This window comes from Pseudochrobactrum kiredjianiae (assembly GCF_030362795.1).
Taxonomy (GTDB): domain Bacteria; phylum Pseudomonadota; class Alphaproteobacteria; order Rhizobiales; family Rhizobiaceae; genus Pseudochrobactrum; species Pseudochrobactrum kiredjianiae.
In genome coordinates this window covers 1-57671 of the sequence record NZ_JAUCBM010000007.1, presented here as the reverse complement: position 1 = coordinate 57671, position 57671 = coordinate 1, and the positions used below count along the sequence as shown (strand labels likewise).

Genomic DNA, 57671 nt, shown 5'->3' with positions numbered 1-57671 from the left:
CAACCGGTCGTCCGGTTAAGGCAGTGCAGGTCGGCGGACCGCTGGGTGCTTATTTCCCGCGCGCATTATTCGATACACCGTTTGATTATGAAGCCTTTGCTGCCAAAGATGGTCTGATCGGTCATGCCGGTCTGGTGGTCTTTGATGATCGGGCAGATATGCTGAAACAGGCGCGGTTCGCGATGGAATTCTGCGCCATTGAATCCTGCGGAAAATGCACCCCATGCCGCATCGGCTCGACACGCGGTGTTGAAGTGATCGACAGAATTGCAGCGGGTGTAGAAACCGATACGCAGATCGAAATTCTGACAGATCTTTGCCAGACTATGAAGTTCGGCTCCCTTTGTGCGCTTGGCGGCTTTGCCCCTTATCCGGTGATGAGTGCCCTGACGCATTTTGAAGAAGATTTTCGCCCGCGTCCTGAAAGTCAGCCTTTCGTGCAGGCAGCGGAATAGGAGTGACAGAAGATGAGCTTAATTAAAGAAATCGATTACGGCACACCTGTTTCACGTTCTGAAAAAATGGTGACCCTGACCATCGATGGCAATCAGGTGACCGTGCCGGAAGGCACCTCGATCATGCGGGCTTCGATGGAAGCCGGCATTGCCATTCCGAAACTTTGCGCCACCGATATGGTGGATGCATTTGGCTCCTGCCGTTTGTGTCTGGTGGAAATTGAAGGCCGCAACGGTACGCCGTCTTCCTGCACCACGCCGGTGATGGAAGGTCAGGTGGTTCATACCCAGACCGGTCGCCTGAAATCTTTACGCAAAGGCGTGATGGAGCTTTACATCTCCGATCACCCGCTGGATTGTCTGACCTGCGCTGCTAATGGCGATTGTGAATTGCAGGATATGGCCGGTGCTGTGGGTCTGCGCGATGTGCGTTACGGTCAGGACGGCTTGAACCACGTGTTCAAGCAAGGTCGCAATGACGGTGCACTGAATGCGAAATGGATGCCGAAAGACGAGAGCAATCCGTATTTCACCTATGATCCGTCTAAATGTATTGTCTGCTCACGCTGTGTCCGCGCCTGCGAAGAAGTGCAGGGCACTTTTGCGCTGACCATTGAGGGGCGTGGTTTCAATTCCCGTGTCTCTCCGGGGATGCATGAGAGCTTCTTAGGCTCGGAATGTGTGTCTTGCGGTGCCTGTGTACAGGCTTGCCCGACAGCAACGCTGATGGAAAAATCGGTGATCGAAATCGGTCAGCCGGAACATTCCAAAGTCACGACCTGCGCTTATTGCGGTGTCGGTTGCTCCTTCAAAGCGGAAATGCGCGGTGAAGAACTGGTGCGCATGGTGCCGTATAAAGACGGTAAGGCCAATCGCGGTCATTCCTGCGTTAAAGGCCGCTTTGCTTATGGATACGCCCATCACAAAGACCGTATTCTCAAGCCGATGATCCGTGAAAAGATCACCGATCCGTGGCGCGAAGTGTCATGGGAAGAAGCCTATGGCCGTGTGGCCAGCGAGTTTAAACGCTTGCAGACCCAGTACGGGCGCAATTCCATCGGGGGTATTACCTCGTCACGCTGCACCAATGAAGAAACCTTCCTTGTGCAGAAACTGATCCGCGCCGGTTTCGGTAATAACAATGTTGATACCTGTGCGCGTGTCTGCCATTCGCCGACCGGCTATGGTCTGAACCAGACTTTCGGTACCTCTGCGGGGACGCAGGATTTTGACAGTGTTGAACATACTGATGTGGTGATGGTGATCGGTGCCAACCCGACCGACGGCCATCCGGTGTTCGGCTCACGTCTGCGTAAGCGTTTGCGTCAGGGTGCCAAGCTGATTGTGATTGATCCGCGCCGTATTGATCTGGTGCGCTCACCGCATATTGAGGCGGCACATCATCTGGCACTGCGTCCTGGTACCAACGTGGCAATCATGACGGCGCTGGCGCATGTGATTGTAACAGAAGGCCTGCAGGATGATGCCTTCATCCGCGAGCGTTGTGAGAATGAAGAGTTCCGCGATTGGGTGGAATTTGTCTCCCAGCCGCAATACAGCCCTGAGGCTGTGGAGCTGCTGACCGGTGTTCCGGCACAAGAAGTGCGCGGCGCTGCTCGCCTGTTTGCAACCGGCGGCAATGGTGCAATCTATTATGGTCTTGGCGTGACAGAGCATAGTCAGGGTTCCACTACTGTGATGGCGATTGCCAATCTTGCAATGGTCACCGGTAATATTGGCCGCAAGGGCGTGGGTGTGAACCCGCTGCGTGGTCAGAACAACGTGCAGGGCTCTTGCGATATGGGCTCTTTCCCGCATGAATTGCCGGGCTATCGCCATATTTCCGATCCTGCAACCCGCGAGATTTATGAAAACATCTGGGGCGTGATCCTGCAGGATGAGCCGGGTCTGCGTATTCCGAATATGCTGGATGCAGCGGTGGAAGGCACCTTCAAGGGTATCTATATTCAGGGTGAGGATATTCTGCAGTCTGATCCGGATACCCGCCATGTGGCTGCCGGTCTGGAAGCTATGGAATGTGTGGTGGTGCAGGACTTGTTCCTCAATGAGACCGCCAATTTCGCCCATGTTTTCCTGCCGGGTTCGACCTTCCTCGAAAAAGACGGCACATTCACCAATGCGGAACGCCGTATCAACCGCGTGCGCAAGGTGATGACACCAACCAACGGCTATGCTGACTGGGAAGTGACACAGAACCTTGCCCGTGCGATGGGGCTGAACTGGAACTATACGCATCCGTCGCAGATCATGGACGAAATTGCCATGACTACGCCGACCTTTGCCAATGTGTCCTATGAACTGCTGGAACGTGAAGGTTCCGTGCAGTGGCCATGTAATGCCAAAGCGCCGCTTGGCACGCCGGTGATGCATATTGACCATTTCGTGCGCGGCAAAGGTAAATTCATGCGCACCGAATATGTGGCAACGGATGAGCGCTCAGGCCCGCGCTTCCCGCTGCTGCTCACCACAGGGCGTATCTTGTCGCAATATAACGTGGGCGCACAGACCCGCCGTACTGAGAATGTCGCATGGCATGCGGAAGACCGTTTGGAAATCCATCCGCATGATGCGGAAGTGCGTGGTTTGCGTGACGGTGACTGGGTGAAAATTACCAGCCGTGCCGGTGAAACAACCCTGCGGGCGCTGGTCACAGATCGTGTGACAACGGGTGTGGTCTATACGACCTTCCACCACCCGACCACACAGGCCAATGTGGTGACCACCGATTTCTCGGACTGGGCGACCAACTGTCCGGAATATAAGGTGACTGCGGTGCAGATCAGCGCCTCCAACGGCCCGACACAATGGCAGCAGGAATATCGCGAACATTCCGAAGCCAGCCGCCTTATTAAAACAGCTTTGGATACGGTGAGTTAAGCTATGAGTGAACATACTTATCGCAGCCGTATTCCAATGATGGCATCGCAGATTGCCACATTTTTTAGTTCGCAGACGCAGATTGATCAGGCGGCGGGTGTTGCCAAACATATCAATTTGTTCTGGGAGCCGCGTATGCGGTCGCAATTATTTGATTTGATTGATGCAGGCGGAGAGGGGTTGCATCCTCTGGTTATTGAAGCGGCACCGCTGATTAAACGCCCAAATGCATGAGAAAACGCAGCCGGATACAGTTTTGTGTCCGGCTGTTTGATTTAGAGCATAAATACATTTCACTACGATAATTGAGGGATGCTCACGGGAGATGAGCAGGCTGCGGCGCGTCCGCAGAAGGGAGGACTATGTTATGAGTGCAACAGATCAGACACTGGGCGGTTTGAGCGGGCCTGGGATTCTCGACCGCGAGCGGATTATCGCCAGACCCGGATTTAACCGCTGGCTGGTGCCACCGGCGGCGCTGGCGATCCATCTATGTATAGGTATGGCTTATGGTTTCAGCGTGTTTTGGCTGCCGCTCAGCCGTGCGCTGACCGGTGATGCAGCAGGTGCCTGTACCGATATGAGCCTGCTGACCGCCTTGTTTACTACAAGCTGTAACTGGCGCGTGGCTGATCTCGGCTGGATTTATACGCTGTTCTTTGTATTACTTGGCTGTTCTGCCGCGATTTGGGGCGGTTGGCTGGAACGCGTGGGACCGCGTAAAGCCGGTTTTGTGTCAGCACTTTGCTGGTGCGGCGGTATGGTGATTGCCGCGATCGGCGTGATGACCCATCAATTATGGCTGATGTGGGTTGGTGCCGGTTTCATTGGCGGCATCGGTCTTGGTCTTGGCTATATTTCACCGGTTTCCACATTGATTAAATGGTTCCCTGATCGTCGCGGCATGGCGACCGGCATGGCGATTATGGGGTTTGGTGGCGGCGCGATGATTGGTGCGCCACTGGCTGATCTGCTGATGGAGCACTTCAAAACACCGGACACAATCGGCGTCTGGCAGACATTTCTGGTAATGGCTGCCGGATATTTCGTCTTCATGATGGGTGGTGCCTTTGGCTACCGTATTCCGCCAGCAGGCTGGAAGCCGGAAGGCTGGGTGGCACCGCAGGCTAAGAAAGCGATGATTACCAGCCGTCATGTGCATTTGCGTGATGCGCACAAGACCCCGCAATTCTGGCTGATCTGGGCAGTGCTGTGCCTGAACGTCTCTGCCGGTATTGGTGTGATCGGTATGGCATCACCAATGTTGCAGGAGATTTTCGGCGGTCGTCTGATCGGTGAGGCAGGGCTGACCTTCACAGAACTGAGCACAGAGCAGAAGGCTGCAATTGCTGCGATTGCAGCTGGTTTTACCGGACTGATCTCGCTGTTTAATATTGGCGGGCGCTTCGCATGGGCTTCTTTGTCTGATCGTCTTGGCCGTAAGGCGACTTATTTTACCTTCTTCGCTCTCGGCATTGTGCTCTACACTTTACTACCGACTGCTGCGCATATGGGATCGGTCACGCTGTTTGTGGTGATGGTCTGTATCATCCTGTCAATGTATGGTGGTGGCTTTGCAACCGTTCCTGCCTATCTGGCGGATATTTTCGGCACGCAATTTGTTGGTGCTATCCACGGACGTTTGCTGACGGCTTGGGCAACGGCGGGGATCGTGGGGCCGGTCGTGGTGAATTATATCCGTGAGTTCCAGATTGCTGCGGGTGTGCCGCGCGCGCAGGTCTATGATTATACAATGTATATTCTGGCCGGTATGCTGGCACTGGGTCTGATTGCGAATTTCTTCATCAAACCGCTGGGCGATAAGTGGTTTATGTCGGATGCAGAAGTTGCCAAACTTCAGGCCGCAGTCAAAGCTGAAGCGACAGGGCCGAGCGGTTCCTTCGGTATCGGCACAGGCGGGCTGGATGCCAAAGCTGCTCTTGCATGGGCTGCTGTGGGTATCCCGATTATCTGGGGTGTGTGGACAACTTTTGAGAAATCTCTGATCCTGTTTCGTTAAACGAGAGGGGGGCAGTCTGATTAAAAACTCCGGCAGCAATGCCGGAGTTTTTTATTTCCCCATAAAAATCAAAGACTTTCCCCAGATGGAACACTGTTGAAAACGACGATTTCCGGCAGTTTGATACAGTGAATGATAAAACTATTCCGTTTTGGTATAGGTAGTCGGAAATTGCATTGGCCTTGAAAGCTGTTCACTGCCTATAAATTTCATGTCTGAGAATTTTAAAATAAATGCCGCAAAGAGGCAAAATAATTCAGACGCAAGAGTGGGTAATGGAGTGCTGTTTGCAACAAACAGCAGCAGGAGGACAGGCCGTGGCAGAACTACGTCAGGCACGAGACAGCTTTCGTCTGAAAGTTAGCGATATTCATGAAATTGCGGTTTATGATTACGGTAATCCGGATGGCATTCCGGCTGTGTTTTTGCATGGCGGACCAGGCGCTGGTGTATCGGCCAAGCAGGTTGCCAGCTTCGATCTTGATACCTATCGCGTCATTACTTTCGATCAGCGCGGTGCCGGACAATCGACCCCTGTTGCAGAATTGCGCGAAAATACCACGCAGCATCTGATTGAAGATATTGAACTTATCCGTGAGCATTTCGGCATTGAGCGCTGGTTGGTGACCGGCGGTTCGTGGGGTTCCTGCCTGTCACTGGCCTATGGTCAGGCACATCCAGAGCGCTGCCTCGGTTTCCGCATTCACGGGATTTTCCTTGGTGATCGCGAGGACAGTGACTGGTGGTTCCACGGTTCCAGAACGATTTTTCCTGATTACTGGCAGGAATTTGCAGAATTTGTGCCGGAGGATGAACACGGCGACTTGCTGAAAGCTTATTACAAACGGCTGACCTGCGGTGATCCGGCGGTGGAGCATGCTGCGGCGCAGAGCCTGCGCGGTTTTTCTGCCCGCACACAGACATTGGAGCCGAGCGCAGAGCATGTCTCGACCTTGTTGCAGAGTGATGCGGCTTTGGCAGTCTCGCGCATTTTCACGCATTATTGCATGAATGGCGCCTTTATGCCTGCCAATGCACTGCTGGATAATCTTGATCGTATCCGCCATCTGCCGGCAGAAATTGTGCAGGGGCGTTATGATACCGTGACCCCGATGGTAACAGCATGGAAGCTGAAAACCGCATGGCCGGAAGCCAATTTCACCATTGTTACTTTGTCTAATCATCAGTCGACAACCGGCCCGATGGCTGGTGCTCTTGCGGATGCCTCTGCGCGTCTGGCAAAAGCAGTCAGCGTTTGAAAAGCGCATCATTGTAATTGAAAATAACGGGCAGCTTCATGTTTGATACACTGAAATCCGATCCTACCGCAGTTCAGATGTCCTCCTATACGGATATCCGCAAAGCCGTAAAACCGGCCATCTCACCGGATGGCGAATTGCTGGCATTTTTGAGCGATGCAAGCGGCACCGCACAGGTCTGGATCAAGCCTTTGGCCGGTGGCGAAGCGAAGCAGCTGACCAATCTGCCGGAACCTGTCGGCACATTGTCTTTTAACCCGAAAAGCCGCGATCTGCTGATCAGCACCGATTGGGGTGGTGATGAGCGTCATCAGTTCTGGCTGATCGAAAATGCGGAAGGCGAACCGCGTAAGCTGACCAGTGACGCAACTGTGGTGCATGGCTGGGGCTGCTGGTCGCCGGATGGCACACAGATTGCCTATTCCGCCAATTACCGTGATCGCACGCACATGGATCTCTATGTGATGACGGTCGCGACAGGTGAAACCAAATGTGTCTATCAGGGCACCGGCTGGCGTACACCGGCAGCTTTCACACCGGATGGTACAGCACTGCTGGTCAATGACTGTACCCGTGCCATGACGGATCAGAATTTCTGCCGTCTGGATCTGGCAAGTGGCGCTTATGAAGATATACTGCCGCATCAGGGACGCGCTTCCTATCAGGCTGCAAAATTCCTCAAAGACGGTTCCGGCATTCTGCTGATTTCCGATCAGGGGCGTGATTATTCCAGCGTGATGTTCAAAGCCCATGACAGCAATGAACTTGTTGAAATTGCCGGTTTTGAAAAACAAGATGTGGAAGCTCTGGCCATTGCACCGGATCAGCAGAGCGTGGCACTAGTTCTCAACCGTCAGGGTTGGAATGAGATTGTCATCATTGACCGACAGGGCAAAGTGCAGAAATCTCTGCCGACGCCGATGCCGTTTGTAATTGCATCTGTGGCATGGACACAGGATGGTGCGGCACTGGTGATGCCTGCGGAAGGTGCGGCAACATCCGGTGATATCTGGCGTTGTGAAGTGGCTACAGGCACCTATAGCCGTCTGACCGATGCACCAAAAGCGGCAACCGCTTTGCCGGACTTTATTGAGCCGACTGTTACCAGTGTTGCGAGCTTTGACGGGCTGGATGTTCCTTACTTCGTCTATCAGCCGACAGTTGCTGCGCCTGCAAGCGGTTATCCGGTGATGATTATCGTTCATGGCGGCCCTGAAGCCCAGTGGAAGCCTGATTTCCGCGCCGATATTCAATATATGCTGGCACGCGGCATCATGGTGATTGCGCCGAATATTCGCGGCAGCACCGGTTATGGCCGTCCTTATCAGCATCTGGATGACCGCGAATTGCGCATGGACAGCGTGGCTGATCTTAAAGCCGTGCGTCTGGCCGTGGGTAATCGTGCAGATGTTGATGACAGCCGTATCGGCGTGTTTGGCCGTTCCTATGGCGGTTTCATGGTGCTGGCTGCTCTCACTGAATATCCGGATTTGTGGAAACTCGGTGTGGAATATTACGGCATCGCCAATTTCCTGACGCTGATGGAGACCACCGGCCCGTGGCGCAAAGTGCTGCGTGAGGTGGAATATGGCGATGTGGCAATGATGAAAGATGCGCTGGAACGCTTCTCGCCAATACACAAAATGGCCGAAGTACAGGCACCGCTGATGGTGGTGCACGGGCTGGAAGATCCGCGCGTAACGCCATGCGAGAGCGAAATGGTTTATTCCTGCCTGCGTGGCTTGGGCAAGCCGGTGGAAATTCTGCGTATTGCGCATGAAGGCCATGGTTTTGCGCGCATTGAAAATCGCCACACAGTGTTTGATGCGCTGGGACGTTTCATCGACGAAAACCTGTAAAGACAACACGGTTTCAGGGGCGGGTGGAGGCTCGCTCCTGAAATCTCTTTGAGTTTTACGCATTTTCCTACGCAAAACCGCTTCACATTTTTGCTGGAAATGCTTTGAAAATATTATGTAATTTGGGAGGAACACCATGAAAAATGGTGAGGTGATCTGGGATCTGGTTGACGCGAAAAAGCGTGAGTTCGAAGAACTCAGTGACCGCGTCTGGGGTATGCCGGAAATTGCCTATACGGAATATAAATCCTGTGCCGAGCATACACAGATGCTGCGCGATCAGGGTTTTAAAGTTACGGAAAATGTGGCTGGTATACCGACTGCCGTGATCGGTGAAGCCGGTGAAGGCGGGCCTCTTATCGCTATTCTCGGTGAATATGATGCATTGCCGGGTCTAAGCCAAGAAGCAGGTATTGCTGAACCGCGTCCGATACCGGGTACAGGTCCCAATGCTGGTAGTGGCCATGGCTGTGGCCATAATATGCTGGGTTCTGCAGCACTTCTCGCAGCAACGGCTGTGAAAGACTGGCTGGAACAGAACGGTAAAAAAGGCCGTGTACGTTATTACGGTTGCCCTGCGGAAGAGGGCGGCGCTGCCAAGGCTTTCATGGTGCGCGCCGGTGCTTTTGACGATGTAGATATTGCCATTTCATGGCATCCGGCATCGTTTACACAAGTGGATGATGCACAGTCGCTGGCCAATACCCGTATGGACTTCGAATTTACCGGTCGTGCATCGCATGCCGCTGCTGCCCCGCATCTTGGCCGTTCCGCTCTCGATGCAGTTGAGCTGATGAGCGTTGGTTGCAACTATCTGCGCGAGCATATTCCTGCTGATTGCCGTCTGCATTATGCCTATCTCAATGCCGGAGGTATTGCGCCGAACGTAGTGCAGGCTAAAGCCAAAGTACGTTATGCAATCCGTGCCACCGATCTGCCGGGCATGTTCTCGCTCAATGAGCGTGTGAAAAAAGTAGCGCAGGGCGCTGCAATGATGACCGAAACCACAGTCGATATTTCGATCATGAGTGCTGTGTCCAATCTGCTCGGCAATACGCCGCTGGAAATCGCCATGCATTCCAATATGGAGCGTCTTGGTGGCGTGCCGTTTGATGATGCTGACCGTGCTTTTGCGGCTAAAATTCAGACAACCTTGTCAGCGGAAGATATCGAAACCGATTACCTGCGTGTTGGTCAGCCTTTCGCTGAAAATGCACCGCTTTGCGATTATGTGCTGCCGCGTGAACAAAAAGGCGTGCCGATGATCGGTTCTACCGATCTGGGCGATGTCAGCTGGGCGGTGCCGACCGTGCAGGCGCGTGTTGCCACCCATGCGATCGGCTCGCCTGGTCATTCATGGCAGATCACTGCGCAGGGTAAAATGCCTGCCGCGCATAAAGGTATGGTTTATGCGGCTAAAGTTATGGCCGGAACCGCGCTGGACGTAATGCAGGATGAGAGCATTCTCAATGCTGCTAAGGCCGATCATCAGGCGCGTATGGCAAAAACGCCTTACACCTGTCCGATCCCGCCTGAGGTTAATCCTCCGCTGCAGCCGCGCCCTGCTGAGTAAAATGGCTGAGTAAAATCAATCGGCATGGCGGTGATCTGCCGCCATGTCCTTTATCAACGCAAATAATGATAAACAGGGGATAAAGATGAAGACCAATACATTTTTGAATCGCAGTTCTGCATTGGCATTGCTTGCCGGTACTGCCGCTATGGCTGGTGCAACATTTGCATCGGAAGCTGCCTCACCGCCAAACGCGCTGGTGATGGCATGGAATATTGATGCGATCAGCACATTCGATCCGGCACAGATGGGTGAGGTGGTGAGCAATGAAATCATCCAGAACACCTGTGACCCGCTGGTTGATTTTGACCCGAAAGATGAAACCAAAATTCTGCCGCGTATGGCAAAAAGCTGGGATGTTTCAGAAGACGGCCTGCAGATCACTTTCCATCTGCGCGATGATCTTAAATTTGACAATGGCGAAAAAGCCACTGCCGGTGATCTGGCATGGTCGTTGCAGCGCGTTGTGAAGCTGGGCTTCGGTAATGCTGCGACACTGACAGAATATGGTTTTGTCAAAGAGAATGTTGATACTGCGATTACAGCGCCGGATGACAAGACTGTCGTCTTTAAGCTTGATAAGCCGTATCCGGTTAATCTTATTCTTTCGGCGATTGCTGCAAACCGTGTTGCCTCTTTGCTTAATCAAAAAGTACTGATGGCCAATCAGGTCGAAGGCGACATGGGCAACAAATATCTGGCCACCCGTACCGACTGTGTGGGCCCTTATAAGCTGATGCGCTGGAACCCTGCGGAAGTGGTGTTGCTGCAAGCGAGTGATAATTACTGGGGTGAAGCACCGAAGCTGAAACAGGTTCTGATCCGTCACGTGTCAGAAGCCGGTACACAGCGTCTGCTGTTGGAAAAAGGCGATATTGATATTGCCCGTGATCTGACACCGGAAGATCTGAAAGATCTGGAAGCACAGGATAAAGTTGCCGTTTCACGCGCTTTGAAACCGACATTGTTCTATTGGAACTTCAATAATGCTGATCCGATTTTCAACAATGAAAAAGTGCGTCTCGCTATGCGCTATCTCATTGATTATGACGGTCTGGCAAAGACAGTGATGCACAATGTCGGTGTGCCGCGTGCAAGCTTTGTGCAGCTTGGTGCTTTCGGTGCGCTGGATGAAAAAGAAGGCCAGCCATTCACACTTGATGTCGAGAAAGCTAAGGCGATTTTGGCTGAAGCCGGTCATCCGGATGGTTTTGAAACCACCATGTTTATCGGCACTGCGCCATATGCTGCCCCGATTGCCCAGAGTATTCAGGATGCTGCGGCCAAAGCCGGTGTGAAAATCAAAATTGAACGTATGGCCAATGCCCAGCTGTTCAGCCGTATCCGTGGCCGTGAATTCCAGACATCCCTGATGGGCTGGGCGACAGGCGTGCCGGATGCCCATGGCAATGCCTCACGTCAGATTTTCAATCCGGATAATCGCATGGAAGCCAAGCAGACCATGTATCCGAGCTGGCGCGCGGGCTATTTTGATGAAGCTGTAAACAAGGAAGTTGATGCTGCCTTGTTTGAAAAAGATGAAGCCAAACGTGCCGAGCTTTATCACGCGCTCCAGAAAGAGATGATGGAAAAAGGCCCGCAGGCCTATATGTTCCAGATCTATAATGTTGCCGGTCTTAACAAGGGTATCAGCAACTGGGAGTGGAACGGTTTCCGCACCTATTATGATACAGCAGCTAAATAACTGACATTGAGAGACCTGCCGCTTGTATTGCAGCGGCAGGTAACTTCCGGAATTTATATTCCGGCTTTCAGTCAGAGTTTGCAGCATATCCCCGATTTGTGAACAGCTTTTTGCTGACAGCAGAGTGCTGCAAACTCTCCTTTTCCCGATATTGACGGAAACATTGCCATGACGACGCCCGAAACTTTGGAAGATACGGAGTTTGAAAATGAGATCTATCATGATCCTCATCCCGTGCTTCTCTTTCTCGCCGCCGCCGCACGCCTGATCATTTCCGTGGCGATTACGCTGCTCGGTCTGGTCACGCTGACTTTTTTCATCAGCCGTCTTTTGCCGCTTGATCCGGTAATCGCGATGCTGGGGGATAATATCTCTCAGGAAGCCTATGATACGATGTATCGTAAGCTTGGTCTCGATCAGCCGCTGATCGTGCAATACGGGCTTTATATTAAAAATGCCGTGATGTTTGATTTCGGCAATGCGCTCACTTCCGGCAGACCCGTGCTGGAAGATATCGGTCGTGTGTTTCCGGCCACCATCGAACTGGCAACCGTTGCGATTATCATCGGTACCGGCCTTGGTATTCCGCTTGGCGTGTTCTCGGCAATGTATCGCAATTCGCCGCTGGATCATCTGGTGCGTATGCTTAGCCTGCTCGGTTATTCCACACCGAATTTCTGGCTCGGTTTGATGGCTCTGCTGGTTTTCTATGCCGGTCTTGGCTGGATTGGCGGCCCGGGGCGTATTGATTTTATTCATGAGTTCTCTGTTGAGCCGACAACCGGGTTCCTGTTGCTCGATAGCGCGATGCAGGGGCAGTGGGAAGCATTCGGCAATGCTTTCAGCCATATCATCATGCCTGCGCTCATTCTGGCTTTCGGCTCTATGGCCTATATCAGCCGCATGACCCGTGGTTTCATGATCGAGCAGCTCAATCAGGAATATATCATCACTGCCCGCGTGAAAGGCTTGTCATGGTCGCGCACCGTCTGGGGACATGCATTCCGCAATGTCGCCGTGCAGGTGGTGACGGTTGTGGCGCTGTCCTATGCGTTCCTGCTCGAAGGTGCCGTGCTGACTGAAACCGTGTTCGCGTGGCCGGGCTTTGGCCGCTATCTCACCAATGCGCTGATGGCCGGTGATATGAATGCTGTGGTCGGCTGTACGCTGATCGTGGGTATTCTCTTCGTTGTCATCAATCTGATCAGTGATCTGCTTTACCGCGTCTTTGATCCGCGTACACGATAGGTGCTTTTATGACTGATACTTCCAATTCCGCACCTAACACCTTGTCATTCCGTGAATGGCTGCGTGCGCCGGTGCCTTCGTCCGCCCTTCAGGCCAATGTGCAGCAATTGCGCCGCTCATGGCTGAAGCTCCTGACCAATACATCCGCCGTTTTTGGCCTGTTCGTCATTTTGCTGCTGATCGGTATTGCGCTGTTTGCACCATTGATCGCAACACATGATATAGGTGCCAATAATCTGGCGAACCGTTTGCAGGCACCCTCATGGGCGCATTATTTCGGCACCGATGAGCTGGGGCGCGATATTTTCAGCCGTCTGGTCTATGGTTCACGGATTACGCTGTATATCGTGACGCTGACGGCCATTATCGCTGCGCCAATCGGCCTGATTGTCGGCACCACAGCCGGTTATATGGGCGGCTGGGTTGATACGGCACTGATGCGTATTGTTGATATTTTCCTCGCTTTTCCGAGCCTTGTGCTGGCGCTGTCTTTTGCTGCGGCGCTCGGACCCGGCATTGAGAATGCGGTGATTGCTATTTCGCTGGCTGCATGGCCGCCGATTGCCCGTTTGGCGCGTGCGGAAACCCTGACCATCCGCTCGTCCGACTATGTGGCAGCCATCCGCTTGCAGGGTGCCTCCACCATGCGCGTGATCTGGCACCACGTTGTGCCGATGTGTATCCCGTCCGTGGTGATCCGCATTACTCTCAATATGTCGTCGATCATTCTCACAGCCGCCGGCCTTGGCTTTCTCGGTCTTGGTGCGCAGCCGCCAAGCCCTGAATGGGGTGCGATGCTCTCCAGCGGACGTGAATTTATGATGACCTCGTGGTGGCTCGCAGCCATGCCGGGTTGTGCCATTCTGCTCGCCAGCCTTGCCTTCAACCTGTTTGGTGATGGTCTGCGCGATGTGCTTGACCCGCGTAACGGATAAGAGGAACGGATAAATCAAATGACCAAACCTCTGTTAGAAGTTGAAGACCTGTGGGTGTCCTTTCCGGGTGTTGACCGCTCAATCGATGTGGTGCGTGGCATCAGCTTTTCCATCGGGCGCGAGAAAGTCGGTATTGTAGGCGAGAGCGGTTCCGGTAAATCCATGACCGGCCGCTCAATCCTCAAACTGACGCCGAAAGCTGCGCAGATCAGAGCGAAAAAGATGCAATTCGGCGATGTTGATTTGCTGGGTGCCAGCGAGCGCCAGATGCGCTCGGTTCGTGGCAATAAAATCTCGATGATTTTGCAGGATCCGAAATATTCGCTCAATCCGCTGATCCGTATCGGTGACCAGATTATGGAAGCCTACCGGCTGCATCATCGGGTGAATAAGCAGGAAGCCCGCCAGCGCACACTGACCATGCTGGAAGCTGTGCATATTCGTGATGCGGAGCGTGTGATGAACCTGTTCCCGCATGAGATTTCCGGCGGCATGGGGCAGCGCGTGATGATCGCAATGATGCTGATCCCTGAGCCGGATATGATTATTGCCGATGAGCCGACCTCTGCGCTGGACGTCACGGTACGCCGTCAGGTGCTGACCGTGCTGGATGAACTGGTGAGCCGTTCCGGTACCGGACTGATGTTTATCAGCCACGATCTCAATCTGGTGGCGGACTTCTGTGATCGTGTGCTGGTGATGTATGCCGGTCGTATTATGGAAGACCTGCCTGCTAAAGAACTGCACAAAGCGCAGCATCCCTATACGCAGGCTCTGCTTGCCAGCCTGCCGCGTCTCGACCAGCCGGTGGATATGCTGAAAGTGCCGGAGCGTGATCCGAGCTGGCTGTCAGGCGCGACCCTCAGCGGAGGTCAGAAATAATGGCGGATATTATGAATGAAAAGACTAAGCCGCTGGTTGATGTGTCCGACCTGTCTGTCAGCTTCGGCAAAGGGCGCAAGCGCTCGACAGTGGTCAAAAAAGCCCGCTTTCATATTGCCCGTGGTGAGGCCTATGGTCTGATCGGGGAATCCGGTTGCGGTAAATCCACAATCCTGCGTGCGCTGGCTGGCCTGATCCCGCATTATACCGGCAATTTCAGTTTCGACGGTACATTGCTGTCCGGCGAGCGGGACAAGTCGTTCTTCCGTCGTGTGCAGATGGTGTTTCAGGACCCTTATGCCTCGCTGCATCCGCGCAAGATGGTGCATAAAGTGCTGGCGGAATCTCTGACCATTCACGGTATGGATCGCAAAGAAGAGCGTATCCGCGATGTGTTGACGGCTGTCGGTCTGGGGCCGAGTTTCATGTATCGCTATCCGCATGAATTGTCGGGCGGTCAGCGTCAGCGTGTGGCGATTGCCCGTGCCTTGATTATTGAGCCGGAAGTGCTGTTGCTGGACGAGCCGACTTCGGCGCTGGACGTTTCTGTTCAGGCGGAAATTCTCAATCTGCTCAAAACCCTGCGTCGTGAGCGTGGTCTGACCTATCTGATGGTCAGCCATGATCTGGCAGTGGTTGCGCATATCTGCGAGCGCGTCGGTGTGATGCATAAAGGCATTATTCTGGAGGAACTGACGGCAGACGATCTGCGCCAGTCCCGTGCCAGTGCGCCTTATACGCAGGAATTTTTGCAGGCCAGTGTTGAGGCCGTGGCGCATAGTTAAATCAGGATTAGAATGGGGGGTATAATCATGAGTTATCAGCATGCGGTCAATCCGGCGGCAGAATGGGAGCGGGTACAAAATCCTGCGCAATCCGGCTGGTCTGAAGCAGGGTTGCAGGCAGTTGAAGCTTGTGCTGAGGGACAGGAAACGGATGCTCTGATGATCGTGCAGAGCGGCAAGATCATCTATACCTATGGCGATATTACCCATAAATATCTCTGCCATTCGATCCGCAAAAGCATTCTTGCGGCTTTGATGGGGCAGGATGTGGCGGATGGTACGATTGATCTGAGCCTGACGCTTGAACAACTCGGCATCGACGATATTGACGGTTTGAGCGAAGTTGAAAAACAGGCAACAATCTATGATCTGCTGACGGCACGTTCCGGTATTTATCATGCGGCAGGGTATGAAACGCCGTGGATGCGCATGATTAAAGAGAAGCGCCATTCCCATGCACCGGGCACCTTCTGGTGCTATAATAACTGGGATTTCAATGCACTGGGTACAATCTTTGAACAGCTGACCGGTAAGACCGTGCATCAGGCTTTTGAAGAGCGCATTGCCAAGCCACTGCAGTTTGAAGACTTTTCGCTCACCGGTGATAAGCCGGATGGCTGGCATGACCGTTTCACCGAGAGCCGTCATGCGGCCTATCCGTTCCGCCTGTCGACCCGCGATTTGGCGCGTTTTAGCCAGCTATACTTACGTCATGGCCGATGGAACGGTGAAGACGTGCTGCCAAAAGGCTGGGCACAGGAATGTGTGATGCCTTATTCGGATGCGGGAGCGCGCGGTGCCTATGGCTATATGTGGTGGCTGGAGCGGGATGGCGTGTTCTTCCCCGGTGTTGTGACGCCAAAAGGCACTTATGCGGGTTTTGGTGCAGGCGGGCATTTTTGCATTACCATTCCGGCGCTGGATATGGTGATTGTGCATCGGGTGGATACGGATATTGCCGGTCGTCAGCTTAACCGGCACAAATTCGGCCGCTTGCTGAAACTGATCTTCGACGCATTTCAGGGGTGAGGGAAATGCGGGAGGAGGAAATGACGGTTGCCGGAGCGATTGCGCAGATTTGCGCGAGGCCGGTCACCAGTGCAAAAGCGCGTCAGCTGGCGCGTGATGCGATTATCGATACGCTGGCTTGTATGGTCGCCGGTCGTGAGGATATCAGCACCAAAACAGTGTTTACGGCTTTTGCCCAAACCGGCAGTGCGGGAGAGGCGCTGCTGGTTATCGGCGAAACATCAAGCCCGATTGTGGCAGCACTTGTGAATGGTACTGCCGCTCATGCTCTGGATTATGATGACAACTTCCTGCCGGGCATGAGCCATGCTTCGGCTGTGATTGTTCCGGCAATGCTGGCCGTTGCGGATTTTGACAAAACATCCGGTGCGCAACTGGTTGATGCCTATCTGGCGGGTCTTCAGGCACAGGCGCTGATTGGCGATGGCGTCGGGCAGGCGCATTATACTGCCGGATGGCATGGCACCTCAACTATCGGCAGTATCGGAACAGCGGTTGCGGTTGCGCATGTGCTGGAGTTGGATGAAGAGGCAACAGCACGGGCAATCACCATTGCGGTCAGCTATGCATCCGGCACCAAAGGCCAGTTTGGTACGTTGATCAAACCGTTTCATGCCGGTATGGCTGCGCGCAATGCGGTGGAGGCAGCATTGTTGGCGAAGGCGGGCATGCAAGCGCGGCCTGATATTCTGGAAGGTGCGCAGGGTTTTCATAACCTGTTTGCCGGAGATCAACGCCGTGGCTGGAAAATCGATGCTATGGCCGAGGCTGCCGGACATATCATTGAAACCGCAGGGGTGATGCCGAAGAAACATCCGTGCTGTGGTTCAACGCATCTGATTGTCGACGGTTTACTGGATCTGATGCGCGAGCACGCGTTCACGGCAGAGGATGTGGAGAGTGTCGAGGCGCTGGTCGGTATCGCCAATTACCGCAATTTGACCTATCCCCAGCCGGTTGATGAAATGCAGGCGCGCTTTTCCATGCAGTATTGTGTGGCACGGGCATTGCGGGCAGGACATTTGAGCCTTGCCGATTTCACTCCGCAGGCTGTGCAGCGCTATGCGGATGATCCGCTGTTATCCTGCGTGACAATGCTGAGTTACAGCGCTGATGAAGAACGGGTTACTCAGGATAAGCTGCCGCATATTGCGACTGTAAAACTTTATGACGGGCGGGTGCTGACAGCATCCCGCAATTATGCCGTTGGCAGTTTGCAGGAACCGTTCACTGATGCTGACCGTTTCGAGAAGTTCATGGATTGCTGTGGTACATTGAACAATGCTGACAGTATTTATGAAAGCCTTCTGGCATTGGATGATGCAAAAGACTTAAAAGCACTGAAATTAATGTTCAGCTCTGCCACCAGTTAATATCTTTGGCGGCGAGCGTTGTTGCACGTCGCCAGAAACGCTCGGCATAATCAGTGCGGAAGCGCTGCGAGCGATAGACGCGGATTTCCACATCCAGATCATAATCTTCATCACCCGCTCTGACGAGAATGCCGCGTTTCCATTCATCCGGCATCAGGCTCTGCGGAATCCACGCGACACCCTGACCGGAAACCGCCATGGCTTTCAGGCCGACAGCCATACCGTTTTCATAGACCATATTGAGGTTCAGGCCGCGGGTTTCGACAAGCGGATCGAGGACCTGTGCAAAGAATGTGGTGCCACGATAGCGCAGATATTCGGTTGGTAATGGACCGTTTTTTAAGCGGTGTATTGGCTGCCCTGCGGCATCGGCTGCGCTAACCGGAATGACCTTTTCATGCCCGAGCGACAGATAAGGGAAGTTCTTCAGATCATCCATCTGGCTGACGAAGGGGTGAGAATAGGTCAGCAGAAAATCACAATTCCCATTGAGCAGTGTTGAAACATTGCCAAGGAATGACGGATGCGGATCGGAAAAGCGGGTGCGGAAATTATCGCCGTTTTTTTCAATCTGCGCCATTAGTGCCGGAAAGAAAGTCAGCGAGAGGGTGTTGAGTGTCGCAAAGGACAGCACTTCCATCATTGGCGTATAACGCGCACTCAACTCATCTCTCGCGTGGGTGAGAAGACCTACGGCGTCATGGGCGCGGGCGAGAAAGCTTTGTCCGGCCAGTGTCAGGCGGATCGGATAGGTAGAACGATCAACCAGCGGTACGCCGACCCAGACCTCAAGCTGTTTGATCCTGCGGGAAAGCGCGGATTGCGTGACATGCCGCTCATTCGCCGCACGGGAAAAATTCAGATGTTGTGAGAGGCAGAGAAAATCTTCGAGCCACTTCAATTCCATAAAAATATTCCGCAATAGCAATTCAAATGTTTGACAGGCTTATTTCTTCCTTAGAATAAAAAACTGTAAGGGTCACCCAAAAATTAGTGTATAAAAAAATAGCGATATGCGCAGGCATATATAGCCGGAAAATACGCCTGAAAGTAAGGGTTGCTGTGCGTTTTATGGTTTTTATGACATATTTCTGAAGGCTTTAGTTGTGGTGCCCTGTTCTTTAGGCTGACTTGACAAGAGTCTCCGGAAAAGTTTCATGGCTGAATCAAATTTAATTGACCGGAGAATCCCGATGTCGATGCGTAATGTTTTTGCGGGTTTTATTATGTCCGCAGCGCTTGCCTTGTCTGTTCAACCTATTATGGCTCAGGCCAACCAAAACGGATCAAGGGTAATTGCAACCACGCAAAACGGTGATTATCCCGGTTTTGATCTGCGCACTGTCAAAGATGTCAGTCTTGAACAATGCGAAAATATTTGCCTCAAAGATCAGGAATGCCGCGCTTTTACCTATAATGTGAAAGCGAAATGGTGCTTCCTGAAATCCGACTATGGTCAAATGAATACCATTGAGGGCGCTGTTGCCGGTAAGGTTCTTGACCCTGCTGCGGTAGAGGTTGAACTTGCAGCGCCAACGCCGCTGACATTTGTACCGGCCAGCATGCTGGACGAAGCCCGCGCCTACCGCAATAAGCTGAACACTGCTGAAAAGCCTGCCGGTGAGGTCGCAAAACTGCTGCGTGCCGCACAAAGAAATTATGAAGCCGGTAATACATCTTCTGCTGTGATTGATTTTGCACGCATTGTGCCAATCGCTAAAGAAAATAGTGCCGTCTGGATGGGCTTGAGCCGTTCGACGCTCGTTGAATCGCAAAGCGAGGGAGCAAGCTGGGATGTCAGACGTGCCGCGGCCAATTCCGCTATTCTTGCTTATCAGTTCAGCCGCACCGTTTCTGAACGGGCAGAAGCGCTGAGCAATCTGGCAAAAGCACTGGAGATGCGTGACAGTTTCCGTCCGGCTCTCGATGCCTATAAAGCCAGCCTTGCCTTGCAGAATTCCGCAGCCATAAATGCTGCCTATGAAGACTTGCGTGTGCGCAAAGGCTTCCGAGTGGTTGACCATACGATTGACAGCGATAGCGCTAACCCGCGCGTTTGTATTCAGCTGTCAGAACCACTGATGAAAAGCGGCATTGATTATGCGTCTTTCGTGACCATTGATGATGCCACCCCGAAAGGTGTGGAAGCCAAAGACAAACAAATTTGTATCGAAGGTTTACAGCACGGTAAAAATTACCGCATTGGCGTGCGCTCCGGTCTGCCTGCCGCGATCGGTGAGATGATTGAAGCACCGGTTGCGTTGAATATTTATGTCCGTGACCGTGCGCCGACAGTGCGTTTCAACGGTGATGCCTTTGTGCTGCCAAGCACCATGCGCCGTGGCATTCCTGTTGTCAGCATCAATGTGAAAACCATTGATCTTGAAGTCTATCGTGTGGGCGAGCGCGCTCTGACCCAGTCGATGGATGGTATCAGCTTCTTCGGTCAGCTCGACGGTTACGCAACATCGCAGATCGTCAGCACACTTGGCGAGAAGGTATATACCGGTAAGCTCGACGTAGAGAGCGATCTGAACAAGGAAATCGTTTCATCCTTCCCTGTTGATGAAGCGCTGCCGAAGCGTAAGCCCGGCATTTATATTATGACCGCCAAGGCGGAAGGCGATAAATCGGAATTTTGGTCGTCACAGGCAACACAATGGTTTCTGGTTTCAGACACCGGTCTTGCGACGTTTGCCGGTGAAGATGGTCTTAATGTTTTTGCCCGCTCGCTGGCAACTGCCAAGCCGCTGAGTGGTGTTGAACTGCAATTGCTGGCGGCTAATAATGAAGTGCTTGGCACAGCCACAACCGATAGTGATGGTCGCGCGACCTTTACTGCCGGTTTGATGCGCGGCACAGCCGCGATGGCGCCGGCTATTCTGACAGCACGTTCAAAAGGCAATGGCGATGAGGAAGATTATGTCTTCCTCGATATGAAACGCGCAGGCTTTGATCTGTCCGATCGTGGTGTAACCGGACGTCCTGCACCGGGTGCATTGGATGTTTATGGCTGGACGGAACGTGGTATTTACCGCACCGGCGAGACTGTTCATGCCGCCGCATTGGTACGTGACAGCGCTGCAAAAGCCGTTGAAAATCTGCCGCTGACTTTCTCCTTCCTGCGTCCTGATGGTGTGGAAGACCGTGCGATTGTCAGTACATCGCAGGCAGCCGGTGGTCATGCCGTTGATCTGCCGCTGGCCGATAACGCCATGCGCGGCACATGGACATTGCGTATCTTAAGCGATCCGAAAGCCACGCCGCTGTCTGAAAAGCAGTTTCTGGTTGAGGATTTTGTACCGGACCGTACAGAGTTTGATCTGACTTCAGATGTGAAGGAAATCCGTGCCGGTGATGCGGCTGTGGTTAAAGTAGACGGCCGTCATCTCTATGGCGCGCCTGCTGCCGGTCTGACACTGGAAGGTGAAGTGAATATTCGCCCGACCCGTTCATGGGATATGTTCCCGAAATATGTTTTCGGTCTTGCAGATGAAGAACAGCCGGAAGATACCCGCACCACTTTGGATGCACTGCCAGTTCTGAATGAACAGGGCAAAGCTGAAATTCCGGTTGTATTGAATGACCTGCCTGCCACAACCCAGCGTCTCAATGCGGATATTGTTGTGCGTATGCGTGAGGGTGGCGGTCGTGCGGTTGAACGCAAACTGACGCTGCCGGTTGCATCCGACACCAATATGATTGGTATCAAGCCGGAATTTGACAGCGACAATCTGGGTGAAAACAGCAATGCGCAGTTCTCGGTGATCGTCAGCGATGCCAATGGCAAGCGCGTTATCGAAGACGGGCTGGAATGGTCGCTGGTTAAGGTCGAGCGGAACTATCAGTGGTACCGCAGCGGCAGCTCGTGGAACTACGAGCCGGTGACTTATACTAAGAAAGTTGCCGATGGCACTGTTTCTGTGGATGAGCAGACCGCAGGTAGCATTCAGGTGCCGGTAGAGTGGGGACGCTATCGTCTTGAAGTAGCAACCTCTGATCCTGATGGCCCGCAGACCAGTGTTGAATTTTATGCCGGTTGGTATGTGGAAGCCCGCTCGACAGAAACACCGGATGGTCTGGAGGTCGCGCTTGATAAAGAGACTTACAAAGACGGTGAAACCGCGATTTTGAAAGTTTCTCCGCGCTTTGCCGGTGAACTTTTGGTGACGATTGGCGCAGACAGCCTGCTGATGACCAAGACAGTCTCTGTGCCAGCTGAAGGTGCGGAAGTTGAAATTCCGGTCAGCGGCGAATGGGGTGCCGGTGCTTATATTACAGCGAGCCTTTATCGTCCGGGTGAAGCACAGGAAAGCCGTATGCCTGCCCGTGCGATTGGTATTCGCTGGCTGGCGGTTGATCCGGCAGAGCGCAAGCTCTCCGTGCGGATTGAAACACCTGAAAAAACCGAACCGCGTCAGGCTCTGACCATTCCGGTTTCAATCGGTGGTCTGAAATCCGGAGATCAGGCCTATGTTATGATCTCGGCTGTGGATGTGGGCATTCTGAACCTGACCAATCACAAACCGGCTGATCCGGCTGGCTGGTATTTCGGTCAGCGTCAGCTTGGTCTTGAAATCCGCGATCTTTATGGTCGTCTGATTGACGGTTCGCTCGGTACCATGGGTCGTTTGCGTACCGGTGGTGACGGCGCGCAGATGGCTGTCGAAGGTTCGCCTCCGACCGAAAAACTGGTTGCTTTCTTTGCCGGTCCTGTTGAGGTTGGTGCAGACGGCAAGGCGAGTGTTAATTTTGAGATTCCGCAGTTCAACGGTACTGCCCGCGTCAGCGCAGTCGCATGGACGAAGACCGCTGTCGGTAATGCACAGTCGGATGTTATTATCCGTGATCCGGTGGTTGTGACTGCCGCTCTGCCAAAATTCATGGCACCGCAAGATCAGGCGCAGCTGCGTCTTGATATTGCCAATACAGATGGTCCTGCCGGTCAGTATAGCGTGAGCGTTGCAAGTTCTGGTCTGGTTTCTGTGCCGCAGGCACAGGCACCGTCTTCTGTCACACTGGGACAGGGCGAAAAGACCCATCTGATTCTGCCGCTGCAAGCGGAGCGCGCAGGGACGGAAGTCCTGACTGTTCAGCTGACCCATGAGAGCGGGCTGAGCATTTCGCAGGATTTGATCCTGCCGGTACGTGCATCATCCTTGCCGGAAACCACCCGTAAGGAAGTGACTCTTGCGGCTGTGAACGGCTCTCTTGTGATCAACAAAGAGCTGTTTGCCGGTCAGCGCATGGATGGTGCATCGGTCAGCATCAATGTTTCCAATGCATCCGGTTTTGATATTCCGGGCCTGCTGACATCGCTGGATCGTTATCCTTATGGCTGTACTGAACAGACTGCCAGCCGCGCTTTGCCGTTGCTCTATATGAACGAACTGGCGAAACAGGCTGGTATGCCGTTGCAGGACAGTGATGAAGAACTGAACAAGCGTATTCAGGATGCTATCTACAAGGTGCTGAACAATCAGTCATCTTCCGGCAGCTTCGGTCTCTGGTCACCGGACAGCGGTGATCTCTGGCTCGATGCTTATGTTACAGACTTCCTGACCCGCGCACGTGAGCAGAAGTTTGATGTGCCGCAGCAGGCGATGGTACTGGCATTGGACAATCTGCAAAATGCTTTGTCCTATGATGTGTCCATCAAGGATAACGGCAATTCGATTGCCTATGCTTTCTATGTGCTGTCGCGTAACCGCCGCGCATCCATTGCTGATCTGCGTTACTATGTAGATACCCGTCTGGAAGAGTTTGCCTCACCGCTGGCACGCGCTCAGGTCGGTGCAAGCCTTGCACTTTATGGCGATGGCGAGCGTTCGGAAAAAGCTTTCGTATCGGCTTTCCGTCTTGCTGATAAAGGCAATATCTCGTGGGCACGTTCGGATTATGGTTCGAACCTGCGTGACGGCGCAGCAATTCTTGCACTGGCTGCCGAAAGCCGTCCGGTGCCGAGTATCGTGCCGGAACTGGTGAAGATGGTCGGCGGTTTGAGCAATGAAACACGCTATACCAGCACACAGGAACAGGCATGGCTGTTGCTGGCTGCTCGTGGTCTGAAAGATGAAGATGCTAATCTGACCCTGCAGCTGAATGGTGAAGATCGTCAGGGTGCATTGTCTGAGCGTATGACAGGCGAGCAGCTTGAAGTTGCGCCGGTGACAATCGCGAATACCGGTGCCAAGCCGGTGACGGCGGTGATCACAACTGTTGCAGCGCCGGTGGAAGCACCGCCTGCCGGTGGTGACGGCTTTACCATTGCACGTAGCTACTACGCGCTGGATGGTTTGGAGGTCAGCGTTTCTGATGCACAGCAGAATGAGCGCTATGTGGTTGTTCTGAAAGTAACTGAGACGAATAATTGGGCGTCGCGTATTCTGATTACCGATCTGCTGCCTGCCGGTTTTGAAATTGACAATCCGCGTATCGTAGACAGTGCTGATTTGAGCAATTTCGGTTGGCTGGATGGAACCACTGTTGCGCATAGCGAATTCCGTAGTGACCGCTTTGTGGCAGCTTTCAATAGCAGCGGCGGGGATGCCCGTGAATATACGGTTGCCTATACCGTGCGTGCGGTCACACCGGGTACTTATGCACATCCGGCACCTTATGTGGAGGATATGTATCGTCCGCAATATTTCGGCCGTGGTGCTGCCGGTATGATGCAGGTGCAGCCTGCACAGTAAACAGTACGGATCGTAAACAATAAAAGCCCCGCCTGAATATCTCAGGCGGGGCTTTTTTTTAGAGCATAATTCCTTAAACTTGGATCAGTTTAAGGTAAAATTATGCTCTAATTTTAAAGTGTTAGAGCTACCTTTGTGTGCTAAGTCTGGCACACGGCGCTCTAGTTACTTTGTTAAGAAGCGGATGAGCGTATCGGCAAAACGGCCATAGGGCGGGCGCAGATAATCGGTTGCTGCAGGATTATATTTTCGCAAAACCGGCATGGCCTTGGAGAAAGTTCTGAAACCTTCTTCACCGTGATAATGCCCCATCCCGCTCATCCCGACACCACCGAATGGCAGGTCTGCACAGGCAAACTGATAGAGCGTGTCATTGATACAAACACTGCCTGCCACCACATTTGAGAGGGCATTTTCAACCGGCTCATTACTGTTACTGAAAATATAAAAAGCAAGCGGCCGGTCGCGGGCGATGATGTAGCGCAGTGCTTCATCATAGGAGCGATAGGTTTTAACCGGTAAGAGCGGGCCGAAAATCTCTTCCTGCATGATCGCGCTATCATCATCAGGATTGATGACCAGCATGGGCAGCAGAATATGGCGGGCCTCAGATTTTTGCGTGTCGTCTAAAGATACGAGCGGGATCACTTTATGCCCGCGAATACTGGCATCATCTGCCAGACCCGTGAGGCGTTTATACTGGCTCTCATTGATGATCGAGGTGTAATCCGTTTGGCCGTTCACCTCATTATAGCGCTGTGCGCTCTGGCTTTGACATTCTGCTATAAAGGCTGCCAGCAGGCTCTCTGGCAGCAGCACATAGTCCGGCGCTATGCAGGTCTGTCCGGCATTGAACAGTTTGCCTGTCAGAATACGGCTGACAGTTTTTTCCAGGTCTGCATCTGGCGCGATCAGTGCAGGGGACTTGCCACCAAGTTCTAATGTCACCGGTGTCAGATTTTTAGCCGCTGCTGCCATGACTTTTTTACCCACCGCAGTCGAACCGGTGAAAAACAGGTGGTCAAAAGGCAGGCTGGAAAATGCGGAGGCAATATCTGCACCACCCTGTATGATACTGACGCGGTTTTGCGGGAAGCAATCGTGCAGCAGGTTGGTCAGATAAGCATTGGTATGCGGCGTATGTTCTGAGGGTTTCAGGAAGACATGATTACCCGCCGCTATTGCCGATATAAGCGGCGTGAGTGACAGATTAACCGGATAATTCCACGGCGAGAGAATACCCACGACACCTAAGGGTACAAAACGGATTTCTGCTTTTGCAGGCCAGAATTGCCAACCGGCTTTGCGCCTTTGCGGTTTCATCCATTTCTTTAGTTTGTGCAGGCAGTGGTCGATTTCTTTCAACACGATCATGGCTTCTGCCAGCATGCTTTCATGGGCAGAGCGATGGCCAAAGTCGCGGGAAATTGCCTCAGTCATTTGCGGCAGGCTGGCTTTGAAAGCACTACGCAGGCGCAGCAAATCCTCACGGCGCTGCCGTTCATCAGGGCGGTGTTGCAACCATGCTTCGCGTAAAGTGTTAAAGGTGGTGCTGAGTTGTTCAGTCATGAGTATCCCTTAAAACAGAACGCGCGAAACACCATTGCGCTGCATAATAGGTGCCAAGCACCCAGAGCGAAGTGAGCGGGATATCATAGCGAAACCGGCCATAAGCCAGAATACTATCACTGATGACGAAGAAGATACCGCCAAAAGCTGCGATTTTTGTTGCCTGCTTGGTGTTTCTGTCCGCGATGGTCATGCTCATGGCACGGTTGAGCGCCAAGGCTGCCATGAGCGCCAATGCGGCGGCATAAATGGCAACCGGAATATGCATGCCATCGGGCAGGCTGTTCCACAGTCCGGTAATAATCAGCACAGCGATGGCCGAAAAGCCGAGAAAGACAGCGGGTTTGAATGCAGCATGGTCGGAGAGCAGCGCATAAATATAGGCGCAATGGGTGAGCAGAAAGCAAATCAGCCCTGCCATGAAATAATCCCGCGGCAGCATCAGGAAAAAATCGCCGCCGATTGCAAAGGCAAGTCCAAGTGCGATGGCATTGCGATAGCGCAGAGATGCAGGATTGCTGACAGACAGGGTTAGCACGAGTAGTAAAGCTGTGGCTGTGGGTTTGGTGAGATAATGCAGCCAGCGCCATTCAGAGCTGAGATGAGCGCCCAGCAGGGCACCTGCGATAGCGCCGATAGCCAGCAACAGATAAAGCAGCGTTGCTGTTTGACTGATGCCGGAATTTTGCAATGGATTGCGTTGTGACATGATCTCGTTCCCCTGTCAGTGCCGTTCATTGTTGACCTGAACGTAAACTGCTATTGACGGAGAGTAGCGCAAATCTGTGCCGCTGCAATCACAATCATGATGGTGGCCGGATTTGGGGAAAGAAGGGAAGTTTATCCGGCTGTGGGAATATCGCGTTTTGTGCCATAGGCGGCAAAGAACATATTCACTGCGGATTCGACATTATAGCGGATTTGCTCTGCTGTCGGTTCGTTCTCAAGAAAGGCAAACAGCCGTTGGCGGTAAATGCCGGCAAGAAATAACTCGGCCAGCTGATAGGCTGCATGCTGGACATCGGTAACGCAGATGATGTCTTTCTGTTGTAGTTTCTCAATATATGCTGTCAATACAAACAAGCCACGACGTGGACCACGTTCATAAAAGCGCACACCGATTTCCGGTTTGCGCTCGGTCACGCCGAGAATAGTGCGCTGGGCGCTGATGACCATATCGGAGGTAACAAGGGTAACGAGCGCAATGCCATAGGCAATCAGTCCCTCTTTGTTGGACAGACCCTCACCATTAATCGCTTCTATCTGCGTAAATAAAATACTGCGATGTTGCTCGCACAATGTTTCAAACAGCTCGTCTTTGCTCTCGAAATAGACATAGATCGTGCTCTTGGACACACCGGCTTCCCGCGTAATGTCATTCATACTGGCAGCATCAAAACCCATGCGCAGAAATACATTTTGCGCACCGTCCAGAATTTTCTGACGCTTGACCGGATCTTGTCCGGCACCATGGCGACCATTCTGTGACTGTTTGGTGTCTGTCATGCCTGCCTTACTTTCCTGACGCTGCCTGTCGTATGCTTGTAGTGCAAAGTTAAAATTTACCAATTCGAACCGATCAGTACGATTTCAATTGATATGCCGTCTCTCTTGCTTTATGTCAACATCGAACCGATCGGTTTTGAACGGAATATAAGCTATCTCGCATAATGCGGGACATTAATATTTCCCGATTTATCAGTGGTTCATTTTGAGATTCCCCTTACCGGAACAAAATATTCAATAAAGTTTATTGGCAGTACGGCCTGTTTTTATCCAGAAAGTTGCCCCCGCTATGTCCGCTCTGAAGCCTGTTGCAAAGCCAGACCAGTCGAATCAATCATCTTCTGTTGCAGAAGATCAGCATGCCAATGTGCAGATCGATTTTAAGCGAGCGGCACAAAATGATGATAATCCAGAGGTTGACGGGGCACCGTATAGTGAACAGGCGCAGCCCCAGCCCGCTCACACTGCCGCACCGGTTAAACCGCAGCCGCCGAAATCATCACGCAAACGCAAAGTGCTGAGTGTTGTGCTTTTGGCCGTTCTGGCCGGTGGTGCATGGTACGGCTATAACTGGTGGACAACCGGCCGTTTTATGGTTTCCACCGATGACGCTTATATTCACGGGGATATCATGGCGATGTCGCCTAAGGTGACCGGCTATATTGATGATGTGCTGGTGAGCGCCAATAGCCATGTCAAAGCGGGTGATCCGGTTTTTCAGCTCGATCAGGGCGATTACCAGATTGTGCTGAATGAAAAAGAGGCGGCGCTGGCAACGCAGCAGAAAACATTAGCGCGCATTGAAGCTCAGACTGTTGCGGCGCAAGCCACGCTGACGCAGGCTCGCGCCTCGCAGCAATCATCTGCTGCGGTTCTCACCAATGCCAAAACAACTATGGAGCGCATTGCCAAGCTGCATGATACACGCTTCGTTTCGCAGGCAGAACTTGATCGCGCAACGACAGCTCTTGCACAGGCGCAGGCTTCTGATGCCAATGCTGAGGCGCAGATCGCAGCGGCTGATGCCAATATTGGTGTGCTGAAAGCGCAATATCAGGAAGCTGAAAGCCAGACCCGCAGCCTTGAACTGGCGCGGGACAAAGCACAGCGCGATTTGTCATTCACAACACTGCGCGCACCGTTTGACGGTGTGATCGGCAATCTAACGGGTAAAAAAGGTGATCTGGTGAGTGCAGGTCAACGTATTGCCGCACTGGTGCCGGTGAATGCGCTTTATATTGATGCTAATTTTAAAGAAACGCAGCTGAAAAACCTCAAGGGTGGCGAGACTGTTCATTTCACGGTTGATGCGCTGGGTGGTGAAACTTTTGAAGGCAAGCTCGCCTCCGTATCCCCGGCCTCCGGCTCTGTTTTCTCCTTGCTGCCACCGGAAAATGCCACAGGTAATTTCACCAAGGTTGTACAGCGTGTACCGGTGCGCATTGCCATTCCTGAGGCCGCACTGGCCACAGGCAAATTACGTGCCGGCCTCAGTGTCATTGTGGATGTGGATATCCGCACCTCTGCCTCACAATCTGATGCAGCGCAGTAAAGCGTGAACAGCGATGGCTGCCTCAACAACAATGCAGGGCAATCCTGCTGAAGAAAAAATTGATCCGCGCAAAGCCATTGCCTTTCTGGCAATGGTGTTCGGGATGTTTATGGCCATTCTGGATATTCAGATTGTGTCGGCATCCCTTGCTGAAATTCAGGCGGGGCTGGGGGCCAGCTCCGATGAAATTTCATGGGTGCAGACCTCCTATCTGATTGCCGAAGTGGTGATGATTCCGCTTTCCGGCTTTCTCGGGCGTCTGCTTTCTACGCGCGTGTTGTTCACGATTTCTGCCGCCGGTTTTACGCTGGCCAGTATTTTATGTGCGACTGCTACCAATATCGAGCAGATGATTGTCTACCGCGCCATTCAGGGCTTTATCGGCGGCGGTATGATCCCGAGTGTGTTTGCGGCGGCCTTTACAATTTTTCCGCCGTCCAAGCGCTCGATTGTTTCACCGATCGTTGGTCTGGTGGCAACACTGGCTCCGACTGTGGGGCCGACAATCGGTGGTTATCTGTCTCACACATTCTCATGGCACTGGCTGTTTCTGGTCAATGTGGTGCCAGGGATTATGGTGGCAATTGCTGCATGGAACCTGATCGACTTTGACAAGGGCGATAAATCCCTGCTGGCTAAATTTGACTGGTGGGGACTGGCCGGTATGGCAGCATTCCTCGGCTCGCTGGAATATGTGCTGGAAGAGGGGCCGAGCAATGACTGGTTCGAGGACAGCCATATTGTCATCATGACATTTGTGCTGGTTGCCGGTGCTGTGACGTTTTTCTACAGGGCGTTTACGGCGGAAGAACCGATTGTCGATCTCTCGGCTTTCAGAAATATGAACTTTGCGCTCGGCTCCAGCTTCTCATTTATCATGGGTGTCGGGCTTTACGGGCTGACTTATCTCTATCCGCTCTATCTCGGCAGTATCCGTGGCTATGATGCGCTGATGATCGGTGAGGCACTGTTCGTCAGTGGTCTGGCGATGTTTATGACCGCACCGCTGGCAGGTTTTCTCTCTACGCGGATGGATCCGCGTCTGATGATGATGATCGGTTTTATCGGATTTGCCGCCGGTACCTATGTGATGACGGGGCTGACAACGGACTGGGATTTCTACGAGCTGCTATTGCCGCAAATTCTGCGTGGCTGCTCGATGATGCTGTGTATGGTGCCGATCAACAATCTGGCGCTGGGCACTTTGCATCCATCCCATATTAAAAACGCTTCTGGTCTGTTTAACCTGATGCGTAACCTTGGCGGTGCGATTGGTCTGGCGGTGATTAATACGATGCTGATGCGTCGTGGTGATCTGCATTATGCGCAATTGTCCGAGCATCTGAACTGGGGCAACCATGAAGCCCAGGAGATGCTGGCCAATCTGACTGCCAAATATAATGCAGCCGGTATGGATGGTGCCAATATTGCACTGGTTAAGCTCTCAGGCATGGTGCGTCAGCAGGCAACATTGATGTCATTTATCGATGTGTTTCTGATCCTGACGGCACTGTTTGTTGCACTTGCGGTTTTCTCGACAATGATGAAAAAGCCCGGTGATGTGCCCAAAGAAGCAGCAGGGCATTAGAGCGCGTATCCCGAAAAGTGTGTAGCGGTTTTCGGATAAGATACTCGGAAAATAAGCAAATAAAAAACGGCGGGATTTCCCGCCGTTTTGTTTAGTTCTATTCTGCAGCCTGTAGGCGTGTCGTCGATCGGCCGCTGTCCTGACGCATCAGATAGAGCGATGCACCGACAATCAGCAGAGCACCGGGCCAGAAATTGATGCTTGGTGTCGCGGCAAAGACGATCCAGCCGAGAATAACATTCAGCGGCAGTTTCAGATCATCAAAAGGCTGCAGATAGACAGCATCTGCTGCTGAATATGCGGCGATCTGGAAATATTGTGCCATAGCGGTCAGCACACCAATTGTCAGCAGAATTGTCCAGATTTCCATGGATGGTGCTGCGATTTCCGGAAAACCAATACCTGATGCAGCCCAGAGCGCACCGTTAATAGGGGTGAGCAGGATCAGCATATAAACCGAAATACTGGCTGTTGTTTCAAAGCGGGTCAGATATTTGGTCATCACCGAGTAGCCAGCCCACAATGCAGCAGCCAGAATTGGCAGTAATGAGTAGACCGTATAGGTGTCTGACCATGGCGCAATGATAATCAATGCGCCGATAAAGCCGACTAAGGTGGTGAGCAGGCGTGTTTGCGTCACTGCTTCATGCAGGAACAGGCGCGCGCACAAAATGACGAAAAACGGCGAGGTCATGGAAAGCGCAATCACCTGCCAGATCGGCACATGGGTGAGGGCGAAAATCCATACCTGCACACCGGCGGCAGCCAGACCAACACGGATAATATGCAGGCCAAGATGATTGGTACGCAGCGCTCGTGTGCCTTCGCGGATCAGCAGCGGCAAAGTCAGCACAAGGGCGATGACATATTGCCAGAAGGCGATGATAACCGACGGAAGGCCGGTGCGGGTGCCTGCCCATTGGGTGGCAACATTAACGCCTGCATAAGCGGCGCAGGCTGCCAGCATCAGTGCTGCACCACGGACTGTAGGTTTTAAAGTCTGAACAGAGGCAATTGGGCTCAACGTTTTCTTCCTGTCTCGTAAGCCGTTACCCCAGGGATTGGGAAATGGTACGGGAAGAAAACTGCATAATAACGGCGATAAAAATCACCGTGCATGATGCCATTTCAGCCCCGCTCTCTCTCATCCGGACTATGACCGTCGGCTTCGGAATCACACCGAATCTGCTGACCTTAATTGGGATATTCAGGCTCTAGCGGCTTGCAAATGTCGTTTTTCTCTACTTCCGGTGCTCATGTACTAAAAGTACACTCCGCTCCGGTTCTCAAAAAACACCATTTGCAAGCCGCTATAACCAGAATATGTGTCGGCACTATATGTTCAGTGCCTGCTTCTCATCCCAATTAAGCGCTCGCGGGCTTCAGGCTTCGCCTGTTACCGCCGGTGGGGAATTACACCCCGCCCTGAGAACGATTAAAATTAGTATGCCTGATACTTGGAATAGTCCCGAGTATCACGGCATGAGCTGAATTTATGTTGCGGTTGTATATAAATCAAGTCGCATATCCGGCAACGCTGTGTCCTGAAAACGATGTTTAATCTTAAGGCGTATCCGAAAATCAATGATGTGAAATTGCCGGTTGATGAGCAGTGTTTCAGCTTTATTGCCCCTGCGAATTCACTTTTTGCAGGAACAATAAAGCGCTTACACAGTCAATTTCGCTGCTTTGAATCGCATAGTGACTGTTATTTGGGTGATTGTGTCTGCTTTTTGTGTCATTTCCGGCAATTGTTCGGGTAGAAGCCTGCGCTTTTTTGCAAGAGACATAGAGGCAGGGAGCAGATCAGCATGTATTACGATAACGTTCAAAAGAACAAGATCACGCAGCAGCCGTGGTTTTTGGGTGTATTCGCCCTCGTTACCTTCATCTTTATGGTTTGGAATAATTGGGCTCAGGCTGGCAGTGCAGAAACGGCTGCGACCGGACTGGCTGGTTTATTGCAAACTACGGGCGGAGTAATTGCGGTGGCAGCCGTCACTTCGCTGGTTTTGACACTGATTATCAACCTTGTCGGTAAGCTGCCGATGCAGGCGCAGACGATTGTTGTCTGGCTGGCCTTACTCGTCGGAGCGCTGTATTTCTTCTACAGTTTTGATCTGTCTTACACCTTCATCTTGTCGAAATTGCCGTTTCTGATCACGCAAGGCGTATTCACCACCGTTTATATCTCCGCAATTTCCATTGCGATTGCTTTTGTGCTGGCGATTATCGGTGCGATTGCCAAACTGTCCCAAAATGGTTTCGTGGTAGCAATTGCTTCGTTTTACACATCGTTTTTCCGCGGTGTGCCGTTGCTGATCCAGATTTACCTGATTTATCTCGGTATGCCACAGCTTGGCTATGTGATTGATGCTGTGCCTGCCGGTGTTCTTGCCCTGTCGCTGTGCTACGGCGCTTATATGACCGAGATTTTCCGCGGGGGGATCATGTCCATTCCGCGTGGTCAGTGGGAAGCCGCCCGTGCGCTCGGCCTGCAACCTTTCACCACAATGCGCAAAGTGATCATGCCGCAGGCGATGAAACTGATTATTCCGCCGACCGGAAACCAGTTCATTGCGATGCTGAAAGACTCATCTCTTGTCTCGGTAATCGGTGTTTGGGAGCTGATGTTTCTCGCCCGGACGCAGGGTCGCGAAGAGTTCCGCCATCTGGAAATGCTGATTACGGCTGCGATGCTCTATTGGGTTTTGTCGATCATTCTTGAACGTTGTCAGGCTGTGCTGGAAAAACGCATGAAGCGTCAGGAACGCTGATGAATACGGGCGGTCAGTCATACTGGCCGCCACGATCTGAATATTTTTCGCATGGTGCGGTTATTCAAATGAGGTCATTTGCATGCTGCCATGCTTTGGGGAGGAAGCCACATGAAAAATGCAATTTTATCCGCTGTTGTTGCCGCACTGGCACTGAGCGTAAGTCTGCCGGCATTTGCCGGTGAAACACTGGATCGCGTGACCAGCAAAAAAGAACTGGTGGTTGCAACTGCTGCCAACTGGCCGCCGCAGTCTTACATGAAAGACGACAAGCTGGTTGGCTTTGATATTGATGTTGCGAGCGAAGTTGCCAAGCGTCTTGGTGCAACAGCCCGTTTTGTAACACCGGAATGGGGCATCATCACCGCTGGTCGTTGGAGTGGCCGCTGGGATATTTCTGTGGGCTCGATGACTCCGACAACAGGTCGTGCCCGTATTCTCGATTTCCCGACCGTTTATTATTACACGCCTTATGTTTTCACCGTGCATAAGGATTCCAAGGCTCAGAAACGTGCTGATCTGAACGGTAAAGTGATTGGTGTTGAAGGTGGTACAACCACTGAAGATTACATCAACGGTACCTTGAAGATCGACGCGGTTGGCGTACCTGAATTCAAATATGACGTGAAGCCTGGTGATATTAAAACCTATGGCGACAGCGTTGGTCCGCTTGATGATCTGCGTCTTGGTGACGGTACGCGTCTTGATGCTACTGTCTCAGCGATGCCGACTGTCGAAAATGCGGTGAAGCGCGGTTATCCGATCCGTGCGCTGACAGATGAACCGGCTTTCTTCGAGCCGCTGGCAGTTGCCGTTGATAAGGGTGATCCTGAATTTACAGCGAAGGTCAAAGAAATCTTTGAAGAGCTGAAAGCAGACGGCACAATGTCTGAACTGTCAGTGAAGTGGTACGGCGTGGATTACACCAAGCTGAAATAACCACCACATCTATGCTGCCGGTTTCCGGATCATTTTTGATTGCAGGAACCGGCATTAATTCAGAGTGCCACCGGACTGATTTCCATGCACGGAAATGTGCAGAGTGAAATGCGCCCCGTATCGTCTGTGCCGCACAATTTTCTGTAAGAAGCAGTATAATTATGAGTTCATATCCGGCTACCTATTACAGCGCCACACGGGTCGCTTCCTCCTCTGCCTATGAAAGCCTGCAAAGTGACACGCAAGCCGATGTTTGTATTATCGGTGGCGGACTTGCCGGTCTGACAACCGCATGGGAATTGCTGAAGCGCAATAAATCCGTGATCGTGATTGAAGAAAACAAAGTGAGCTGGGGCGCATCGGGGCGCAATGGCGGCTTTTGTCTGAATGGTTGGTCTGAAGGTCTTGGCGCGATTGAAAAACGCAGCGGTTTTGCAGATGCCAAACAGCTGTTCGCCATGTCGGTTGAAGGTGTGGACATTGTTCGTGAGAATATTGAGCAGAACAATCTGCCGGATTGCAATATTGTCAAAGGCAAGCTGAGTGTTGTGCGTTACGAGGCAGCAGAGCAGATGCAGCGCTATCGTGACCGTATGGCTCAGCACTTTAATTATGAATATGAATATCTGGACACGGTAGCGATCCGTCAGAAACTGAACACGCCGATCTATAAACAGGCACTGCGGGATAGCACCGGCTTTCATTTTCATCCGCTGAATTATGCGCTGGGTCTTGCTGATCTGATCCGCGCTAAGGGTGGCCGGATTTTTGAAAATAGCGCGATGCAGTCTTTCACCCGCAATATGCAGGCTGGTGCAACAGGGCGCTACACGGTGAAAACCGCACGCGGCTCGGTCAAATGTGATGATGTGGTGCTTTGCTGTGGTGGCTATGGCGGGGCGCAATTTGGTAAGTTGCGCCGTGCATTTTTGCCGATTGCTACCTATGTCGTGCTGACTGAAAAACTTGGGTCGCGGTTGCAGGACTTCATCCGCACAACAGATGCGGTTGGCGATGATCGCCGCTCATCCGATTATTACCGTGTTGTTGAAGGGGATCGCATCCTTTGGGGCGGGCGGATTACGACTAAGAACGAGCAGGATGAGACACGTTTGGCAGCGACGTTGCGCAAAGATATGTGCGATGTTTTTGCTGGTCTGAAAGATGTGAAAATCGAAAAGGCATGGTCAGGCCTGATGGGATATTCCCGCCATAAGATGCCGCATATTGCTAAAGTTGAAGATGGCCTCTGGACATGCAGCTCCTTCGGCGGGCATGGCATGAATACCACTGCGATTGGTGGTCGTGTGGTGGCAGAAGCGATTAGCGGAGACAGTGATCGTATTCGCTTGTTTGAGCCTTATGGTCTGACATGGAATGGCGGGATTTTGGGCCCGATTGCGGCTGAAACTGTCTACTCTTATCTGCGACTGATGGATTACTTTCAGGAAGGCCGTTATAAAGGCGCGCATCGTTGAGATGAGCATTTATGATACGGGATTATAGCCATGCAAATGACCGATAAGGATAAACAGTTACTGGCGTTGATGCAGAAAAACGCCCGTGAATCTGTGGCGTCGCTGGCGCGTCAGCTTGGCGTGTCCCGCACGGCCTTGCAGGAGCGTATTCAGCGGCTGGAAACCAACGGGATTATTGACGGATATGCGGTGCGTTTGGGGGCAAATGTCAACCGCTCACCAATTCAGTGTTTCACTTTTGCAGCACTGAATAATAAGAATTTTCCGGACGTAATCAAACAGCTGAAAACCCTGACCGCAGTGCAGGCCGTCCATTCTATTTCCGGTGACTGGGATCTGATTATTCATATCTGTACGGATACGCTGGAAAAGCTCAATGCCGAGATCAACAAGATCAATGAGCTGATGGGCATTGTCCGCACCACATCGAATATTGTGATGGAAACCAAATTTAATCGCGGTGCTAGTTTATAAAAGCATTGGCGGGAGCGTAAAAAGGCGGGGAAGAGCGGCCTTTCAATTGAAAGACCGCTCCTTTTTTATTCGCAAATTTAGTGACTAATCATCCACGGGCGGGCGGAAGGAAAGCTCTTTGCGCCGTTTGCTGAGACTTTTGCCTTGGATTTTTTCGCCTTTGATCCACAGCAGCCACAATTCGGCCCGTGTCCTAATGATTTTGAACTGATCGGCTCATGAGAGCTGCGTTCATTGATTGTCATCGCATTGCGTTTGTTTGCATTCATGGATGCAAGATGTGGCGCTGTCAGCATCACACGCTTGGCGGACGTTTCACAATCCGGGCAGGCGCATGGCTGATCATATTCCGACATCGGACGCAGTGCTGTGAATGGCCCGCATTCTTCGCAGGCATATTCATAAACCGGCATGTTTCACCTCAAAGATCATAAGCAATCGGCATATCAATGGAGCCGTCGAGGAATTTCTGCGGCCCTGCTGCCGACGGGCTGATATCGAAATCGAAGATTTCGGTTGGCAGCCACAGAGTTGCACAGGAGTTCGGAATATCCACCACGCCAGAGAAGTGTCCCTGTACCGGAGCAGACCCTAAAATCGAATAGGCCTGCGCACCGGAATAGCCGAATTTCTTCATATATTCGATGGCATTGAGACAAGCCTGACGATAAGCGACATTGGCATCCAGATAATGCTGGTGACCCTGTTCATCGACAGAAATACCCTGGAAGATCAGATAGTCTTTATAATTCGGCACCATTGGCGATGGTTTAAAGACCGGATTGCGGATGCCGTATTTGGCCATACCGTCTTTGATGATATCAACTTTGATATGCAGCCAGCCGCCAGCCATTTCAATTGCACCGCAGAAGGTGATTTCGCCGTCGCCCTGACTGAAATGAAGGTCACCCATCGAGAGACCGGCACCGTCCACATAAACAGGGAAATAGATTTTTGAACCACGGGACAGGTCTTTAATATCGCAGTTGCCGCCATGTTCGCGTGGCGGAACCGTGCGCGCGCCGTCCGCTGCGATCTTGTCGAAGGTCTCACCCTTTTTGATCGAACCAAGATGTGCAGTGCGGGCATGCGGCGGATTGGCCAGTGGCGGCACACGGTTTGGTTCTGTTGCAATCAGGCCAAGTTCACGGGTGTTCCACATTTCCAGCATTTTGCGATCCGGTAGCGTCCCGATCAGACCCGGATGGATCATACCGGCAAAGCTGACGCCCGGAATATGGCGGGAGCGGGTGAACATGCCCTCATAATGCCAGATGGATTTCTGGGCGCTCGGGAAATGATCGGTGAGGAAGCCGCCGCCATTGGTCTTGGAGAAAAAGCCGTTAAAGCCCCATTCATGACCTTTGAGCGTGCCCGCATCAAGAATATCCACCACGAGAAGATCACCGGGCTTGGCGCCCTTAACGCCGATCGGGCCGGAGAGAAAATGCACAGTTGTCAGATCAACATCGCGGATATCTTCAGCGGAATCATTGTTCTTGATAGCACCACCGGTCCAGTCGACAGTTTCGACAAGAAAGTCATCACCGGGCTCGACCCAGACATTGATCGGAATATCCGGATGCCAGCGATTATGCAGGTTCTCATTGTCATATGCTGACTGTGAAAGATCAACGGAAATCAGGGTTTCAGGCATGGTCTCTCCTCTTTACACACGCTGTTCCCGTGCCGTTGATGGCCGGAAATGCGATTATTGATGTGCGCCTGATAAGGAAAGCAAAAGGCCGGATTGTAATATACTTCTATGGATTAATTCTGATAGTGAACTCAAAGCCTATGCTGAAATATCAGATGCAGGGAAAGCCTATTTTGTCAGCAAACTTATGTAAAGCAGCTTGGGATGAGACATTTTTACCTGTTGGTCTAAACACCCGCTCTAAAAACGCCATGTTGGTCTGCAAATGGCGATATCTGCGCTTCCAGTGCTCACGTACCACAAGGTACGCTCCGCTCCGGTTCTCGAAATCACCATTTTCGCCGCAACCTGTCGCTTTTGGGTATAGGCTCTCCGATAAAAAAATCCCGCCGCTTTTGTTCAAAGGGCGGGATTTTTATTCAGGCAATGTGCCATTTTACGGATAATTTTTGCAGTGCCTCATAGGCCGAGAGCACTGTTTCCATCTGCGCGGTATGTCCGCGGATAAAATCATCGCCGTAAATTGTCTCATCCGGATATTCGGTAATCAATGTCAGCGGCACGGTATGGCGGTCATCAACGCCGATCAGACAAGGGAAGCCGTTGATGATGCGGAAGCCGGTTTCGCCTGCATGTTTTTCAAACAAAGCGATCTGCGCATTGTTGTAATCCACCAGACCATCAATGGCCGAGAGATGACGAGTGACATGGTCAACTAGTTCTTCGGATTGCTGCGCCCAGTCGGTATGGTGGCGAACTATGAGGAAGAAGCCTTTCGGCAATGTCCACATGCCAAAGCCGCGCGGCACATAGCCGGAGAGCGGGCGTGTCCATTCATGGGACGGATAGCCGTGCAGATTCACATGCAGTTTGGCGCCGGTCAGCGCTTCAGCCTGTGTACGAATAGCTTTTTCCCAAAGTTTCTCGCCGCTACGATATTCGAGATCATCACCCATAGCGGTGTAACGCGCTGCATGGTGCATATGATACGGATTGTCAGCGCAGAGACGACGATGCAGCTCATAACCGTCAGGATTCTCCTGCGGGGAAATGGTGAAATGCGCACCTTTACGGGATTTCAGCTCGTGGGCTGCACGCAAAGCACCGACCACGCCGGTGGTTTCATTGGCATGCTGGCCACCGCTGATAATCATCGGCTCATCTGTGCCTTTGATAAAGCGGCCAAGAACGCTGCGACCGGAACGGGATTGGGCGTTGAATGCTTCACCGCCGATAAGTTCCAGTTCCTGTGCAATCTGCGCTGCAAATAGCGGTGCCTGTGCTGTGGCAAGCAGTTGGTTTTCACCGGTGCTATCCTGTGTGGACAAAGCACGGCTGGTGATGCGGATTGAAGGCGCTGCATCGGCATAGGTGATTTCCGGTACGATCTGTCCCGGTTGCAAGCCACGGTCGCCAAGCGGACGACCGGATTTCTTTTGAAACACTTCCAGCAGTGAGAAATAGAAATCTTCATGCAGAGCTTCTGTCAGGCTGAGCACTTCTTCTGCGTGAGTTAGCTTCTGGTCTTTGACGGGAAGGGATACAGCAATATTCAGCGCTTCAAAATAAGGCTCTGTATCACCCCATGCATGATTGGCCACAGCGGCAATGCCGGCATGGAACAGTTGCTCAAAATCTGTTTCAAAGCGTTCGGATGTGGTTTTGTCCTGATGGGTGACTTTCAGCCAGCCGGTCGGGGACAACAGCGTTTCACCAATCGCATCCTCATGGGTGCGGTTTGGTGCGAAAACCTCGTGCTGTGTGACAGTGCCGTTATTGTCTGTCAGTGTTACCTGATAGGTGAAATCTTGTTTTCCCGATGACTTGAACGCGACTTCCGCAGCACCGGTCAGTTTAGTCAGCGGGTAGGTTTCGAGCAAAAAGCGATTAGCTGCGCAAGTTTCATGTGCCGGATAGGCGATGCTAATCTGCTTGAGATTGCTGTAATCCACATCTTCAAGAAAGAAATGCACCAGCGGCTTATAGGCACTATGCAGTTTGGCTGTAATACCAAGTGCCTGCAATTTTGCTTCGGCCGCCTGCCGGCTTGGCAGATCGTCGAACAGCCAAGCTTCTACCGTTGCGCCTTTCATCGACGCATCGGAGAAACGGGTAATCAATGTATCGAGGCTACGCGCAAAGCTTTTCTCAAAAATCGTGCTCATCGTGAGGTTCTCCCTGTCGGATCAAGGCTGTCACGCAGCCAGTCGCCCAGAAGATTGAGACCAAGAACTGTCAGCAAAATTGCCAGACCTGGGAAAACACTGACCCACCATGCAGTTTGCAGATAAGTACGGCCATCGGCCAGCATACCACCCCAGCTCGGAATCGTCGGATCAACACCAAGGCCTAAGAAGGTCAGGCTGGATTCCAGCAGAATATTATTGGCAACATTCAGCGTCATCAGCACAATCACCGGTCCGAGCAGGTTCGGCAGCAGATGCTGGAAGATAATGCGCCAGTCTCTTACGCCGATAGCACGGGCGGAGAGAATGAACTCACGCTCTCGCAGCGCCAATACCGAGCCGCGCACCAGACGTGCATATTGCACCCATTGAGAAACGATCAGCAGGATGATGGTGTTCATCAGGCCGCCGCCGACAATGGCAATAAAGGTAATCGCCAGCAAGATGAAAGGCAGCGCCAACTGCACGTCAGCAAAGCGCATCACCACCATATCCCAGAAACCGCGATAGTAACCGGCAATCAGCCCCATGAGGACACCGAATACCACAGCACCTGCAACGGATACGAAACCGACTAGCAGCGAGATTTTACCACCGGTGACAACGCGTGCCAGCACATCACGGCCGAGCGGATCGGTGCCGAAAATATGGGACATATTAGTGAATGGCGGCGTGAGGCGCGCCATCAGATCAATCTTTTCTCCGCCATCAGGAAACAGCAGGCCGGAGAACAGCACAGCCAGACAGATAATGGCTGTCAGGCCGACACCGAGAATAAATTCAAGGCTGAGCAGGCGGGAGAACAGCAGGGAAGAGGAAGTTTTCGCGGCCATTTTCTACTCCGTCCGGATGCGTGGATCGACAAGGCCATAGGCAATATCGACCAGAAGATTGACACCGATAATCATAAGCGACAGCACGGTGATACTTGCCTGAAGAACCGGATAATCACGACCGGAAACGGCATCGAAAGCCAGAGTGCCCATGCCAGGCCAGTTGAACACCCGTTCAACGACCACAATGCCACCGAGCAGACCGCCGAATTGCAGGCCGAAATAGGTAATCAGCGGAATAGCGCAATTACGCAGTGCATGTTTGTACAGCACTTTGTTTTCACTCAAGCCTTTAGCACGAGCGACCATAATATACTGCGATTGCAGGGTCTCGAGCATGGAAGTACGCACCAGACGCACATTGGTGGCAGTGAGGATAATCCCCATCGTTACCGCAGGCATAATGAAGCTTGCAAATCCGTCCATGCCACTTGGCGGCAGCCACTGCAGACCAACGGCGAAAAGCAGCACCAGCATAGTTGCCAGCCAGAAATTCGGGAAGGACAGGCCGACAAGCGACAGGATACGGATCAGCTGATCCGCCCATTTGCCACACGATACCGCGGCTTTAATGCCGAGCGGGATTGAGATAATGATGGATACGGCCATGGATGCAAAAGCCAGCAGCAAAGTTGCGGGCAGGGCATCTTTAATCAGCAGGGAAACCGGTGTGCCGCCAAGAAAGCTGCGTCCGAAATCCAGCGTGAACAAGCCTTTGATGAAGTTCATATATTGCACAAGGAAAGGCTGATTTAAGCCCAAACCTTCACGGATGCGCTCCAGATCGGCTTCAGTCACACTGCCCGCACCCTGTGTCAGCATCAGTGCCGGATCACCGGTCATACGGATTGCGAAAGCGACGGTCAAAGTCACGACAATGACGACAAAGATCGCCTGTAAAATTCGTTTGATCAGAAACCCGGCCAAAATTCTTATCCTTTATAAGATCAAGGAAATACCGCGCCGACCCAGAGCTTCGCTCTGTTTTTTGTTTGGCGCATTATCGCTGTCGCCAAATGTTGCCATTTGGCTGCGAAATGCTTATCCGGCGCGGTTATTGTTGTATTAGTCAACGCTGACTTCGGTGAGGCGCAGACGGCTGTCTGGTGCCGGCACAAAATTCTTCACGCGCTTATTGATGCCGTAAATCGCTTTGAGATTGTAAAGCGGCATTTCCAATGCGCGGTCAGCTGCGTATTTCGCGATTTCCTTGAGGATTTCTTCGCGTTTCGCACGATCCGTGATGGCACGCTGGGATTCCAGCAGCTCATTCATTTTCGCGTCATCGTCATACGGGTTCCACTTTTCACCAACGTGATACATGGAATAAGCTGTGTTATCGTAATCGAATGTCCAGCCGCCCCATGACTGCTGGAACATCGCGCCGGTTTTGCCCTGCGGGATAATGTCATTCAGCAATACGTTGGTTTCATATGGTTTGATGGTCGCATTGACGCCAATGATCTGCAGATAGCTGGAAACAGCCTGCACAACTTCATTGAAAGTTGCGTCATTACCGCGAATGTCGATCTGTACGGCTGCACCCGGCTTTACACCGGCTTCTGCCAGAAGCTTCTTCGCACCTTCCGGATCATATGGCAGCGGTTTCATATCCGCGTCATAACCGAAGGAGAGGGCACCCTGAAGGCTGGCAATCGGTTCTGCCTGACCACCAAGAATGGACTTGATAATGGTGTCACGGTCAACACCAAGGATCAGCGCTTTGCGCACGCGTTCATCAGCCGTAATGCCGGTACGGGTATTGTAGCGCAGGGAATAGACGGTCGGACCCGCAGTGGTAACAATCGCCAGTTTAGGGTCAGCTTCAATGGTCTGAATCATGCCGATCGGAATTGTCGGCGGGATCACCAGATCAACGCGGCCTGCCTGCAATTCCGCAACGGCGGTCGATGGCTCGGTGATGAAGCGATATTCAAGTTCAGACAGCTTTGGAGCGCCGCCCCAATGGTCAGCAAAAGCTTCCAGCTGAATGCCGACTTTTGGCTTATAGCTTACGAGTTTGAACGGGCCGGTACCAACTGGATTGGCGTTGAAGAAATCATCGCCTTTTTCCTGAATATATTTTGGCGGAACGATCATCGCGCCATAGCCGGCGAGCTTGGTCATCAGAACCGGATCGGTTGCTTTCAGATGAAAATCGACAGTTTTGTCGTCGATCACTTCGATTTTTTCAATCGCGACATAGTTGGAGCGCTGGGGGCCTTTGGCACCTTCATCACCGAGCAGACGCTCAAAGGTGAATTTGACAGCTTCCGCATTGAAAGGCTCGCCATTGTGGAACTTTACATTCTCACGCAGGTTGAAGCGGATACGCTTGCCTTCGTCCAGTTCTTCCCACGATGTGGCGAGCGCCGGTACGATTTTCAGGTCAGGGCCGCGATAGACCAGACCGTCATAAATATTGGTGGCTACGGATGACCAATTGACCAGAAATGTGTCAATCGGATCCCAGCTGCCCGGATCCTGCGGCGAGGATACGGTCATTTTACCGGCAGCAAATGCCGGTGCGGATGACAGGGCGACAGCAGTTAATGCTGTGCCAACAGTCAGCGCTGTGAATAATGCTTTAAGCTTCATAATTTAGACTCCCCTTTTGTAAAAATGAAACAGGTCTTTAATCTTATGCATTGCGGGCAATGAAATGCCCTTTTGCAATTTCTTCATGCTGCCAGATCACCGGCTTGTCTTCGATCCGGCGCGTTGTGCTTGGAATTTCACCTTCCAGCATAGCGCGATTGGTGCGTGCCAGCGGATCGGCAACAGGAACAGCAGAGAGCAGGCGGCGTGTATAATCATGGGACGGTGTTTCAAACACCTGACGACGTGAGCCCAGTTCCATGATCTGGCCAAGATAAAGCACAGCAACGCGATGGCTCATCTTCTCAACCACAGCCATGTCATGGCTGATGAAGAGATAAGCGAGGCCGTGCTCTTTCTGCAAATCCATAAACAGGTTGATGATCTGCGCCTGAATGGATACGTCGAGCGCAGACAGCGCCTCATCGGCGATGATCAGTTTTGGATTGGAAGCAAGGGCGCGGGCAATACATACACGCTGACGCTGACCACCGGAAAACTCATGCGGATAACGTCCGGCAACGGCAGAACTCAAACCGACGCGCTCCAGCAATTCATCAACGCGCTTGGTGATCGCTGCTTCATCAAGGATGAGGCCGTGGGTACGGATCGGTTCGGCAATCGAGAAACGGATGGTTTTGCGCGGATCGAGCGACGCAAACGGATCTTGAAAAATATATTGTACTTCCTGACGCATACGGAAGCGCTCAGCCGAACTCATTTTCGAGAAGGCTTTGCCGTTAAAGCGCATATCGCCGGAAAGCGGGTTCTGCAATTGCTGGATCGTGCGGCCGATGGTGGATTTGCCGGAGCCGGATTCACCAACCAGAGCCAGTGTTTCGCCCGGATGAATGTCAAAACTGACCTGTGATACGGCGTTACACACATGCGTTGTGCGGCCAAACATATTCTTTTTAATGTAAAAGCGCACGGAGAGATCACGGACTGACAGCAGCGGTGGCTGATCCAGACGGGCGGTGTCCTGAATACGGGTTTCACCGACAAGAACCGGTTTGCCATCTTCCAGCACTGTGACCGGCATACGTTTCGGGAAGTCCTCACCGGCCATGCTGCCAAGTTTTGGCACTGCGGATAGCAGGGTTTGGGTATAGGGATGCTGCGGATTGGCGAAAATATCGTTGACCGCGCCTTCCTCTACCTTTTTACCCTTCCACATCACCACCACATCATCAGCCATTTCTGCAACAACGCCCATATCATGGGTGATGAAGATCACAGCCATTTCCAGTTCTTTCTGGAGATCGCGGATAATATGCAGAATCTGCGCCTGAATAGTCACATCGAGTGCCGTGGTCGGCTCGTCGGCAATCAGCAATTTCGGACGGCAGGCAAGCGCCATCGCGATCATAACGCGCTGGCGCATACCGCCGGAAAGCTGGTGCGGGAAGCGGCTGAGCATGCCCTGCGCATCCGGCAGGCGTACCATTTCAAGCAGGCGTTGGCCTTCTTTAAGCGCTGCTTTCTTGCCCAGCTTTTCGTGCAGCATCAGCACTTCGGCAATCTGGTCGCCAATGGTGAAGACCGGATTGAGTGAAGTCATCGGCTCCTGAAAGATCATGGCAATTTCTTTGCCACGAATACCGCGCATGGTTTTCTGCTCGGTTTCCAGCAGGTTCATCTGACCTTGCGAGCCAGTGAACAGGATTTTGCCTTCAGGGAATTTTGCACCCAGCATATCTGCCAGACGCATGACCGACAGGGATGTGATGGATTTGCCGGAGCCGGACTCGCCGACAATTGCCAGAGTGCGGCCAGAGCGGACAGAGAAGCTCAGCCCGTCCACCACCCGTGCGGTGCCGAACTCTACCGAGAGATCTGTGACCTCCAGCAAAGGCTGGGTTTCAGCTGATTGGCGAAGCTGCGCGTCGTTCACTCCGGTCATCCTTATAGTGTAATGGCAGAGCGGGCTGCCTGATTAAATGCACCCGACATGAAACGCAGCAGTGCCGCAACTTCAGACAGGGTTTCTTCCGAAGGGCGGGCATTGGCCGTTGAATCCACGAGCAGACTTTCACGGATTTGCGCATAACGCGCACAGGCTTCAGCGCCCTTATCGGTAATACGGACTGTTTTTTCTTTTGCGGCTTTGCCGGTGGTCAATAGACCGGCATTTTCCAGCTTACGCAGGGCGTAAGTCGCAATATGCGTGTCTTCAATATCCAGAACCAGACAAATATCCGCAAGCTTCTTTTCACGTCCGCGGTGGCGGATTGAATGCAGGATCAGAATTTCAATCGGGGAGAGACCTGGCAGTCCGGCAGCGGCCATGCAGCGTACCATCCAGCGGGAGAATGCATGGGACGCAAGAATCAAACCATATTCCACTTCTGACAAAGCGGTGGAGCCGCCTTCAGCCAGATGTGCGGAAGAAACAATAGGGCCGATGGACGGAACAGGCCGCAAATGCTTAGGCAAGCTGACTTCAGCCATTGACGGCTCATCATTCTGCTGTGCCGTTGGCGGCGATTTTTTCCTGCTCATATTGCCAGTCTCCCAATCCTGTGTATTTTATGTCACCATCTTATCGACATTTTGTCAATAAAATGAAACTATGTTTTACAATAAACATTTCGCGTAACGGCATAAATTTTGTGAGGGAGTCGATAATGAGCGCAGCGACACAAGAAATTTCAGGGGCCTGGGACTTCTGGATTGATCGTGGCGGCACATTTACGGATGTTATCGGCCGTGACCCGCAGGGTAATCTCCATGCGCGCAAAGTGCTGTCGGAGAATCCTTCTGCCTATAAAGACGCTGCTGTTCAGGGGATTCGCCTGCATCTGGGCTTGAAAGCCGGTGAGCCGGTGCCGACCGGTGCGATTGATGAAGTGCGCATGGGCACAACTGTTGCCACCAATGCGCTGCTTGAGCGCAAAGGCGAAAAGCTGGCGCTGGTTACTACCAAAGGTTTCCGCGACGCACTGCGTATCGGTTATCAGGAACGCAAGAATATTTTCGCCACTGAGATCATCAAGCCGGAAGCGCTTTATGACCGTGTTGTTGAGATTGATGAACGTGTGCTGGCTGATGGCAGCACTGAATTGCCGCTGGATTTGAACCAGGCAGAATCAGCACTGCGCGCGTTGAAAGCTGAGGGCTATAATGCTGTCGCTATCGTGTTCATGCATGCCTATAAATTCCCTGCGCATGAAGCTTCCGTTGCTAAAATTGCCCGCGATCTCGGTATTGAGCAGGTCTCCGTCAGCCATGAAGTGTCGCCGCTGATTAAGCTGGTTGGCCGTGGTGATACGACCGTTGTTGATGCCTATTTGTCACCGGTTTTGCGCCGTTATGTGGCGCAGGTTTCCCGTGAGCTGGATGTTGAGCGCACCGGCGCCCGTGTGATGTTCATGATGTCCTCCGGTGGTCTGACGGCTGCAGATATGTTTCAGGGCAAAGACGCTATTCTCTCCGGCCCAGCCGGTGGTGTGGTTGGTCTGGCGCGTACCGGCGAAACTGCCGGTTTTGGTCAGGTTATCGGCTTTGACATGGGCGGTACATCGACAGATGTGGCGCATTTTGACGGCGAATATGAACGCGCTTTTGAAACCGAAGTGGCCGGTGTGCGTGTTCGTGCGCCGATGATGCTTATCCACACAGTGGCAGCGGGCGGTGGCTCCATTCTGCATTTTGATGCCGGTCGCTTCCGTGTTGGTCCTGATTCCGCTGGTGCCAATCCGGGCCCTGCCTGCTATCGCAATGGTGGTCCGCTGGCTGTGACCGATGCCAATGTGATGCTCGGCAAATTGATTCCGGATTATTTCCCTTCGATCTTTGGTCCGGAACAGGACAAGCCGTTGGATGTGGAGCGTGTTCGCGCACTTTTCACGCAGATGGCCAATGAAACCGGCGATGATCGCACACCGGAAAGCGTGGCAGACGGTTTCATCCGTATTGCTGTTGCCAATATGGTTGAAGCGATCAAGAAAATCTCCGTACAGCGCGGCTATGACGTAACCCGTTATGCGTTGAGCTGTTTTGGCGGTGCCGGTGGTCAGCATGCTTGTCTGGTTGCTGATGCGCTGGGGATGAAGAATATCCTGTTGCATCCGATGTCCGGTCTGTTGTCTGCCTATGGCATGGGCTTGGCGGATATCCGCGCCACGCGCCAGAAGGCGCTGGGTGTTGATCTGAATGCGGATGCGCCTGCCGAATTGCAGCGTCTTGGTGCCGAACTGGCCGCAGAATGTGTGGCAGAACTCACTGCGCAGGGCGTGGAAGAGCAGGTTATTACCAAGCATTTGCGTGCCCATATCCGTTATGCGGGCACGGATACTGTTCTCTCGATTGAAGCAACTTATCCGGCGGTTGATACGGCGCAGCGCCTGCGTGCTGAATTTGAAGCTGCGCATAAGCGTCGTTTCGGTTTCATTGCGGAAAATAAAGCGCTGGTTATTGATGCTGTTGAGCTGGAAACTGTCGGCGGTGGTGCCGGTGAGGGTGAAGCCGCAAGCAGCATTGGCGAAGCATCCGAAGCAAAGGCTGATCGCCAGACACGCTTCTATTCGCAAGGTGCATTCCATGATGCAGCTGTTGTGGTGCGTGAAACGATGCAGCGCGGGCAGACCGTAACCGGCCCTGCAATTATTATTGAGAAAAACCAGACCATTATCATTGAAGATGGTTGGCAGGCACGCCTGACCGAGCATGACCATGTGGTGCTGACCCGTATCAAGGCTTTGCCGCAGCGCGTTGCTATCGGTACTGACGCTGATCCGGTGATGCTGGAGATTTTCAACAATCTGTTCATGTCGATTGCTGAACAGATGGGCGTGACTTTGCAGAACACCGCTTATTCGGTGAACATTAAAGAGCGCCTTGATTTTTCCTGCGCGGTCTTTGATGCAGCGGGCAATCTGGTTGCCAATGCACCGCATATGCCGGTGCATCTGGGTTCTATGGATGCTTCTGTTGCTACCGCTATCCGTGAAAATCCGGTGATTAAGCCGGGTGACGTTTTCCTGATTAACGCACCTTATAATGGCGGTACGCATCTGCCGGATCTGACGGTTTGTACGCCGGTCTTTGACGATGAGCAGACCGAGATTCGTTTTTGGGTTGCCAGCCGTGGTCACCATGCCGATATCGGCGGTATTGCACCAGGTTCAATGTCACCTTTGGCGGTGAATATTGAGCAGGAAGGTGTCTATATCGACAATTTCAAACTGGTCGATCAGGGACAGTTCCGCGAAGACGCTTTGGGCGATCTGCTCAACGGTGCCAAATATCCGGTGCGTAATCTTCTCCAGAACGTCAATGATCTGAAGGCTCAGATTGCGGCCAATGAAAAAGGCGTCACTGAACTGCGCAAAATGATTGTGCATTTCGGTGAGGATGTGGTGAAAGCCTATATGGGGCATGTGCAGGATAATGCTGCTGAAAGCGTGCGCCGTGTGCTGGATCAATTGCCGGATGGTCAGTTCACGTACGAATTGGATCAGGGCAGCAAGATTGTCGTGAGCGTGACGATTGATCGTGTGAAGCGTGAAGCAACGGTTGATTTCAGTGGTACATCTGAACAGCGTCCTGATAATTTCAATGCTCCGCAACCGGTGACCCGTGCGGCAGTGCTCTACGTCTTCCGCGTGCTGGTGGACGGCGATATCCCGATGAATGCCGGTTGTCTGCGTCCGATTAAAATCATAGTGCCGGAAGGCTCGATGCTGTCACCGCATTATCCGGCTGCTGTCGTAGCAGGCAATGTGGAAGTTAGTCAGGCGGTTACCAATTGTTTGTTTGGTGCGACCAAGGCCATGGCTGCGGCACAGGGCACGATGAACAATCTTACCTTCGGCAATGACGAATATCAGTATTACGAAACCATCTGCTCAGGTGCGCCTGCGGGGCCTGGTTTCAACGGTGCTGATGGTGTGCATACGCATATGACCAATTCGCGTCTGACCGATCCGGAAATTCTGGAAACCCGTTTCCCTGTGATGCTGGAAGATTTCCATATTCGTGAAAATTCCGGTGGTCGCGGTAAATGGACAGCGGGCAATGGTACACATCGTACCATTCGCGCACTGGAGGAGCTGGAATTCGCAATTCTCTCCGGCCATCGTCGCGTGAGACCATTCGGTCTTGAAGGCGGTGAAGACGGTCAGCTGGGGTGCAATGAAGTGCGTCGTCAAGATGGTGCTGTCGAAGTGCTTAAAGGCTGCGATCAGGTTGTGCTGAAGGCTGGTGAGGCTTTCACGATTATCACGCCGACCGGTGGTGGTTACGGCAAAAACTGATTTTTTAATCAGCGAGAGCATAATTCCTTTAGAGCGACCTTTGTGTGCCAAGTCTGGCACACGGCGCTCTATGAATCAGAGAAAGCCCTTTGCCTGAACAGCAAAGGGCTTTTCTATATGAGGCGGGCAAGAAGAGCGTTTCTTTTGTCTGGAGGCAGTCAAATACAATTTATATGCTGCTATAAAAGTCACAGGCCGGACAAAAAACTAATTATTGCATGCGTTAATTCTGTTTTTACCATGTTGTTGTCATAGATGTGGGCTCTCAGGTTCTTCAGAACTGCTGAATGAAGAGCGCATAGTCATTTGTGTTTGGTAAATCAGTAAAGATAAATAAATGAAGTGATTGATCCTGTGATTGCCCTTAAGACTGACTTAAGGACAGCCATGCTAATTCCGGATCAATTCCAATTAAGATTGAGCTATAAATGTCTGATTTTGCATTCTCCCGACGTCATTTTTTACTGGGGGCCAGTGCGCTTGCTTTGACCGGCTGTGTATCAACCGGTGAAACAAAGCGCCCGTCTGCTGAACTTGCTGCTAATAAAGTGAAGCCTGTCACGCCGCCGATGTATTATGCAGTGTGGGATGAGGGCTATCAGATCCCTGAAGTTGATGTATCCAAAATTCCTGAAAAGTTCTGGCGTGCTGAAGTTGATTATATGACCGATGAAAAGCCGGGCACAGTTATTGTCGATACGCCGAACAAATATCTTTATCATATCAAGCCCGGTGGCCGTGCAACCCGCTATGGTATTGGCGTCGGTAAAGACGGCTATGCCTGGTCTGGACGTGCAAAAATTGCCTATAAGCGTAAATGGCCGCGTTGGACGCCGCCGGATGAAATGGTGGCACGTAATCCCGCTTTGCAGCCATACAGCATTGCTAATGGCGGTATGGGGCCTGGTTTGCAAAATCCGCTTGGTGCCCGCGCTCACTATATTCATAAAGACGGCAGGGACACGATTTACCGCATTCACGGTTCACCGGAATATTGGACAATCGGTAAATCCGTTTCCTCCGGCTGTATTCGCATGGTCAATCAGGACGTGATGCATCTTTATGATAATGTCCGTGATGGCAGTGATATTGTGGTTATTCCCGATCTGAATAAAAGCGGGCAAGCGCATTCGGTCATGGCCGGCGCATAATTTGAAATTGAAGGGCTGCGTTAGAGATTAACGCAGCCCTTTTTGTATCTAAAATCACTCAATATCCTGAAGTCAGACAGCCTGTTTTAGCACGATATTGTGAAGCGTCTTTGAGAATTGGCCGGATAAATCTCAGTTCGTTTTCACCGGAAAATCACCTGACTGAATGTAATAGTGATTCTCTAAAAGAGTTGTTTTTGGTGAAAATTTAACGGCGACACTGTCCGGACAAGTAATTGTAAACCCAAGTAATCATTATCTTTATGAGGAAATTATCTCGTACTTTGGTCGCATATACTAACGGCTGCCAAGTGGCAAATTTTTGTATTTGTGTGCTAGCGGGACATTTTTTTTAACGAGGACTAAATATTTATATAATCGTATTTTACTAAATTAAATCAATGTGTTGATTAGGTGTCTTGCAGATTATATATTTTAGCAATATATAAATTAGATATGTGAAAATTTAGTCCGTTTTTCAAAGTGATCAGGGCAGTTTTATGCACAGTTTTGGCGATTATATATTCTTGTAATGTTTTTGTATAATTACGGCTAGAATATAAGAATATAACGTGATTTAATCTAAAACAATACGCCCCCTTACTAAAGGATCCTGAATGCATACCGCCTTTTACAGTGAATCCTCTAATCTATCTGTACCGTTGCATGATGCTGGTTCAGCCTTTAAACCAGCTTCCGTCAATCATAGCTTTACAGTAGATCAAACGAGCATAGCAGAAAATAAAGATGTTACTATTCTCAAGTCTAGTGACAGTATTGCGATGTCTTCAAATATATGTGTAGCATTGACTGAGGAGCAGCCCAACCAGTTTACCTATGGTGCTATGTCCGGCCTGTGGTTCACTATGGCACTTAATATTACCCATGTTGGCAGACGATTTGGCGGTCGGGAAGAAAAGTCGATTATCGCCCCGTATGATGTTTGTGTTGCTGGCGCCAATATGCCGATCGAAGTTAACGTTGAAAGTCCGGTGCAGGCTGTACATATTTTCTTGAAACAGTCGCTTGTGGAAGAAGTTAAATCAGAACTTTATCATTCGAGTGAACGTCAATTCGATATTATGCCGATCTTCGCCAAGAATGATACAAGTCTGAGCATGTTGATGCGTGTTCTGAATGGTACACTTTCATCGCCTGTTTTGAAAAACCAGCTCCATACAGATTATCTGGCACGTGCGTTGGCGGCTGACTTCCTGAGTAAATATGTCGATAGTTCAAATGAGACACTCTACAAACATTCAGTAGATCGTCTTAAACCAAGCCAATTGCGCCGTGTGCTTGAATATATGCAGGAAAATCTCGCAAGTGATATTGGTATCAACGATCTGGCAGTTATTGCAGGGGTAAGCCGGACGAATTTCATTCGTCGTTTTAAGGTTTCAATGCATTGTACGCCTGCGCGCTATCTTTATCTGTTGCGTATTCGCAATGCCCGTGAACTTTTAAGGCAGCAGGAACTCCCGATATCGCATATTGCGATCGCTTGCGGCTTTGCTGATCCGGCGCATCTCTCGGTTTCGTTTAAGCGCGAAGTTGGTATGACACCATCGGCATTCCGTAAAGAATATAATGAATAGTCAATATTGAACTACTCATCCGGCATTTTGCAAAGGCGCGGGGCATTGCTCCGCGCCTTTACTTTTACCGCTTATGGATCGGCATATCATGCCTCGTGGTATTGAAGGTATTTCACATTCAAGTCGGATTACTTAGGTGGCATGACAATGCGACCACTCAAGAATTGAGACGTGAGTGCCATGATCTAATCCGAACACAATTCGCTATAAAGACTCAGTGAGCGCTGCATTGCTCTTTGGAAAATATTGTCAATGATGAATTTGACTGCAAAATCTGAGAATCAGATGCATTCCTGATAATATGAGTCATAATTACAACTTATACGTGTTAATTATATTTCTTAATCAATGCCGGAAAGGCTGAATCGCTGACGTCATGTCTATTGAACTGACTTCGATAGACCGTAAAAAATATTTTATATGACAATAAAAAATCTGCTCAATAGTCTTATTTGACAGAGAATTAACGTAAAAAACCATTAAAGACATATGGTTTATGAAAATTGATAAATAAGAGTCGATTCTTATAAAGGCACAATAGTTAACAAAAAGTTAACATGGTTTCTGGCTTGGGTCTCTCATTTTATAATAATATTGCTTAGAAATGACTAATAATAAAATTGGCGAATCTGGAGTCAAATACAACCTGTTTTTTATGTGGATATAGTCCGGTTATGTATTCCCACCGCTATTGGTGGGTCTTTTTTCTGTGCAGGTCGCAAGAATGTAGGCGGATGATGCATCGGTTTTGGAAGTATTTTTTACAAATCTGATGTGCTGGTCTCATTGAACCTACCTGCCGGTTTTAAACCGGAGTTATCTGATATGGCCAAGAAGCCTGTTTCATCGTCGTCAAATTCTGCTCGTGGCGAAGGTCATGCTGTTACGAAATCCGGTAATACGGTCTATGTCGCAATAGACCCGTCAAGCGTGGTTAAATATGTGCGCGCAGGGAATGATCTCTTAATCCATCAGGATAATGGCAAGGTCATTCGCATTCGCGGCTTCTTCACAGCGCAGGATATGCAAAAACTGGAGCTGGTTTATAAACATGATGGTAGTGAATGGCCGGTAAAGGCTATTCAATCGACTATTCCTGTTGATGATGAAACCGGCACGGAAGTTGAATTTTCAGGCGTTGCACAGAATTCTGATGGCGGCGACAACAATCTGTTGGCTTTGGCCGCTCTGGGCGCTGCTGCAATTGGTATCGCGACCGGCGGTCGTGGTGGTAGCGGTAGCGGCGGCGGTGGCGGTGGCGGTGGCGCACCGGAAAAACCGGCTCCTAAGTCTCCGGAATTGGCAACCAAAGCCAACGCTGACGGTACTGTCACAGCAACAGGTCTTGCAGCGGCAGGTTCCAGCGTTTCGGTTACGTTCCCTGATGGCAGCAGCCGCGTTGTTGTAGCGGGCGCAGACGGCAAATTCTCGGTAACTTCACTTAAACCGCAGGAAACAGGTAAAGTTACCGCTGTGGTAACAGATGCCAATGGTAAGAGCAGTCCGCCGAAAGTCGTTGAATATATTGATAAGGTAGCACCGGGTAAGCCGGACAGCCTGTCTTATACAGATAATGAAGGCTCGATTACTGGTAAAATCCCTGAAAAAGGTGTGACTGATGATGCGCGCCCGACACTGAGCGGTAAGGCTGAGCCGGGCTCAACCATTACGGTTCGTGACGGTACAACAGTTATCGGCACGACTATCGTCGATGCCCAGGGCAACTGGACGTTCCGCCCAACGACTGCTTTGGCTCAAGGCGAGCATAAAATCACTTTTACGGCGACGGATAAAGCGAAGAACGAGAGCGCCCCGAGTACGGAATTTATCTTTACCGTTGATACAGTTGCACCGCCGGTACCGGCGGTTAAAGCTGTTATGGATAACGAAAAAGAAAATGGGGGCTCTGTTGCCCTGACTTCAGGCGGCTGGACTAACGATGCTACGCCTGAGTTCTCAGGTGAGGGGGCAGAGGCCGGTACGACTATTTATTTCTACGATAACGGTAATGAAATTGGTAAAACCGTTGTCGGCGCTGATGGTAAATGGAAGTTTACGCCTGCTGTTAACCTGCAAGATGGCAAGCATAGCGTGACCCTGAAAGCCGTTGATAAAGCTGGCAATACCAGCGCAGCGTCTACAGCTTTTGAGCTGAATGTTGATACGGTTGCACCAAATGCGCCATCCATTGGGCAGATCATAGATGATGTTGGCTCGGTGACTGGTATCATTGGTAGTGGTAAAACCACTGATGATACCAAACCAACGCTGTCAGGCTCGGGTGCTGAAGGCGGTTCAATTGTTAAAGTCTATGACAACGGTAAGCTGATCGGTGAAACCACAGCGAATGCCAATGGGACTTGGACTTTCACGCCGGCCATTGCTCTGGCGGAAGGTACACATGTCTTTACCGTGACTTCCACAGATAAAGCGGACAATGAAGGACCTTCATCCACGCCTTGGACGATTGAAGTTGACGTAACGGCGCCGGATGCTGCTTTCGTACCGGTCATTATGAATGCCAGCGATGATGTGCAGCCAAATGTCGGTACTGTCGCACATGAAGGTTTCACCAATGATACGACTCCGCGCCTGAATGGTAAGGGAGCGGAGCCAAGTGGTTTTATCCGCATCTATGAAGGCACAACCCTGTTGGGTCAGGTGCAGGCTGATGAGAACGGTAACTGGGCATTTGATGTCCCTGCGCGCGCTGAAGGTAGCCACAGCTTTGTGGCTAAAACTGTTGATGCGGCAGGCAATGAAGGCTCAAGCTCTGATCCGTTCACGCTGACTATTGATACAACTGCACCGATTGCTTCTGATGCTGTGATTACACAGGTTCTGGATACGGCCGAACCGCATACCGGCAATATCGCGCATGGCGGTCTGACCAATGATGCTCGCCCAACTGTTTCAGGTACGGCGGTTGATGGCATAACTCTTATTCGTATTTATGATGGCACCACACTTCTGGACGAAGTGGAAGTTGTGAACGGCATTTGGAGCTTTACACCGGAGAGCGCTCTGCTCAATGGCGCGCATAATTTCCGTATCAAAGCGGTTGATGCAGCGGGCAATGAGGGGCCATATTCCCCGACCTGGTCTGTGACTGTAGACACGACTGCACCAGGTGCGCCGGTGATTGCACAGATTCAAGATGATGTTGGTACGGTTAAAGGCAATGTTACGGATGGAATGACGACGGATGCAGTCCGTCCGAAACTATCCGGCGGTAGTGCTGAGGCCGGTTCCACCGTTAAGATTTATGACAAAGGTGTGCTGATTGGTGAGACTACAGCAAACGCCAATGGCACATGGAGTTTCACACCAACGTCAGATCTGGCTGAAGGCTCCCATGTCTTCACAGTTACCTCTACGGATAAGGCCGGAAATGAGGGTGTCCCGTCGGCTAACTGGACTGTAACGGTTGACACTATAGCGCCTGAGCTGCCGGTTATTTCGCAGCTCTTTGACACGAAGGGCGAAGAGCTGTCCGAAAATATGATTTCCGGTGAGCGTCGTCCGACATTGACCGGTGAGGCGGAAGCCGGTTCCGTTGTTACTATCTATGATAATGGCAAAAAAATCGGCACGGTTATTGCTGAAGAAGATGGTACATGGAGCTTTGAGCCTAAAAATAATCTTGGCCAGGGCGAACACAAGTTTACAATCAAATCAACGGACGCTGCCGGTAACACGAGCGAGGTTTCAGAGCCGTTCACGTTTACCGTTGATACAGTTGCGCCTAACCGCCCTGAAATTTCCACGATCACGGATGGTGTTGGTTCGATCACCGGTCTTGTAAAAGCCAATGGTGTTACTGATGATGCGCGTCCTGTTCTGAGCGGTAAGGCAGAAGCAGGCAGCACTGTTACGATCTATGACTTTGGCGAAGTTATCGGCACTGTAACAGCCGATGCCAATGGTGGCTGGACATTCACACCGGATGCTGATCTGACAGATGGTGGTCACAGCTTCAGCGTGACTGCAACGGATGCGGCCGGCAATGTCAGCCCTGCATCGAAGGCGTTTGTGATTACTGTTGATACGGTTGCTCCTGATGCACCGCAGTTCACCACCGGCTATGATGCTGTTGGTCCTGTTGTCGGTGAGTTCAACAGTGGCGCGATCATCAATGATGGTCGTCCTAAGCTGTCGGGTTCGGGTGCGGAACCAAATGCCAAAGTGACGATCTATCAGGATGGTGTTGCAGTCGCAATGATCACAGCGGATGCGGGTGGTCAGTGGAACTGGAAGAGCAATGCAGCTCTCAGTGATGCAACCTATGTGTTTACAGCGACTGTGACAGACACAGCAGGCAATGTGAGTGCGGCCTCGAGCGGTTTTAGTGTGACGGTTGATACTGTTGCGCCTGCTGCACCGAAGATTGAAGCGATCACCGATAATGTTGCACCGGTTGAGGGCAATGTTGACAAGGGCGGCTTTACCAATGACACGACCCCGACGCTGAATGGCTCGGGTGCGGAAGCCAATGGTACAGTGCGTATCTATGATGGTGCGACACTGCTTGGTGAAGTCAAAGCGGATGCAGATGGTAAGTGGACCTTCACACCGGAGAATGCGCTGGGCAGCGGGGTTCATTCCTTCACGGTTGTGGGTGTTGATGCTGCGGGCAATGTGTCTGCACGCTCTGACGCCTATAGTGTGACTGTTGATACAACCGCACCGGTTGCGCCAACGATCACGCAGGTTCTCGATGATGTTGGTTCTGTGCAGGGTGCAGTGGCCAATGGCAAGACCACGGATGATACCAAGCCGACGATCTCTGGTT

General features: G+C 51.8%; 38 protein-coding genes (1 of these 38 running past the window's edge). 25 read left to right on the top strand and 13 right to left on the bottom strand.

Annotated features, from left to right (window positions below; genetic code table 11):
* From QUF18_RS14050 to QUF18_RS13985, 14 genes are all read left to right on the top strand, one after another.
* Positions 1-455, top strand: the end of a protein-coding gene (locus QUF18_RS14050; RefSeq protein WP_289387867.1) for a formate dehydrogenase beta subunit. The gene continues 1114 nt to the left of window position 1, outside the view; the window shows 455 of its 1569 coding nt (coding positions 1115-1569); the start codon falls outside the window, past its left edge; its stop codon occupies positions 453-455.
* Between the two features lie 12 nt (positions 456-467).
* Positions 468-3353, top strand: a complete 2886-nt coding sequence (gene fdhF / locus QUF18_RS14045; protein WP_289387866.1) for a formate dehydrogenase subunit alpha — start codon at positions 468-470, stop codon at positions 3351-3353.
* Between the two features lie 3 nt (positions 3354-3356).
* Positions 3357-3587 carry a formate dehydrogenase subunit delta gene (locus QUF18_RS14040; protein ID WP_289387865.1) on the top strand — a complete coding sequence of 77 codons (231 nt, stop codon included), beginning with the start codon at positions 3357-3359 and terminating at the stop codon, positions 3585-3587.
* A 133-nt stretch (positions 3588-3720) separates the two neighbouring features.
* The gene (locus QUF18_RS14035; protein ID WP_289387864.1) at positions 3721-5373 is read left to right on the top strand and encodes an OFA family MFS transporter; all 1653 of its coding nucleotides are present in this window, start codon (positions 3721-3723) and stop codon (positions 5371-5373) included.
* A gap of 317 nt (positions 5374-5690) precedes the next feature.
* Positions 5691-6632, top strand: coding sequence for a prolyl aminopeptidase (gene pip, locus QUF18_RS14030; RefSeq protein ID WP_289387863.1), 942 nt, complete (start codon positions 5691-5693; stop codon positions 6630-6632).
* A gap of 38 nt (positions 6633-6670) precedes the next feature.
* Positions 6671-8491 carry a S9 family peptidase gene (locus tag QUF18_RS14025; RefSeq protein WP_289387862.1) on the top strand — a complete coding sequence of 607 codons (1821 nt, stop codon included), beginning with the start codon at positions 6671-6673 and terminating at the stop codon, positions 8489-8491.
* A gap of 136 nt (positions 8492-8627) precedes the next feature.
* Positions 8628-10064 carry a M20 family metallopeptidase gene (locus tag QUF18_RS14020; protein ID WP_289387861.1) on the top strand — a complete coding sequence of 479 codons (1437 nt, stop codon included), beginning with the start codon at positions 8628-8630 and terminating at the stop codon, positions 10062-10064.
* Positions 10065-10149: 85 nt separating this feature from the next.
* Entirely contained in the window at positions 10150-11769 is a 1620-nt protein-coding gene (locus QUF18_RS14015; RefSeq protein ID WP_289387860.1) for an ABC transporter substrate-binding protein, read from the top strand.
* A 168-nt stretch (positions 11770-11937) separates the two neighbouring features.
* Entirely contained in the window at positions 11938-13017 is a 1080-nt protein-coding gene (locus QUF18_RS14010; protein ID WP_289387859.1) for an ABC transporter permease, read from the top strand.
* A gap of 8 nt (positions 13018-13025) precedes the next feature.
* Positions 13026-13952 (top strand): nickel transporter permease, encoded by a 927-nt coding sequence (nikC, locus tag QUF18_RS14005; RefSeq protein WP_289387858.1) that lies wholly within the window; start codon positions 13026-13028, stop codon positions 13950-13952.
* 18 nt (positions 13953-13970) lie between these two features.
* On the top strand, positions 13971-14834 hold the full coding sequence (locus QUF18_RS14000) for an ABC transporter ATP-binding protein (protein ID WP_289387857.1): 864 nt from the start codon (positions 13971-13973) through the stop codon (positions 14832-14834).
* A complete protein-coding gene (locus QUF18_RS13995) occupies positions 14834-15619 on the top strand; it encodes an ABC transporter ATP-binding protein (protein ID WP_289387856.1) in 786 nt (261 codons plus the stop codon). Before QUF18_RS14000 ends, QUF18_RS13995 begins: the two co-directional genes overlap by 1 nt.
* Before the next feature lie 27 nt (positions 15620-15646).
* Positions 15647-16648: a serine hydrolase domain-containing protein gene (locus tag QUF18_RS13990; RefSeq protein WP_289387855.1), complete on the top strand. Its 1002-nt coding sequence runs from the start codon at positions 15647-15649 to the stop codon at positions 16646-16648.
* A 20-nt stretch (positions 16649-16668) separates the two neighbouring features.
* Complete coding sequence (locus QUF18_RS13985; RefSeq protein WP_289387854.1) at positions 16669-18021, top strand: MmgE/PrpD family protein; 1353 nt, start codon at positions 16669-16671, stop codon at positions 18019-18021.
* Here the strand turns inward: QUF18_RS13985 and QUF18_RS13980 are convergent.
* Positions 18002-18928 (bottom strand): LysR family transcriptional regulator, encoded by a 927-nt coding sequence (locus QUF18_RS13980; protein WP_289387853.1) that lies wholly within the window; start codon positions 18926-18928, stop codon positions 18002-18004. The two genes, QUF18_RS13985 and QUF18_RS13980, sit on opposite strands and share 20 nt — an antisense overlap.
* Before the next feature lie 286 nt (positions 18929-19214).
* Between QUF18_RS13980 and QUF18_RS13975 the strand changes: the two genes are divergently transcribed.
* Positions 19215-24716 carry an alpha-2-macroglobulin family protein gene (locus QUF18_RS13975; RefSeq protein WP_289387947.1) on the top strand — a complete coding sequence of 1834 codons (5502 nt, stop codon included), beginning with the start codon at positions 19215-19217 and terminating at the stop codon, positions 24714-24716.
* 165 nt (positions 24717-24881) lie between these two features.
* Here the strand turns inward: QUF18_RS13975 and QUF18_RS13970 are convergent, their stop codons facing one another.
* The 3 genes from QUF18_RS13970 to QUF18_RS13960 all read right to left on the bottom strand — a co-directional run bounded on the left by QUF18_RS13970 (position 24882) and on the right by QUF18_RS13960 (position 27791).
* Positions 24882-26285 carry a coniferyl aldehyde dehydrogenase gene (locus tag QUF18_RS13970; RefSeq protein ID WP_289387852.1) on the bottom strand — a complete coding sequence of 468 codons (1404 nt, stop codon included), beginning with the start codon at positions 26283-26285 and terminating at the stop codon, positions 24882-24884.
* Positions 26278-26994 carry a lysoplasmalogenase gene (locus QUF18_RS13965; protein ID WP_289387851.1) on the bottom strand — a complete coding sequence of 239 codons (717 nt, stop codon included), beginning with the start codon at positions 26992-26994 and terminating at the stop codon, positions 26278-26280. The genes QUF18_RS13970 and QUF18_RS13965 overlap by 8 nt, the downstream gene beginning before the upstream one ends.
* 131 nt (positions 26995-27125) lie before the next feature.
* The gene (locus QUF18_RS13960) at positions 27126-27791 is read right to left on the bottom strand and encodes a TetR/AcrR family transcriptional regulator (RefSeq protein WP_289387850.1); all 666 of its coding nucleotides are present in this window, start codon (positions 27789-27791) and stop codon (positions 27126-27128) included.
* Positions 27792-28080: 289 nt separating this feature from the next.
* Here QUF18_RS13960 and QUF18_RS13955 point away from each other — a divergent pair, with 289 nt between their 5' ends.
* Both QUF18_RS13955 and QUF18_RS13950 read left to right on the top strand, forming a co-directional pair.
* Positions 28081-29343: an HlyD family secretion protein gene (locus QUF18_RS13955; protein WP_289387849.1), complete on the top strand. Its 1263-nt coding sequence runs from the start codon at positions 28081-28083 to the stop codon at positions 29341-29343.
* A gap of 13 nt (positions 29344-29356) precedes the next feature.
* Positions 29357-30931 (top strand): DHA2 family efflux MFS transporter permease subunit, encoded by a 1575-nt coding sequence (locus QUF18_RS13950; protein ID WP_289387848.1) that lies wholly within the window; start codon positions 29357-29359, stop codon positions 30929-30931.
* 97 nt (positions 30932-31028) lie between these two features.
* On the opposite strand, the gene QUF18_RS13945 is transcribed toward QUF18_RS13950, so the two are convergent.
* Complete coding sequence (locus QUF18_RS13945) at positions 31029-31955, bottom strand: DMT family transporter (RefSeq protein WP_289387847.1); 927 nt, start codon at positions 31953-31955, stop codon at positions 31029-31031.
* Between the two features lie 787 nt (positions 31956-32742).
* On the opposite strand from QUF18_RS13945, the gene QUF18_RS13940 reads away from it, so the two are divergent.
* The 4 genes from QUF18_RS13940 (at position 32743) to QUF18_RS13925 (ending at position 36599) form a co-directional block, all read left to right on the top strand.
* Positions 32743-33708 (top strand): amino acid ABC transporter permease, encoded by a 966-nt coding sequence (locus tag QUF18_RS13940; RefSeq protein WP_289387846.1) that lies wholly within the window; start codon positions 32743-32745, stop codon positions 33706-33708.
* A 111-nt stretch (positions 33709-33819) separates the two neighbouring features.
* Positions 33820-34647, top strand: coding sequence for a transporter substrate-binding domain-containing protein (locus QUF18_RS13935; RefSeq protein ID WP_289387845.1), 828 nt, complete (start codon positions 33820-33822; stop codon positions 34645-34647).
* A 161-nt stretch (positions 34648-34808) separates the two neighbouring features.
* A complete protein-coding gene (locus QUF18_RS13930; protein ID WP_289387844.1) occupies positions 34809-36125 on the top strand; it encodes an NAD(P)/FAD-dependent oxidoreductase in 1317 nt (438 codons plus the stop codon).
* Positions 36126-36155: 30 nt separating this feature from the next.
* Positions 36156-36599 carry an Lrp/AsnC family transcriptional regulator gene (locus tag QUF18_RS13925; RefSeq protein ID WP_289387843.1) on the top strand — a complete coding sequence of 148 codons (444 nt, stop codon included), beginning with the start codon at positions 36156-36158 and terminating at the stop codon, positions 36597-36599.
* Between the two features lie 77 nt (positions 36600-36676).
* On the opposite strand, the gene QUF18_RS13920 is transcribed toward QUF18_RS13925, so the two are convergent.
* The 8 genes from QUF18_RS13920 to QUF18_RS13885 all read right to left on the bottom strand — a co-directional run bounded on the left by QUF18_RS13920 (position 36677) and on the right by QUF18_RS13885 (position 46375).
* Complete coding sequence (locus tag QUF18_RS13920; protein ID WP_289387842.1) at positions 36677-37012, bottom strand: FmdB family zinc ribbon protein; 336 nt, start codon at positions 37010-37012, stop codon at positions 36677-36679.
* Positions 37013-37020: 8 nt separating this feature from the next.
* Positions 37021-38256, bottom strand: coding sequence for a formamidase (gene fmdA, locus QUF18_RS13915; RefSeq protein WP_289387841.1), 1236 nt, complete (start codon positions 38254-38256; stop codon positions 37021-37023).
* A 419-nt stretch (positions 38257-38675) separates the two neighbouring features.
* Positions 38676-40421: a M14 family metallopeptidase gene (locus tag QUF18_RS13910; protein ID WP_289387840.1), complete on the bottom strand. Its 1746-nt coding sequence runs from the start codon at positions 40419-40421 to the stop codon at positions 38676-38678.
* On the bottom strand, positions 40418-41275 hold the full coding sequence (locus QUF18_RS13905; RefSeq protein ID WP_289387839.1) for an ABC transporter permease: 858 nt from the start codon (positions 41273-41275) through the stop codon (positions 40418-40420). The genes QUF18_RS13910 and QUF18_RS13905 overlap by 4 nt, the downstream gene beginning before the upstream one ends.
* A gap of 3 nt (positions 41276-41278) precedes the next feature.
* Positions 41279-42202: an ABC transporter permease gene (locus tag QUF18_RS13900; RefSeq protein ID WP_289387838.1), complete on the bottom strand. Its 924-nt coding sequence runs from the start codon at positions 42200-42202 to the stop codon at positions 41279-41281.
* Between the two features lie 138 nt (positions 42203-42340).
* Positions 42341-43873, bottom strand: coding sequence for an ABC transporter substrate-binding protein (locus QUF18_RS13895; RefSeq protein ID WP_374807174.1), 1533 nt, complete (start codon positions 43871-43873; stop codon positions 42341-42343).
* Positions 43874-43916: 43 nt separating this feature from the next.
* Positions 43917-45767 (bottom strand): ABC transporter ATP-binding protein, encoded by a 1851-nt coding sequence (locus QUF18_RS13890; protein WP_289387837.1) that lies wholly within the window; start codon positions 45765-45767, stop codon positions 43917-43919.
* An 11-nt stretch (positions 45768-45778) separates the two neighbouring features.
* Positions 45779-46375: a winged helix DNA-binding protein gene (locus QUF18_RS13885; protein ID WP_289387836.1), complete on the bottom strand. Its 597-nt coding sequence runs from the start codon at positions 46373-46375 to the stop codon at positions 45779-45781.
* A gap of 125 nt (positions 46376-46500) precedes the next feature.
* Between QUF18_RS13885 and QUF18_RS13880 the strand changes: the two genes are divergently transcribed.
* The 4 genes from QUF18_RS13880 to QUF18_RS13865 all read left to right on the top strand — a co-directional run.
* Positions 46501-50130, top strand: coding sequence for a hydantoinase B/oxoprolinase family protein (locus QUF18_RS13880; protein WP_289387835.1), 3630 nt, complete (start codon positions 46501-46503; stop codon positions 50128-50130).
* 428 nt (positions 50131-50558) lie between these two features.
* Positions 50559-51281, top strand: a complete 723-nt coding sequence (locus QUF18_RS13875) for a L,D-transpeptidase (protein ID WP_289387834.1) — start codon at positions 50559-50561, stop codon at positions 51279-51281.
* A gap of 782 nt (positions 51282-52063) precedes the next feature.
* Positions 52064-52879, top strand: a complete 816-nt coding sequence (locus tag QUF18_RS13870; protein ID WP_289387833.1) for a helix-turn-helix domain-containing protein — start codon at positions 52064-52066, stop codon at positions 52877-52879.
* A gap of 825 nt (positions 52880-53704) precedes the next feature.
* A partial coding sequence (locus QUF18_RS13865) for an Ig-like domain-containing protein (protein WP_289387832.1) occupies positions 53705-57671 on the top strand: 3967 nt, incomplete at its 3' end.

Coding starts and splice junctions, on each gene's coding strand:
- QUF18_RS13995 (WP_289387856.1), top strand. CDS start 14,834: ATGGCGGATATTATGAATGAAAAGACTAAGCCGCTGGTTGATGTGTCC.
- QUF18_RS13970 (WP_289387852.1), bottom strand. CDS start 26,285: ATGACTGAACAACTCAGCACCACCTTTAACACTTTACGCGAAGCATGG.
- QUF18_RS13975 (WP_289387947.1), top strand. CDS start 19,215: ATGTCGATGCGTAATGTTTTTGCGGGTTTTATTATGTCCGCAGCGCTT.
- QUF18_RS13950 (WP_289387848.1), top strand. CDS start 29,357: ATGGCTGCCTCAACAACAATGCAGGGCAATCCTGCTGAAGAAAAAATT.
- QUF18_RS13955 (WP_289387849.1), top strand. CDS start 28,081: ATGTCCGCTCTGAAGCCTGTTGCAAAGCCAGACCAGTCGAATCAATCA.
- QUF18_RS13940 (WP_289387846.1), top strand. CDS start 32,743: ATGTATTACGATAACGTTCAAAAGAACAAGATCACGCAGCAGCCGTGG.
- QUF18_RS14010 (WP_289387859.1), top strand. CDS start 11,938: ATGACGACGCCCGAAACTTTGGAAGATACGGAGTTTGAAAATGAGATC.
- QUF18_RS13990 (WP_289387855.1), top strand. CDS start 15,647: ATGAGTTATCAGCATGCGGTCAATCCGGCGGCAGAATGGGAGCGGGTA.
- fdhF (WP_289387866.1), top strand. CDS start 468: ATGAGCTTAATTAAAGAAATCGATTACGGCACACCTGTTTCACGTTCT.
- QUF18_RS13935 (WP_289387845.1), top strand. CDS start 33,820: ATGAAAAATGCAATTTTATCCGCTGTTGTTGCCGCACTGGCACTGAGC.
- QUF18_RS13895 (WP_374807174.1), bottom strand. CDS start 43,873: ATGAAGCTTAAAGCATTATTCACAGCGCTGACTGTTGGCACAGCATTA.
- QUF18_RS13910 (WP_289387840.1), bottom strand. CDS start 40,421: ATGAGCACGATTTTTGAGAAAAGCTTTGCGCGTAGCCTCGATACATTG.
- QUF18_RS14020 (WP_289387861.1), top strand. CDS start 8,628: ATGAAAAATGGTGAGGTGATCTGGGATCTGGTTGACGCGAAAAAGCGT.
- QUF18_RS13930 (WP_289387844.1), top strand. CDS start 34,809: ATGAGTTCATATCCGGCTACCTATTACAGCGCCACACGGGTCGCTTCC.
- QUF18_RS13880 (WP_289387835.1), top strand. CDS start 46,501: ATGAGCGCAGCGACACAAGAAATTTCAGGGGCCTGGGACTTCTGGATT.
- fmdA (WP_289387841.1), bottom strand. CDS start 38,256: ATGCCTGAAACCCTGATTTCCGTTGATCTTTCACAGTCAGCATATGAC.
- QUF18_RS13870 (WP_289387833.1), top strand. CDS start 52,064: ATGTCTTCAAATATATGTGTAGCATTGACTGAGGAGCAGCCCAACCAG.
- QUF18_RS14015 (WP_289387860.1), top strand. CDS start 10,150: ATGAAGACCAATACATTTTTGAATCGCAGTTCTGCATTGGCATTGCTT.
- QUF18_RS13885 (WP_289387836.1), bottom strand. CDS start 46,375: ATGAGCAGGAAAAAATCGCCGCCAACGGCACAGCAGAATGATGAGCCG.
- QUF18_RS14040 (WP_289387865.1), top strand. CDS start 3,357: ATGAGTGAACATACTTATCGCAGCCGTATTCCAATGATGGCATCGCAG.
- QUF18_RS13960 (WP_289387850.1), bottom strand. CDS start 27,791: ATGACAGACACCAAACAGTCACAGAATGGTCGCCATGGTGCCGGACAA.
- QUF18_RS14000 (WP_289387857.1), top strand. CDS start 13,971: ATGACCAAACCTCTGTTAGAAGTTGAAGACCTGTGGGTGTCCTTTCCG.
- QUF18_RS13920 (WP_289387842.1), bottom strand. CDS start 37,012: ATGCCGGTTTATGAATATGCCTGCGAAGAATGCGGGCCATTCACAGCA.
- QUF18_RS13905 (WP_289387839.1), bottom strand. CDS start 41,275: ATGGCCGCGAAAACTTCCTCTTCCCTGCTGTTCTCCCGCCTGCTCAGC.
- QUF18_RS14025 (WP_289387862.1), top strand. CDS start 6,671: ATGTTTGATACACTGAAATCCGATCCTACCGCAGTTCAGATGTCCTCC.
- QUF18_RS13965 (WP_289387851.1), bottom strand. CDS start 26,994: ATGTCACAACGCAATCCATTGCAAAATTCCGGCATCAGTCAAACAGCA.
- QUF18_RS14035 (WP_289387864.1), top strand. CDS start 3,721: ATGAGTGCAACAGATCAGACACTGGGCGGTTTGAGCGGGCCTGGGATT.
- QUF18_RS13875 (WP_289387834.1), top strand. CDS start 50,559: ATGTCTGATTTTGCATTCTCCCGACGTCATTTTTTACTGGGGGCCAGT.
- nikC (WP_289387858.1), top strand. CDS start 13,026: ATGACTGATACTTCCAATTCCGCACCTAACACCTTGTCATTCCGTGAA.
- QUF18_RS13985 (WP_289387854.1), top strand. CDS start 16,669: ATGACGGTTGCCGGAGCGATTGCGCAGATTTGCGCGAGGCCGGTCACC.
- QUF18_RS13925 (WP_289387843.1), top strand. CDS start 36,156: ATGCAAATGACCGATAAGGATAAACAGTTACTGGCGTTGATGCAGAAA.
- QUF18_RS13980 (WP_289387853.1), bottom strand. CDS start 18,928: ATGGAATTGAAGTGGCTCGAAGATTTTCTCTGCCTCTCACAACATCTG.